This window comes from Algibacter marinivivus (genome assembly GCF_003143755.1).
Taxonomy (GTDB): Bacteria; Bacteroidota; Bacteroidia; order Flavobacteriales; family Flavobacteriaceae; genus Algibacter_B; species Algibacter_B marinivivus.
On sequence record NZ_QFRI01000002.1, the window covers coordinates 530,966 to 588,636 of the forward strand.

Consider the following 57,671-nt stretch of genomic DNA (forward strand, 5'->3'; position numbering starts at 1 on the left):
ACCCGAGATATTATCTATTTTTTAAGTGTTACGGTATTCTTTTTAATACTAACCAAACTAAATATTAACAAAGCAAAATAAATGATTGTAACGCCTTTATTTATTGTTTTTTTAGTAGTTGTATTTATAGTCGTTTGGCTATTTATAAACACCATTGATAAGCGCAAATGGCTCACATTTATAGTAAGTTTGGTATTAACACCAATCGTTTATTTTTATCTGTTTTACCCGATGCTGAACATATTTAGCAGCTACCATCATGAAAAATATTTTGATGCGGAAGCTTGGGAAGATAAACCGCAATTGCGTTACGAAATGGCAAATCAAATTTTAAATGATAGCCTATGGATTGGAAAAAATAAAAATGAAGTTGAAACCCAATTAGGGACACCCGAATGGTATGGATGGGATGAAAGTTTAAAAGCCAATTCTCAAGAAAAATGGAATTACAATTTAGGCTTTAAACCCGGTGCATTTAATAACATGCAAGAATGTATAGAGCTACAATTTATAAATAATACGGTGACATCAGTAAGACCTTATCAATTAGAAAAAACTTTTGAATAAATATTTAAAACATATCGTAATCCTCGTAGCGGCTCTAATAGCTATAAATTTTATTAGCAGTAAGATTTATAAACGTTTCGATTTAACTTCAGACAATCGTTATACATTAAGCAATTCTGCAATTGATATTATTAAAGATGTTGATTCGCCTATAGTAGTTGATATTTTTTTAGAAGGCGAAGATTTCCCTTCAGAGTTCAGACGCCTTCAAAATGAAACCAAACAATTACTAGAAGAGTTTGCAGCAGTAAATAACAATATTGTTTTCAATTTTATAAATCCGTTAGAAGATGACGCGACTCGCGATCGCAACATCCAACAACTTACACAACGCGGATTAACACCCATGCAACTCAGCGTTCAAGAAAACGGAAAATCGTCACAAGCCGTTATTTTCCCTTGGGCCTTGGCAAGTTATAATGGGCAAACGGTTACCATTCCGTTAGTAAAGAATAAAATTGGCGCCTCACAACAAGAATTGGTTAGTAATTCGGTGCAACATTTAGAATATGCCTTTGCAGATGGTTTTAGCAAACTCACCAATCCTAAACGCGCTAAAATCGCCATTTTAAAAGGTAATAAGCAGTTAGAAGACAAATATTTAGTAGACTTTGCAAAAACGCTTAAAGACTACTATTACATAGCGCCTTTTACCTTAGATAGTGTGGCTTCAAACCCGCAACAAACCTTAAAAGCCATTCAAGATTTCGATTTAATTATTTCTGCAAAACCTACCGAAGCGTTTACAGAAGCTGAGAAACTAGTCTTAGACCAATTTACCATGAACGGTGGAAAAAGCCTATGGCTTATTGATGCAGTGGCTATGGAAAAAGATAGTCTTTACAACGCCTCAGGAACAAACTATGCGGTAAGTAGAGACTTAAATTTAACCGATTTCTTTTTCAAGTATGGGGTTCGTATCAATCCGTATATGGTAAGCACACTGTACTCCGCTCCTATTACTTTGGCTATGGGAGAAGGCAGTCAGTCGCAATTTCAGCATTTAAAATGGCCCTATTCGCCATTAGCAGGTTCTAGTAGCAAACATCCAATAGTTAATAATTTAAATTTAGTACGCTTTGATTTTGCCAACCAAATTGACACGCTAAAAAACAGCATTAACAAAACCATTCTTTTAGAAACGGCGCCTCTAACCAAATTAGAAGGCACACCACGCGAGGTGAGTTTAGAGTTGGTTACCAAAGAACAAAACCCACAAACGTTTAATAAAGGTAATCAAACACTAGCGGTTCTTTTAGAAGGTGAGTTTACTTCGGTTTACCAAAATCGTGTAAAACCTTTCGATATATCAAACAGCGTTAATAAAAGTGTGCCAACAAAAATGATTGTGATTGCAGATGGCGATGTGATTAAAAACGACTTTGCTAGAAACAAACCCCAAGAACTTGGTTTTGACAAATGGACCGGAAAAACCTATGGCAACAAAGAATTTTTACTGAACGCCGTTAATTATTTGTTGGACGATAACGGACTTATAAACATTCGCTCTAAAGAAATAGCTGTAGCCTTCTTAAATCAGCAAAAAATAGCCTCAGAAAAAACCAAGTGGCAACTTATAAACATCTTATTACCACTCGTATTACTTGCTGGCTTTGGTTTTGTTTTCAACTACCTCAGAAAGAAAAGATACGCATCTTAAATGTTAATAAGTTTGTTTCCAAATAACCACCTTTTGGAATATATTTGTAAGAAGCGATTTTTGAAAACTAAACGCATATTTTACACATGAAATTTATAGTATCAAGTACTTATTTATTAAAACAATTACAGGTTTTAGGCGGTGTTATCAATAGTTCAAACACCTTACCCATTTTAGATAATTTTTTATTTGAATTAGATAACAGCAAGCTTACCGTTTCTGCAAGCGATTTAGAAACCACTATGGCTTCTACGCTAGATGTAGAGAGCGATAGCCAAGGTAGTGTTGCTATTCCTGCACGATTGTTATTAGATACTTTAAAAACCTTCCCAGAGCAACCCTTAACCTTTGTTGTAGAAGATAATAACACGGTTGAAATTAGCTCTAACCACGGTAAATATGCTCTAGCTTATGCCGATGGTGCAGAATTCCCAAAAGCGGTAGCGCTTGAAGATCCAAGTAAAACCGTAATTACTGGCGATGTTTTAGCAACAGCCATTAGCAAAACCATTTTTGCTGCCGGAAATGATGATTTACGCCCTGTAATGAGTGGAGTATTTTTTCAGTTTTCTACAGAGGGTTTAACCTTTGTAGCAACAGATGCGCATAAACTGGTAAAGTACACGCGTAGTGATGTTACAGCAAACCAGGTTGCAGAATTTATAATGCCTAAAAAACCTTTAAATCTTTTAAAAGGGATTTTAGCAGCAAGTGAAGATGATGTCACTATTGAGTACAACGACAGTAACGCCAAATTCACCTTCGAAAACTCGGTATTAATTTGCCGTTTAATTGATGGTAAATATCCAAATTACGAAGCCGTTATCCCAAAAGAGAATCCAAATAAATTAGTTATAGACCGTAACCAGTTTTTAAACTCTGTGCGTCGTGTTAGTATTTTCTCTAACAAAACCACACACCAAATACGTTTAAAAATTGCAGGAGCAGAATTAAACATTTCGGCAGAAGATATTGATTACAGCAATAAAGCCGAAGAGCGTTTAACCTGCGATTACCAAGGCGATGATATGCAAATTGGGTTCAACTCGCGTTTTTTAACCGAGATGTTAAATAACCTAAGCGCCGATAACGTACAGTTAGAAATGAGCATGCCCAATAGAGCAGGTATTTTAACACCCGTTGATGGTTTAGACGATGGCGAACAAGTCACCATGTTGGTCATGCCAGTAATGTTAAATAACTAAATTCCTGCGAAGGCAGGAATCTCATAATATAAGCAGTAATCTCAAATAGGTTGCTGCTTTTTTTGTCTCGCAAAGTCGCTAAGGCGCAACGTTTAAATAATTTGGGCGTTACCCCGAAAAGGGGTCGGGCTATCCACTATATCTTTCTGCGAAGCAGTCCCGAACTTGTTTCGGGATCTCATTATTAATTAACACGATCTTTGAATTAAAAATTTTAGTATTTAAGCTCCGCACAAAGGATGCCGTTACTATCCCTAACGCGGGCTAATCTGCTAAATACAGTCTCAAAACCATGTATTAGTTTATCTAACTTAGTAAGTTCTCAGAATTGATTTTAGGAATTCATCGTTATACTTGGCGCTGTCAGAAAAATTAACGAAATTCGTTTTATACTTGATAAAAGAAATATGAGTGACATAAAAGAAATAACCGAAGCCCTAATTAAGTTTAGAAACGAAAGAGATTGGGAACAATTTCACAATCCTAAAGACCTAGCTCTTGCACTAAATATTGAAGCTGGCGAACTTTTAGAAAATTACCTTTGGAAGTCACACGATAAAGCTAATATAGAGGAAGTAAAAGAAGAGTTGGCTGATGTACTTGCTTATGCTTTTCTACTAGCTGAAAAATATGGGTTTGATATAAAAGAAATTTTACTGGAAAAAATCAAAAAAAATGGAAAAAAATACCCTGTAGATAAAGCAAAAGGTACTGCTAAAAAGTATACTGAACTATGATTGTATACAATAAATTAAAAGAAGATTTTAGCAATGATATTTTGACAAATGATATAGGTAATATTATTTCAAATCATATATTAGAAACAACAGGGAATAAAGTAGCTCCAAATGAAGTAAGATCTTTTGAAAACTCTTTAAGTTACATGGAAAGGGTTGTAAATGACCCATTAATCCCTGAAGATTGTAGAATTTCAATTGAATACCATTTACCACAAACATCAAAACGTGTTGACTTTATTATTACAGGTAAAGATGGTGAACAAGAAAATGTAATAATTATTGAATTGAAGCAATGGCAACATGCAGATATAACCTCAAAAGATGGTATTGTAAAAACAAGATTTCAGTTTGGCGAATCAGAAACTAGTCACCCATCATATCAAGCTTGGTCTTATGCAGCTCTCTTAACTTCTTTTAATGCTACTGTAGATGAAGAGTCAATAAAATTATATCCTTGTGCCTATTTGCATAATTACATTCCTGATGAAAACATTACAAACGAATTTTATTCTTATTACATAAAAAAAGCACCTGTATTTCTAAAACCTGATGCTATAAAATTAAGAGAGTTTATCAAAAAACACATTAAACAAGGTGATGACTCTAATATTATGTTCCGTATAGATAATGGTAAAATAAAACCTACTAAATCTCTTGCGGACAGTCTTGACAGTATGATTAAGGGAAACAAAGAGTTTATAATGATAGATGACCAAAAGGTAGTCTATGAAACTGCTCTTCAGTTAGCTCTTAAATCTAATGAAAAAAATAAAAATGTCTTAATTGTAGAAGGTGGACCAGGTACTGGAAAATCAGTAGTAGCAATAAACCTTCTAGTAGAGTTGAATCGAAGAGGTAAAATGTCTCAGTATGTTACAAAAACTTCTGCGCCTCGTGATGTTTTTTTAGAAAAACTTAGAGGCACAAAAAAGATGATTGAATTAAAGAGTTTATTTTTAGGCTCAAGTTCATTCAGTCGTGTTCCTGAAAATACTATTAACACTTTAATAGTCGATGAGGCTCACAGGTTGATGAAGAAAAATCGCTATGATGCACAATCATATGACCAAATTCAAGAACTTTTAAAAGCATCTGTTAATTCTGTTTTTTTCATTGATGAAGACCAAAGAGTCTCTACTGCTGATTATGGTGAAATTCATTTAATAGAAAAGTTTGCTGAACAACTTGGTATAAAAATTCATAAGCTAAAATTAGAATCTCAATTTAGATGCAATGGCTCAGATGGATATTTAGCATGGATAGATCACATACTTCAGATAAAAGATACTGCAAACTATGATTTAAGCACAATAGACTATGAATTTGATTTTAAAGTTTTCGATAATGCTGATACACTTAGGAAAGAAATTTATAAAAAAAACGAAATAAATAACAAAGCTCGTTTAGTAGCGGGATATTGCTGGGATTGGGTAAGTGACAAATCACCAGACTTGTATGACTTCAATACTAAAGAGTTTGGTTTCGATATGAAATGGAATATGAAAGACTATGGAGGTAAGTGGATTATTGAACCTAATTCAGTTACAGAAATTGGTTGTATTCATACAGCACAGGGGTTAGAACTTGATTATGTAGGCGTTATCATAGGAGATGACTTAGTGATAAGAAACGGTGAAGTCTTAGTAAAACCTTCAGCACGTTCAAAAATGGATAGGACAATATTTGGATGGAAAAAAGGAATGAAAGAAAACCCAGAATATTGGAAACCTCTTTTAAAGGCAATAATAAAAAACACTTACAGAACACTTATGACAAGAGGAATGAAAGGCTGTTTTATTTATTGTACTGACCCTGAAACAAATCAGTATTTTAAAGATATGCAATAATTTATTAAAAGATTATTTTGAAGAATAAATAAGCAAACTCTTAATAATAAAATATATTACCTGCCATGAGTACATTTTTAACAGGAAAAGCATTAGAAAATAAATTAACAGACATAATATGGAATGCTAAAAAATACGTAGTTATAATATCACCTTTCATTAAATTAGATGATCATATAAAATCAGTTTTTGAAAAGGTTAAGAGCAAACATAAAATAAGTTTATTTATTGTATTTGGGAAAAATGAAGAGTATAAACACAAAAGTTTTAATGAACAAGATTTTAGTTTTATTAGAGAATTTAAGAATGTAGCTATTCTTTACAATAAAGATTTACACGCAAAGCATTACAGTAACGAGAGTGAAGGACTTATAACATCTTTAAACCTATATGGTTATTCAATGGTCAATAATATAGAATACGGAGTATTATTTTCTAAATCTATACTAAACCCAATAGATAAGTTATTTGAAGAGACTGAAGCTTTTACATACGAATTAGTGTTTAAACAAAGTGAGGTTGTATATCTAAAAAAACCTCAATATTCTAAAAAGTTATTTGGACTAACAAGACAATATGAACAATCTTCAGTGATATTTGACATTTCAGAAGATTTCTTTCTAGGAAATAATTATGAATCAAAAAACTTAGGAGATTTTGATTTAGAACTTGAAACATCTTTAGAAAAAAAATTTGACACTAAACCTCAAAGGCAGGATAAACAAGCAATATCGAATAAAAGTAAAAATTTACTAAAGAAACCTTTGGGCGGTAAAAAAGTAAACAATACTAATGGATATTGCATTCGTACTGGCATTGAAATACCATATAATCCAGAACAGCCAATGTGTTTCTCTGCTTGGAAAACTTGGAACCAGTATGGAGACAAATACTATCCAGAAACTTATTGCCACAAAACAGGGAGAGAGTCTTTTGGAAAGACCTCTATGGCCAACCCTATTTTAAACATAAATGATATAAGATAATTATAGATTTTGCAAAAAATAATTAAACAACTCGTATACTCCATAACACACCAAACAAACTAACAACAAAACAAAACCCAAAAGCATCCACTCTGCATAAAAGTTTGTATAATTGTCCCAATCTGACTTTTGACCTCTATTTTTCTTTTTAAATAGCCTCATATTCAGTTTATAAGATACGAATTTAACAGATTAAATCATTGATTTATTACGACTTACACATATAATTTATTACTAATATTACAATGCACAATTAAAGAGTTCTTTTTATTAGTCTGTATTTCTCATGGTAAGGCTTTGATTTTTTTATTTCATTTTCACTAAAAATAGTATCTTCAACTTTCAATGCGTACCCTATGACAAAAAGCAGCAAACCAACCTCTTGGATTCAAGTTTTAAAAGACCTTATAGACGCTTATTTTAAAAGCGCCAATAAAAAATCGAGAACATGGCACCAACATGTAGTACCTTACGAAGGTGGTTGGGCTGTACGACGTGAGGGCAACAAGCGTGTAACTTCTAAACACCGCAAACAGAGTACGGCTATAAATAAAGCAAAAACCATTGCTAAACGCCGTAATGCCGATGTGATTATCCATCGTGCAAGTGGTGGCATACGCGAGCGTATTAATTATGATTAAACTTTATAATGAAAACGTGCTTTCTGCGTTAAGGATTGCAGTGGCATCCTTTTTAAAAAGAGGGTAACTATAAATTTGTGTGGAACTAAGTTTTGGCAGATAGTTACGTCCTCCCGGACTCACTATGACGTTTTAAAAAGATATAACGGAAAGCCTGACCCCTTTTCGGGGTAACGCCCAAAATATTTTTAAAAAAATCCCGATTGATACTGAAACAAGTTCAGCACAAGAATCGGGATTTGTGATAATAATTATTGTCAGGTTGAGCGCAGTCGAAACCTCTTAGGCTTTCTACTTTCCAAGACATTTCGACTGCGCTCAATGTGACAAGTCGTTTTTATTTAAAGTTGAGTTTCACTAAAAAAAACGCCCACTAAAAAGTGAGCGCTTTGGTTTATCTCGTAAATCGATTAAGGAATTTGCCTTAAAAGATTCCCGTCTACACGGGAATTCACTAACTAATAAAATTAAGAGATAAAGGGTATGTTGGTGCTTCGCCTCGACTTGCTCGTATAGCATTTACTATAGGAAATACTACTGATATAACGCCTAAAATAACAAAACCTAAAAGCCCTAAACCGAATAATAATATTAACGGAATACAGATGAGGCAATACACGATTAAACTTAACTGGAAGTTTATAATGTTTTTTCCGTGGGTATCCATTTGATACACTTTTTCTTTTTGTGTAAGCCATAGCACTAGCGGTAATAATAAACTACCAAAACCAGTAACCAAAGTGATTAACTGACTTAAATGTGTGATGACTAATAATTGATTGTCCTTTCTCATGATGATTGATTTATTGATTGATACTTATATGACGCATATAAGTTTGAAATGTTACACCTTGAGCGGGGAAATATTAATTTTGGATGCCGTGATCTTTTAGGATTTTCTGGTAATCTGGATTGTCTTTTAAGTACTTGAAGAATGATTTACTTTCTCTGCGAAAAGTTCTGGTTTGCTTATTCCGTATAGTATCTAAATGAAATAAAACACTATCGGTTTCTTTTAAGGCTGAAAAAACGACGGCGAGTTGATGGCTTTTTTCTGTGTGGTACGCATTTTTTCTGATGGAATCTAGTATTCTGTATCCTGAAAGCGTGTCGCCTACTTTTACATAACAATAGCCCAAGAAGCGATTGAAAACATTTTTTGTTTTTACAATATCTTCTAAATGCGGGATGGCTTTATCAAACTTATCTTGATCTAAATACAAATTAAAATACGCACGATCTACAACCAATTGATTACTATTACCGTGTAATTCTTGAATTTTATTGAGTAGTGTTTCTGCTCTTTCATACTCGTAATTCATCATTAACGCTCTAAAATAACTGTTGGCTGTTGGAAAGGATAAAGGATCTAATCTATAAGCAATTTCTGCTTGCTCTAACTGTTTTTTAGTTTGATTGGTATACATAAAAAATGTAGAGTACTGATGTCTTGCTGTTAAATCGTTGGGAGAAAGTGCTATGGCTTTTTTAAAGGCAGCATCGGCAGCTTCTTGATTGCCTTGAAAATTATTAATAAGTCCTCTTACGGAGTAGATTCTTGATATTTTATCATTAATTGCTTCTGCTTTTTCCAAATAGCTTGCTGATAATTCTGAGGCTTCTTTAACGCTTCTATCAGAATAATAGGTTTCTAAATAAATAGAGTTGGCTATTTCTGCGTAGGCTTCTGCATAATCAGGGTCTAATGCAATAGCTTCTTTATAAAACACAATGCTTTTTGCTAAACTTTCTTTATTGCGCTTATCGGCTTCATTTCTACCTTCTAAAAACAACTTATAGGCTTCAATATTTTTTGTTGGCACAATGGCTAATCCTTGTTGCTCTTCAAAAGACAAATTAAGTTCTAGGGCATCAACAATTTCTTCCGAAACCTCGGTTTGTAAACTGAAAATATTAGTTAAGGTTTTATCATAGTTTTCGGCCCACAAATGCTCGTCTGTAGCAGCATCAATTAATTGTGCCGTAATCCGAATATCATCTCCATACTTACGAATGCTGCCTTCTAATATATACGAAACCCCCAATTCTTCTGCTATCTCTGGAATGGTTTTTTCGGTGTTTTTGTATTGCATTACCGAAGTTCTAGAAATAACGCGTAACTCTTTTAATTTTGATAATTGTGTTAGAATATCTTCTGTGACGCCATCTCTAAAAAATTCAGCATCATCATCTGCACTTAAATTATCAAAAGGTAAAACTGCTATAGAGAGGTCGTTAGAAATCTCAGTCTTTTTTGCGAAGTTTTGGTATGCTAATAACGCAGATAATAAAACTACAAATGCGATTATTGCTAAAACTAAAGCTTTCTTTTTAGAAATATTTTTTTCACTATTATTGGGTAACGCTTTTAATTTACCTTTAACTTCTTCTGGTTTAGGAACCACTAACCCATCATTTGAAATAGCAAATAATGGCATAGCATCTTCAACATTTTTTAACTCATAAGCGTCTAAAAAGGTTGTTTTTATATGTTTATGGCTTCTAATTTGATCGTGAACTTTATCTGAAATTAAAATGCTTCCAGAGACCGCACAAGATTCTATTCTTGAAGCCACATTTACGGCGTCTCCAATAATATCATCTTTAGAATGAATAATATCTCCCACATGAATCCCAATCCGAACAGGAACTTTAGGGTCTTCAAGAAATGCTTTTTGTAATTCTATGGCGCAATCTACCGCCTCTACGGTACTTTTAAAAGTGCTTAGTGTACCATCGCCAAAATATTGAATGATTTTACCATTGTATGCCTCGGTAGTCATTTCGAACGTATTTCTATGACGCTCGCGCATTTGTACAGCCTCCTTTTCATTGCTCTGCATTAAAGAGGTGTAGCCCTCAATATCAGTAAACATTATGGCTGCTAGTTGGCGGTTGGTTGACATTTTGATAATAGCATTAGGTGCCACTAAATTAATTAAATATCTTTAATAGATAAATTTAAAAATTATTCTACTCAAAATAATTAATATCTTTAGCTTTAAATAACCAACTTATTATTGACGTAGTGACCGAAAATAGTATTCAATTTTTATCTGAAATTCCTTTTTTTTCTGAAGTTTCCAGAGCGTCACTTCAACATTTATCTGAGAACATTACAGAAGAAACCTTTATTAAAAACGAAGTGATTTTTGAAAAGAATACCATTGGCAATTCTATGTATGCTGTTTTGGAAGGTTCAGTAAAAGTTCATGATAAAAAACATATTTATGACACTTTAACTGAAGGGGATTGTTTTGGTGAATATGCGCTAATTGATAACGAAACACGCTCCGCAACGGTTACTGCCATTGAAAAAACCAAAGTTTTAAAAATAGAACGCGACCATTTTCTTGACTTGCTTCAAGATGATAGCGGTTTTGCTCAAGGGATTTTATCGGTGATGATAAAACGGCATCGTGATCTTGATACCATTCAGGAACGATTAGCATCTTCAAAAATTGAAATTGAAAATGCTAATGGGAAATTAAGCGGTCTTATTAATGGTGCTATGGACGCTATTATTATGTTTGGTAGCGATTTTAAAATTATTCTTACCAATCCTTCTGCCAATAAGTTATTAGAAAATGATGATGTGTTACAACGTAACGTTTTATTCTTTTTTGATGACGAAAGTGCTGATATTATTGAAGGTATTGTAAAATCTAAGGATAACAATAAAGCCGTTAATACATACCTTCCAGATGTTGTTAAAGTGATAGGTTCTGGAGATACTGAAACTTTAAACGAAGGCACAATTAGCAAATATGGTTCTGATACTAACCCATTTTACACCCTTATTTTAAGAAATATTGAAGAGCGATTAATTGCTGAGGATAAAATAAGTTTACTCACAAAACAAACGCAATATTTAGAAGAAGAAATTCAAGAGCTTACCAGCAGTTATGGCATAATAGCTGAAAATAAAAAGATGAAAGAGGCTCTAAATCTTATTCATCAAGTTGCTAAAACGGATGCTACCGTTTTAATACATGGAGAAACTGGAACTGGAAAGGAGTTGGTTGCTCGTGCAATTCATAAAGAAAGCAATAGAAATGATAAACCTTTAATCAGGATTAACTGCGGCGCGATTCCTGCGAATCTTATTGAAAGTGAATTGTTTGGACATAAAAAAGGGGCTTTTACAGGTGCAACAGTAGATAGAAAAGGGCGTTTTTTATTAGCTGATAAAGGCACTATATTTTTAGATGAAATTGGAGAAATGCCTTTGGAGCTTCAGCCCAAGCTGCTTCGTGTAATTCAAGAAGGCGAGTTTGACCCTGTTGGAAGTTCTGAAACTATTAAAGTGGATGTTCGCATTATTGCCGCTTCTCACAGAAATCTTTTTGAATTTTCTAAAGAAGGTAAATTCAGAGAAGATTTGTATTATCGATTGAACGTGTTCCCTATTAATGTGCCCGCTTTAAGAGAACGCGGAAACGATATTTGTTTAATAGCAGAGGAAATGATTCAGCAGTTTTCTAAAAAATTAAATAAACAAATTGTGGCTTTATCAGATAACGACAAAGCTTTGTTAAGTAACTACGAATGGCCAGGGAATGTTAGAGAGCTTCAAAATTTAATTGAACGTGCCGTTATTGTATCGCAAAACGGAACAATTAATTGGCAAGCTATTATTCCTAATAATACTGATATTACTGAAATTCAAGAAGAAGTATCTCAAGAAAAAATACTAACCTCAAAAGAGTTAGTGGCTTTGGAAAAAGAAAATATCCTGAAAGCATTAAGGCAAACCAAATGGAAAATATCTGGTGCTAATGGTGCCGCTTCTTTATTAGACTTACCTCCTACTACATTGGCCTCTAGAATTAAGGCGCTGAAAATAGAACGTCCGATTTAAAACTTACGACATTTCATAAATATAATCACGATATTTCGTTAATATTCGAATTATCGTAACACTTAATTGCGTCTAAAAATCATGTAATTATTTGATTTTCAATTGATTAAAATGTTTGGCATGCCATTAGCATAATACCAACCAAACAATAATGTTTAACAATTTAAAAATTAGAAAAAATGATTACAACAGCAAATGTAAAAAACGGAGTAAACGTAGATCAATTAGTTGAAACTATCAACCACATTCAAGAGCAGCCAGAATTAGCAAAATTTGAATTCAGAGCTAAAAACAACTGGATTGATGGCGGACATTGTGTATCTAGTATCAAAAGTTTTTATGGTGCAGGACAAGAAGATTCTACTCGTGAAGAAACATTCACAATGGAATGTAGCCACCCACAAGTATTATTAGGAGCTGATGAAGCTGCTACACCACCAGAGGTATTATTACACGCATTAAGCTCATGCTTAACTGGAGCTATGGTTTATCATGCAGCAGCTAACGGCGTTGATATTGAAGGTGCAGAATCTAGCATCCAAGGTAATGCTGATTTACACGGATTCTTAGGATTAGATCCTGAAGTACGTATGGGATTTGACGGTATCAAATTCAGATTAAATGTAAAATCTGATGCCACTGCAGAACAATTAGAAAACTTTGCTAAGTTCTCTCCTGTATTTGACATGATTAGCAACCCTACTCCAATTTCAATTGAAATTGTAAAGCAGTAGTAAGCACCTTTAAAAAATGGCTACTCGAAAACTATTAGGAGTAGCCATTTTTTATTTCAAAACTTCATTTCACACACCACTACAAAATGAAAACTTCAACTCACAGCATCATAAACGCAAATCAAGCCGTTGCACAAATTGCTTATAAAACTAATGAGGTATTCCCCATTTACCCCATTACACCAGCCTCAGAAATGAGTGAACTAGTTGAGCAATGGCATGCAGAACAAAAGTCAAATGCTTTTGGAAGCTCGACTTCTGTTTTTCAAATGCAAAGTGAAGCTGGTGTTGCAGGCGCAATGCATGGTGCGTTACAAACAGGAAGTTTATCATCAACATTTACAGCATCACAAGGGTTATTATTGATGCTGCCAAATATGTACAAAATTGCTGGAGAACTTACTCCAAATGTTATTCATGTAGCTACAAGAAGTATAGCCACTCACGCCCTATCCATTTTTGGAGATCATAGCGATATTATGGCGGTTCGTCAATCAGGTTATGCCATGTTAGGAAGTGCATCGGTTCAAGAAGCTCACGATTTTGCTTTAATTTCTCAAGCGGCTTCATTGGAATCTTCAATTCCGTTTGTGCACTTTTTTGATGGCTTTAGAACCTCTCACGAAATCAATACAATTGAATTAATTCCAGACGACGTTATTCAGTCCTTAATAAATCAAAATAAAATAAAAGTTCATAGAAATAGAGCTTTAAACCCTAACAAACCTGTTTTAAGAGGAACTTCTCAAGGTGCAGATGTGTTTTTTCAAAGTAGAGAAGCCATAAATCCTTTTTATGATATGTGTCCAGATATTGTGCAAAGTACCATGGATAATTTTGCTTTACTAACAGGAAGACACTATAAGCTTTTTGATTATGCTGGACACCCTGAAGCTGAACACATTATTATTTCAATGGCATCTTCAACAGAAACTATTGAAACAACCATCAATCAACTTAACGAAAAAGGCAAAAAATACGGGCTTATAAAAGTTAGATTATTCAGACCTTTTAGCACAAAACATTTAGTTCAGGCATTACCAAAATCGGTTAAATCAATTGCCGTTTTAGATAGGACTAAAGAACCAGGTTCTAGCGGAGAACCTTTGTATTTAGATGTGCTTCAATCTATTTCTGAAGCTTTTCAAAATAACAAACTATCCACTTTTCCAAAAATAGTTGGTGGACGTTATGGCTTGTCTTCAAAAGAATTTACACCATCTATGGTTAATCCTATTTTCAATAATCTAAAAGAAGATCAACCTAAAAACAATTTCACTATTGGCATTAATGATGATGTAAAAAATTTAAGCTTAGATTTTTCAGAAGTTATCAAAATAAAAAATAACTTGTACGAAGCTATTTTCTATCAAGAAAAAACGGAACATGATAGTTTTTCAAATACTTTGAAACTTATTGCCAAAAAAGAAAACACCTTCGTTCAAGGCTACACACAATGTGATTATAAAAAATCAAACTCATATAATACGGCTCATTTAAGAATTGGAAGCACACCAATTAAAGCGCCATACTTAATAGAAGAAGCTGATTTTATTGGCTGTCAAAATGTAAACTTCACTTTAAACGACAACACATTACACAAATTAAAATTTAAGGGAACACTTTTAATTAACACTTCGCAAACGTCTAAAGCATTTTGGCAGTCGCTATCGGTTAAGAATCAAAAGTTAATCAATGAAAAACAAATCAACGTATTTGTTGTAAACATTGAAGAATTAAAAGCAAATCACGTTTTAAAAGACATAAAAATTTCTGAATTTCACGCTTGCTTTTTATCAATCAAAAAGGATTTATTTTATGATGAAAATAGCATCGATTTAAATGGGTTTATATATAAAGTAAACACTTCTGCTGAAAGCATAACAACAGAAGAACCTGTAACATTTGACAATACGTTTAACGAAAGCCTTTTAGGCAAATTATTAGCAAAAAAAGGGAATGATGTACCTGTTAGTCTATTACCTGTTGATGGTACATATCCAACAAACACATCGCAATTTAACCCAATTCAAAAGAGCACATATTTACCAAATTGGAATACAGATTTATGTACACAATGTGGTGCTTGTAGTATGGCTTGCCCTCAAGCTGCACTTAGAATTAAGGTGTATGATGACACTTATCTAAACGATGCTCCAAAAACTTTTAAACATATTACTTCTGAAGATTTTGATTTAATGAATTACACCATTCTAATTAATCCTGAACAATGTAATGGATGCAACAACTGTGTTGATGCTTGTTCTGTAAAAGCTTTAAACTTGGTTGACAAAAATGATAAAAAGGATGAAAATAAAAACTGGAACTACTTTGAAACTATTCCAGAATTTGACAGAACAAAAATTGATGTTTCAAAAGTAAGTCAGCAACAATTACAAGAACCTTTATTTAAATATTCAAGTGGTGTTGAAGGTTGTGGAGAAGCGCCTTATCTAAAATTAATGTCTCAATTATTCGGAGACAGGCTATTAATAGCTAATGCAACTGGAGCCAGTTCAATTTTTGGAGGCGCTTTACCCACAACACCTTGGGCTAAAAATGAAGACGGACAAGGTCCAGCATGGTCAAATTCATTATTTGAAGATAACGCAGAGTTTGGTTTAGGCTTCAGAATGTCTTTAAACCAACAAGAAAAACAAGCAACATATATATTAAAAAAGCTAAAACCTGAATTAAACCCAGATTTAGTTGAAGCTATTTTGAATACTGAACAAACTACAGAATTAGAAATAGCAAAACAGCGAAAAAATATTGAATTACTAAATAAAGAATTATTAAAATTGAATTCAAACGAAGCGAAACAACTTTTAAATATTTCGGATAATCTAGTTAAAAAAAGTGTTTGGATTGTTGGTGGCGATGGTTGGGCATATGATATTGGATATGGAGGATTAGACCACGTTATCGCTTCAGGAGAAAATGTAAATATCTTGGTTTTAGACAACGAAGTTTATGATAACACGGGTGCTCAAACCTCAAAAGCAACACCTTTTGGAGCTGAAGCGAAATTTGCTTTCAACGGTAAACAAAAACAGAAGAAAGACTTAGGATGTTTAGCCATGACTTACGATAATGTTTATGTCGCCTCAGTTGCCATTGGGGCAAACCAAGAACAAACTTTAAAAGCTTTTAATGAAGCGGAAAATTTTGATGGAACTTCAATAATTATAGCCTATACCCATAGTGAATCTCATGGAATTGACATGAAGCAACCTAGTAAATATCATAAGGCTGCAGTAGATTCAGGGCAATGGTTATTATACAGAAACGACCCGAGACGAGAAGAAAAAAGGTTAAATACATTGCAATTAGATTCAAATGCGGCTTCAATAAAAATTCAAGAGTATTTGAAATTAGAAAAACGTTTTTCAAAACTTATGAATTCTAATCCTAATGAGTTCAACTCATCTATGAAAGCCCTTCAAAAACAGGTTAATAATAGATTTGATAAATATCTAGCAATGAGTTTATCTGATTTTAAAATCAATAGAAACAAATTACTTCAAGACAATAAAATCAAACAACAATTAAAATATATAAAATGAAAATAATCAGCAAAACAAGGCAAATAAACCTCTTAACAATTTGTGTGATCATAAATATAATCATGCTTTTAACCATGATATTAACTTTATAATATCCAACTAGTAAAAAATGGCTACACAGTTACTGTATATAATACATTCTTCAAATATGATTTAGAGATAAATATTATTTTGAAATTTGCATAACCAAAAGTGGAATATCAATTTTATAAGCAAACCGCTCAACCGTTTGTGTTTTAAATAGGCGCTCTAAAAATGAATGTTTTTTATTCATTATTGCCAGTATATTAATGTTGTTATTCTCAATATAATTATACACTACATCATACATATAATCACTAGGAGCATCAATAAATTCATGCTTCGCACTTTTAAAATTAGTATTTAAAAAATCTACATTATCATGTGCATCATACACCAAATGATTTTGATCTGCTAAATGCAGAATTTGTACAGACGTTTTATTAAGTGCTAATATTTTACTTAATATTTCTATTTCATTTTGGTTAAACTTTTTCGAATTTGTTGTTGCGAAAGCTAGGTTTTTTATTTTTTCAAATTTACATCCATCAGGAATAGTTAAAACTGGAACATTACTACGTTGTATAACACGAACTGTATTACTACCAAATAATACTTTTTGCAATCCAGATGCACCCTTAGTTCCCATAATTGTTAAATCTATTTGCTCTTTTTCACAAACTTGATTAATAGAATCTATAAAATTATCATAGTCCACTATAGGCATAAAATGATGCTTCTTATTATAAAATTCTTCATTAATAGTTTCAATAATATTTAAGATTGATTTTTTAGCAGCTTCTATTAGTGTTTTATATATTGTTGTTGAAGCTCCAACAGTAACCATATCATCTGAAATAAAAGAAGACGCTTTCTGAACGTTCAAAATATAAAATTGACATTCTTGATTTCTTAAAAATTCTAAAGCATAACAAATTGCATTAATAGAATTTTTGGAAAAATCTGTGGGTAAAAGTATCTTTTTCATTGCTTTAAAGTCTAATTGTCTTGTAAACTTATACCAATCATAGTAAATATAATATGACAAAAATCAGTTAATACGTGAAACACTATATTAATAATAAATTAGTATAATAATTTTATGGATTGTATTTTCGGCACAATAAATGATTTGTAGTACGTTATAACCTAAACACTATTTTATGAGACGTATTTTTTTTAGTCTACTTTTTTTATCATCAGTAACAATTATAAATGCTCAAAACAATGCGGTTGGTTTTGGAGAAAAATTAACATACACTGCTTCTTACAATATGTCTGGTATATTAAATGATTTGGCAGAGGTAACTATGGAAACAAGTGCTGTTAAAACCTCAAAAGCCACATTACTTCGCTTAAAATGTAAAGCTACTACGTATAGTAAATGGGACAACTTCTTTAAAATTAGAGATTTGTATGAAAGTTATGTAAGTCCAAAAACCTTGAAACCTTATTTATATAATCGAGAAATTAATGAAGGAGGATACCAGAAGAGAGTTAAATATACTTTTAGCCACAAAACCAAAACCGTAAAAACATTACAGACTAAGAAAAAAAATAATTGGAAGCAAGAGAAAACAGTATCTATCGGCTCTGACACAAAAGATATTATTTCAACGTTATATACTATCAGAACGTTTGATTTAACTAATTTAAGTTCAGGAACTAGTAAAACATTTACTATTTTGTTTGATAGAGAGGAAGTAAAAGCAAAAGTGACATACTTAGGAAAAGAAACAATTTCTACAGCTTTAGGAAAAAAAGCATGTTATAAACTAGCTGTTGGTTCTGCTAATTCCAATACGGTAAACGCTACATTATGGCTTAGTGCAGACGAGAACAAAATCCCTTTGTACGGGAAATTCAAAATTCCTGTGGGGACTGGAGAGTTAAAAATAAAATCAGCAACTGGCTTAAAACATTAAACTTATTTTAAGATGAAAAAACTGTTCACCATTTTAGCTTTAATTGCTGCTATATTTGCAATTATTTTTTCTGTTTTACCAATATCTAATTTAGCAATCATACCAGCAATAGCTTCTCTTGTTTTTGGTTTGATTGCATTTTATCTGTCTAAAAAAACTGGGAGAGTTAAAAAAATTGTACAATTCTCTTTTTTGCTTACTATAATGGCATTAGCACTAACAACTTACAAATCTATTTTTAATAAAACTGAAGTTGCAAATACGGATGAAATTGAAGCAACTGAAAATAAATTAGAAGCACAATCTGTTGAAGAACTGGAAGGACTAGATATTGAAGTTGATGAATCCGAATTAGAAGACATTCCATTTGACGAGTAAGTAATTTCTTCTTTAAATTTGCTTATATTTGCTTTCTATTAGACTATGAAACTATACAGATTGATATTTTTCTCCAACCCTAACTAGAACAAATTAACTGTAAGTAACATGTGATTAAAAATTGCTTAATATACATGAAGACTTTTTACACCCTCTTTCTATTTACATTACTTGGCACGTGTGCAACAAAAAAGTACACAGCAAAAATACAAGACGTTAAAGATAGCATACATATTATAGACAGTTCTTTAGTTTTAAAATATGCAAATACTATACGTTCAGAAGAATTAAAAAAACATCTATATAAATTTTCGTCTAATGAGTTTTTGGGTAGAAGAGTTGGAGAACCAGGGCAAAAATTGGCTGCTGAATTTCTAAAAACTTACTACCAAAGTGAACAAATAAAATCTCCATTTGGTGATTCTAACTACTTTCAAACTATTCCTGCTAGCTTTTTTAATAACAAATACAGAAGTTCAGAAAACGTATTAGCTTTTATTGAAGGCTCTGAATACCCTGAAGATATTATTATTATTTCTGCACATTTAGACCATTTAGGGATATCAAAAGATGGATTGATAAACAATGGTGCAGATGATGATGGCTCTGGAACTGTAGCACTTATGGAAATGGCTCAAGCTTTTAAGTTGGCTAAAGACAATGGGGATGGTCCAAAAAGAAGCATTCTATTTCTTCACTTAACGGCAGAAGAAATAGGCAAAAAAGGTTCAGAATATTATATCCAAAATCCAGTTTTTCCTCTTAAAAACTCTATTACCAATCTTAATATAGACATGATTGGAAGAGTTGACGACCTTCATCAAAACAATAAAGATTATATATATTTAATAGGCTCTGATAGATTAAGTAAAGAATTACATTATCTCTCTGAAAAAATAAATAGCAGCTTTTTTAATATTAATTTAGATTATAGATATAATGTTGAAGGTGATATTAATGATTATTATGAACGATCTGATCATTATCATTTTGCCTCACAAAATATTCCTGTAATATTCTACTTTAACGGTGAACATGATGATTACCACGAAGTAACTGATACACCAGATAAAATAGATTATCCACTATTAGAAAAACGCACAAAACTTGTTTTTGCTACCGCGTGGCAAATTGCAAATCAAGCACATCGTTTGGCTATTGACGAAAATAATGAATTGTTAAAATAGACTCAATATTGTCAATTCTATAAGCACATTTTTGTAATATAGCATATCAAAAATATTAGACTCATGAAAAATTTAGCAATGTTGTTTTGCGCTACTCTTTTTTTAACTTCTTGTAGTTCATCTCAAAACAAAAACAAAAATGACAAAGAAATTAATATTAAAGGGTATTCAGCCACCATTACATCTGCTGAACTTAAAGATATGCTTTACACTTATGCTTCAGATGATTATGAGGGAAGAAGAACTGGTGAACCTGGACAAAAAAAGGCTATTGAGTTTATAAAAAACAATTACGAATCTAATAACATCCCATCTCCTATTGCTGAAGGAGATTATTTTCAAGAGATTCCTGCGAGTTATTTTGGAAGTGGTATAAACGATTCAGAGAATGTTGTAGCATACATTAAAGGAAGTGAAAAACCTGAAGAAGTTATTATTATTTCTGCCCATTTAGATCATATTGGCGTTAGTAAAAATGGAGATATAAATAACGGTGCAGATGATGATGGCTCAGGAACCGTTGCTATTTTAGAAATAGCAGAAGCCTTTAAAGCAGCAGAAAAAGATGGAAATGGCCCAAAACGTACAATCGTGTTCTTACATGTTACTGGAGAAGAAATTGGCCTATATGGATCGAGATACTATGCAGATGAAGACCCTATATTTCCTTTAAAAAATACAGTTGCCAATTTGAATATAGATATGATTGGTCGTATTGACCCTAAACACGAAGCCTCTGGGAAAAACTACTTATATCTTATTGGTGCAGATAAATTAAGTAAAGAGTTACATAATATTTCTGAGGAAGTAAATAAAAAATATTTCAATTTAGAATTTGACTATACGTATAATGATGATAATGATCCAAATCGTTTTTATTATCGTTCAGATCATTACAATTTTGCAAAAAACAATATTCCTGTAATATTCTATTTTAATGGAACTCATGCTGATTATCATAGACCATCAGATACTCCAGATAAAATAAATTATGATTTTTTAGAAACACGTGCTAAACTTATTTTTCATACTGCTTGGGAATTAGCAAACAGAGAGGAACGTATAAAACTTGATTAATAATTTAATCTTAATGATAACAAAAAAAGCCTTTCAATTTCTTGAAAGGCTTTTACTTTTGGGTGGAAGACCGGATTCGAACCGGCGACCCTTGGTACCACAAACCAATGCTCTAACCAACTGAGCTACAACCACCATGTAACTTGCATTTTGCAATGCGAGTGCAAATGTAAATTATTTAGTATTTACCGCAAAGTATTTTTTTCTTTTTTTAAAAAAACACCCTTTATTTTAAATCAAACAAACTATCAACAGCAACATAGCGTTCAACAGTAAAACCTTCAGCATGTTCAACACCGATTAAACGTCCTAAATCTCTAGACCTATAAATAATACTATCAGTGAAATTTTTGCTAGAAATAGGTGTTTCTGGCTCTTTACTATTAGCATCAAAAAACTGAGTTTTATAAGCCAATACAGCTTCCATCTTCTTATCTATATAACCTGAAATATCAACTGCCAAATCTGGTTCTAAACTTTTCCATTGTATATAATGATATACTTGTTTTGGGCGCCAAGGACTTTGAACTGTGTCTTCATCTTTCGTTTCAATTTTCATCAAACCACTTAAAAAACAAGAGTCACTAACTAATTTACTGCCTTTTCCATGATCAATATGCCTATCGTCAATAGCATTACAAAGCACTATTTCTGGTTGGTATTTACGTATCATTTTGATAATAGCCAGTTGATGTTCTTTATCGTTAATAAAAAAACCATCAGAAAACCCCAAATTAGTTCTTAAGCTTACTCCCAAAATTTTTCCAGCGTTAAACGCTTCTTCATCTCTAGTTTCTGCAGTACCACGAGTACCTAATTCGCCTCTTGTTAAATCTATTACACCAACTTTTTTACCTTGAGCAACTTCTTTTGCTATGGTTCCACCACAACCTAATTCTACATCATCTGGATGCGCACCAATAGCAAGAATATCTAATTTCATACTTGTTTGTTTAAATTTTAACTCATGTTTTTCACTTTATCAAATCATTTTTTTTAATAAAAATTTGTAAAAGCATAAAACTCACTATAACGAAAACGTATTCGTTAACGTTTTTTTCACTTTACCTGTTCTAAATATAACAATAATTAAAAAATCAGCATCTGGTTTAAAGCATGACATTCGTCATAATTCTAAAGCAATATGTACTGTAATTTTATACTATAATTATTAAACAGCATAATATAAAGTGCTAAAGCTAATAAAGAATTACAATATATGATCTATTTAATGCTCACCATTTTAATTATAACCATTGGTCTCTTTATATGGGGCAAGTTTACACCAGATATAGTGGCTTTGATTTCTATGTTGAGTTTATTTTTAACCGGTATTTTAGACTCTAAAGAAACATTAAGTGGTTTTAGTAACCCTACGGTTATTATGATTGCTGCACTCTTTATTATAGGAGAAGGTATAGCTCAAACAGGTTGGACAGCTTTAGCTGGTAAGAAATTTGTAGAGTGGGCAGGAAAAAGTGTTCCTAAATTACTAATAATCATAACCCTTGGTGGAGGCGTATTATCTGGATTTGTTAGCAATACAGGTACTGTAGCTACCTTAATGCCCCTAACCATTTCTTCAGCTTGGAGTATTGGCACATTACCATCAAAAATGTTAATGCCCGTGGCTTTTGGGTCTAATACTGGTGGTTTGTTAACTTTAACAGGCACACCTCCAAATATTATAGCTAGTAATGCTTTAGTTGAAGCTGGTTTTGAAGGGTTTTCTTTCTTTGAGTTTGCGTTAATAGGTTTACCATTACTAATTGTTGCTCTATTATACTTCAGGTATATAGGTTATAAATTATTACCAGAGAATAAAACCAATAATAAACCAGTAAATATTGATTCTACTCTACACAACTGGATTAAAGCTTATCAAGTTGATAGTGACTACTATCGCTTGCGTGTTAGATCAATATCTCCTTTACTTAACACAAAAATTGAAGCTTGGAAATTTGAAAATGATTTTAATGTTTCTATTATCCGAATAAAAAGAAGACATCCAAATCTATTAAAAAAGATACCACAATTTATAGAGTTTCCAAACCCTAGCACAGAATTTCTTTATCATGATATTATTACTGTAAAAGGAGATACAGAAGCAATTAACAAAATAATGATTACGTTCAGATTAGGACTTTTACCTCTAGAACATATCACTGATGAATTAAAACACAACCTTATTAACCAAGAGGTTGGTATGACTGAAGTTATCGTTAATCCTAACTCTATTTTAGTAGGCAGAAAATATAGATTAAACAATTACTTTAAACGATATGGCATTCAACTCTTAGCTGCATCTAGAAACAATAAACCACTATTAGAAAAAGAAATTACTGTAAAAGCAGGTGATGCATTCTTACTACGTGGTACTTGGGAACATATAGATGATTTAAAAAAACAACACGAGAATTTAGTAATTATTGGTAGTCCAGAAGGTATGGCTAAAAACGTTGATAGCCTTAGTTCAAAATCCTTTATTGCATTAGGAGCATTAATATTAATGATTGTATTTATGGTCTTTAAGATTGTTCCTGGGTCAATGGCTGCATTAATTTCAGCTGGCATAATTTTACTAACAGGTTGTGTACCTATTTCAAAAGCATACAAAGGTATTAGCTGGACAAGTGTTGTTATGATTGCTGCCATGATACCTATGGGAATAGCACTTCAAAAGACAGGAACAGCTCAATTAGTTGCTAATGGGCTAGTCGATTATTTAGGTGCTATACATCCAGTCTTATTATTGGGCGGTGTGTTTTTACTAACTACCACATTTAGTCAGGTTATTAATAATTCAGCTACAGCAGTATTAATGGCACCTATAGCTATACTTGCTGCCAACTCACTAAACCTATCTCCTGCACCATTTATGATTATTGTTGCTATTAGTGCATCAACAGCATTTTTAACGCCTATTGGTACTACTACAAACGCTATGGTTATGACCGCGGGAGGGTATAAATTTATGAACTACCTAAAAGTAGGCGCGCCACTCTTACTCATGTTTTTCATCATATCTCTAATACTCGTGCCAATAATATGGCCATTTTAAATAAATAATAATAGGAACCTTAAAATTCAATAAAAATGAAAGCAACAGCAACAAAAAATCCAAGTTTAGAACAATACGGATTACAAAATGTGACGGTTAACTGGAATTTATCACCAGAAGAATTACAAAAAATCACAGTTGATAAAGGTATGGGGAAAGAAACAGCAAATGGAACCCTAGCTATTAACACAGGTAAATTTACTGGACGTTCTCCTCAAGATCGTTTTCTAGTAAAAGATGATTACACTACAGACAAAGTGTGGTGGGGCAAAACTAATAAAGCCATATCTCCAGAAAATTTTAATAAACTAGAAAATGAAATTGTAAAATATCTTTCTGGAAAAGAAATTTACGCTAGAGACGGCTATGTTTGTGCAGATCCAGAATTTAGAACCAACATAAGGACTGTAACTGAATTACCTTGGTCTAATATGTTTGTTTATAATATGTTTTTAAGACCTAGTACCAAGGAACTAGAAAACTTTGAAGAAGATTGGCTAATACTTTGTGCTCCAGGTTATGAATGTCCAAACCCAAAAGCTTTTGGTATACGCCAAGGTAATTTTTCAATCCTGAACTTTACAAAAAAAATAGCTTTGGTTGGAGGGTCTGCTTATACAGGTGAAATGAAAAAAGGTATTTTTTCTGCATTAAATATGATTTTACCAATTGAACGCGATGTATTACCAATGCACTGTTCTGCAAATGTTGGTAAGTATGGAGATACTGCTATTTTCTTTGGCTTATCTGGAACAGGAAAAACAACTTTATCAGCAGATCCAGACCGTAAATTAATTGGTGATGATGAGCATGGTTGGACAGCAGATAATACCATTTTCAACTTTGAAGGTGGATGTTATGCAAAAGTCATTGACTTAACAGAAGAGAAAGAACCAGATATCTTTAGAGCTATTAAACCAGGTGCCATCCTTGAAAATATTGTTTTTAAAGAGAATGGAGAGCCAGATTATATGGATAGTAGCATTACACAAAACACACGTGTAAGCTACCCAATTCATCATATTGATAATATTCAAGAAACACTTTATGCAAACAATCCTAAGAATATCTTCTTCTTGACGTGTGATGCTTTTGGTGTTTTGCCTCCAGTATCTAAATTAACACCAGGTCAGGCTGCATATCACTTTATATCTGGTTACACTGCTAAGGTAGCAGGAACAGAAGCAGGAATTACAGAACCTGTACCATCATTTTCAGCTTGTTTTGGTGAGCCATTTATGCCATTACATCCAACGGTTTATGGCGAAATGCTAAGTAAAAAAATGACTGAAGCTGGTGTAAATGTATGGCTAATAAATACCGGATGGAGCGCAGGACCTTACGGAGTTGGCTCTCGTATAAAACTAAAATATACAAGAGCAATGATTACTGCAATCTTGAATGGAGATTTAGATGATGTAGATTATGATCAAAACTTTATTTTTGGTTTGTATATGCCTAAATATTGCCCAGGTGTACCAACAGAGATTTTAGACCCTATGAATACATGGTTACAAAAAGGAGCTTATGTAGGTAAAGCTATTCAGTTAGCACACTCATTCCACTTAAATTTTGAAAAATTTGCTCACCAAGCATCAACACAAATTATTGAAGGTGGACCATTAATTGATGAGCATCATCACTTACACGAACACTTTTAATAGGTTCTTATTTTTCCGTAAAAGGAGCTCTTTACGAGCTCCTTTTACATTCTTAAATATTTTTAAACTCATAATTGAAAAATAAAACCTAACAATATATATTTGAACCATGAAAAAACTAATATTACAATTAATCTTAATAATAATTTTTCAAACAAGTTATGCTCAATTAACTTCTGAAGAAAAATTAGGGGCTTGGTACGATATTGGAGGTATTCATAAAGTTTCTAAAAAAACAAGTGTTGAAACATATGCGCAATTCTGGTTATATGAAGTTAATAATAATTTTAATTTCTTTTTATTTAAGCTTGGATACAATTATAATTTCAACGCTAAACTAAAAGCAACCATTTACTTAGGATATTCGGATTTTGATGAAAATATTAATGTAAGTGTTCCTCATACCTATGAAAAAAGGATTACTGAACAAATTTCATTCAAACATAAATTAATAAAATTACCATTAACCCATAGAGTAAGAATAGAACATCGTTTTTTTAGAAAAAGTAATTCTAAATCAAAAGTAGCAAGACTTCGCTATCGCTTAGGAACTAAATTCAATTTAAAAAACAATTTATTTGCTAATATAAATAACGAGCTATTACTAACTCCTAAAAACAACAATACACCAGAAAACAGGTTTTATGCTGGATTAGGTTTTAATATTTCTAAATCAAATAATATTCAATTAGGATATATGAATAGAAATACGTCTAACAAAGAGAACTTACATAGAATACAAGTTGGAATTTACTTTAAGACTGATTTAAGAAAAAATAAAAGTTAATTTGAAAGTACTAATAAAAACTCCAAGCAACAACGCGGGACACTTTATTTCCTTGTCCCATATTAATAACTGTAACTCTTTTTGCTCCTAACTTTTTTAGTGAAGTTTGAATGCCTTTCACAAGTTCTTTTTTAGAAACTAACGTAGTAAACCAAATGCATTGCTTTTTAAATAATGAGCTTTCGTATAAATAATTATGAATAAATGCCTTCTCACCACCTTTATACCATAGCTCATTTTTAGAGCCTGAAAAATTTCTAATGACTTTATCTCCATCCCTATTTAAGCCTTTTAATTTTCTAGTTGTTGCTTCTAAAGCATCTGCTTCTGATTTAAAAAATGGAGGATTACACATTGAAATAGAAAATGTATCATCTTTATTTAAAACCCCTTTCAAAATTTGAGAAGCATCTTTTTGAATTCTCAAAGAAATCAAATCATTCAAACCATTCTTATCAATAATTTTTTGAGCATATTTTAATGAATCTTCATCAATATCAGTAGCTACAAAATTCCAATTATATTCAGCTTGTCCTAAAATAGGATAAATACAACTTGCTCCCGTACCAATATCTAAAACATGTATATCACCTGTAATCTTTGATGACTTTAGTAAATCAGCTACATGATGAATATAATCTACACGCCCAGGAATTGGCGGACATAAATTAGTATCTGGAAACTCCCAAAACTTAATATTATAGTCTTTAACCAATAAGGCTGTATTTAGTGCCTTAACAGCTTTGGGATTAGCAAAATCAATTGTTTTTGTTTGGTATTTGTTTTCAAAAACATAAGGCAATACATCTGGATACACTTGACATAAAATCTCTAAATCATATCCTGATTTATGCTTATTTTTCGGATGAAAACTTTTGTTTGTTTTGATAATGATTCAGTTTGTTAACTATTAAACTTCTACTTTTTTCCAATTTCCTTTTTTAAACCAAACTATTGCAATAATAGCAATTAAAACTTCTGCAAGAGTAATTGCCCAAAAAACACCCGATGGTCCAAAGTCTAATGTTACTGCCATGACGTAAGCAAATGGTAATTGTAACAACCAAAAGCAAACAAAGTTTATATATGTTGGCGTTTTAGTATCTCCCGCTCCATTAAATGCATTAATAACTACCATACCATATCCATAAAAAATATAACCTGCTGCAATAACACGCAAACATAAACTACCATATTTTACAACATCTGGAGTTGTATTAAACAATACAATAATTTGTGGTGCAAAAATTAAATAAACTACAGAAACGATTCCCATAAAAATAGCAGAATACTTACCTGTTTTCCATACTGATTGTTCTGCACGTTCTGGTTTTTGAGCTCCTAAATTTTGCCCTACTAATGTTGCGGCAGCATTACTCATTCCCCAGGCTGGCATTAAAGTAAACATCATCACTCTTATGGCTATCGTATAACCTGCTAATACTTCACTACCAAACTCACTCATAATACGCATTAAAAACACCCAAGATGAGGTTCCAATTAAAAATTGACCAATTCCTCCTAAAGATACTTTTATCAAATTAAGCATCACTCCTATTTGTAATACTAAATCTTTTACCGCAATTTTAATTTTACTAAAACCAAAAAACAAAATCCCAAGTTGAAATAAAACGGCAGTTCCTCGTCCAATGGTTGTAGCTATTGCTGCCCCTTCAACACCAAAAGCGGGTATAGGACCAAAACCAAAAATGAACATAGGGTCCAAAATAATATTTAACCCATTAGATAAAATGAGCGTCCACATAGCTACCGATGCATCTCCAGCACCTCTAAAAATAGCGTTTATTAGAAAGAGCAACATTATTGTTACATTTCCTCCTAAAAGTACTTGAGTGTAACCGTAACCCTCTTCTATTAAATCAGGTTCACCACCCATTAAACCCAAAATTTCTTTCGGGTATATTATCCCTATTACACTTATAATAGCGGCTACAAAAACACCGAGGAAAATAACTTGTACTGCAGCATTAGACGCCCCATTTATATCTTTCTCCCCAACACGTCTTGCAACAATAGCAGTTGCTGCCATACTTAAACCTATGGCTACTGCATAAACTAAAGTAATTACAGATTCTGTTAAACCAATAGTTGCAACTGCATTTACACTCACTTGAGACACATACATAATATCTACTAAAGCGAAAATAGATTCCATGAGCATTTCTAAAATCATGGGAATAGAGAGCATAAAGACAGCCCTACGAATACTGCCAGAAGTAAAATCTTGTTCTTTACCAGTTACAGCTATTTTAAAATATTGGATAAATTGTTTTAAAGAAATTTTATTTGATTGCATTTTTGAAATAATTAAATGTAGAACATTGCCAAATGCACATAACACTTAGCTTTTGTTTTGCTCGAGAGAACCTCGACGCTATACGGAAGTCAAATTAAACAATCATAAGTAACAAATATTGGAAAAATTATTGAAAACAACAAAATAGATTTCTAGTCTGTTCCTTTCAATTCACATATATTCGCAAAAAAAAATACAAATGTTGAAAGCTGTTATTTTTGATATGGATGGTGTAATTATTGATAGTGAACCTATGCACAATAAAGCCTATCATGATATGTTTGATGAAGTTGGTATTGAGGTTTCAACAGAATTATACGAATCCTTCACAGGGCAATCCACCATCAACATTTGCAAACGTTTATGCGATCATTTTAATTTAGAACAATCTCCAGAAACCCTTGTAGCTATAAAACGTAAACATTACAAACACTTCTTTTACAGTAATTCTGATTTAGGACTTATTGATGGCGTTTTAGATTTAATAAAAGATTATCACAGCAACGGACTAACTTTAGTATTAGCGTCTTCTGCGGCTATGACGAGTATCAATCAAATTTTTGACCGTTTTGATTTAAACCAATATTTTGTAGCTAAACTTAGTGGTGGCGACTTAAAACAATCTAAACCGCATCCAGAAATTTTCATTAAAGCTGCACAAGCTACTGGTTTCTCTAAAGATGAATGTATAGTTATTGAAGATTCAACAAACGGTGTTGAAGCTGCAAAAGCAGCAGGTATCTTCTGTGTTGGTTTTGATAGTTTTCACTCAAAAAATCAAGACTATTCAAAAGCTGATATGGTTATTAAAGATTTTAAAGAGATTGAATTTAATAAAGTTAATTCACTACTTAAATTTTAATTAATAATTTAATTAGATTTAGTTTTTTTAATACAATGTTTTCTTAGCATTTCTCTTGCTTCTTTATCTCCTAATTTTGCAGATTTAATAAAACTCTCGCAGGCGTCAATAGAATCATTCTTTCCAAGAAAAGCTTTTCCAAGTAAAAAATAGCAATCCTTTTTTGCATTATTTACTTCTAATGATTTATTAATATCAAAAATAGCTTTATCAAATTGATTTTCTTCTAAATAAGCTATTCCTCTTTCAAAGTAAATTTCGCAATCTAACATGCCATAATTAGCATCAAGACTAACTGCTATACCAGAAGGTTTTCCTCCAGAACCCACAAAACTTTTTAAAGCTCCTTCTGTTTGAAGAGCTTTAGAGTAATAATATATTGCTTTCTTATTATCAGCTAATAAACTATAATTATTACCTAAATTGAAGAGAGCAAATGTATTATCATAATCAAAAGCTAACAACTTCTTATAATCATCTATTCCTCCTACTAAATCTCCTAATTCAGTTTTGCAAAAGCCTCTATTTAAAAACGCTTGTTTGAATCTATCTTTTTTTTCAATCGCTATATTAAGATGAAAAATAGCCTCTTTATATTTTTTATCTTTTTCTAAATCTACTGCCAAATTATAATGCTCCTCTGCAGAGCTAAAATCACAACTAGATAATAACGTAAATGAAACGAATATGACAAAAAATTTATTCAAAATAAAAACTTAAACATCATCGCCTTTTCCACCTCCAAATAATTTCTTTCTAAAACCACTAAAAAGAGCTACAGCGCCAATAGCAATAAACTTCCAGAATTTTAAAATCAAAGCAAAAAAACCAGCTTTAGCCAAAATTTTTCCTGCTATTAAACCGCCTATTCCATAGGCTGCAACCTTATCAATATCAGGATTGAAATCAGAATACCTGTTCCCTGCTGTAAATTCTACACTATGCAGAATATCTTCTCTGTCTGCATTAAAAGTGCTTAACATATTAATATCACCAATGGCGTTTAAATTCAAATAACCTTTACGTCCTAAAACTCTAATATTATAGTTTAGCGTGTTAACATCATAACCTTCAAACTTTAACTCTTTTGCCCAGTGTAATTTTTTATTTTTTTGATCATAATACGGCGGAGACGCCCAACCTACTAATTCCATCGTTTCATAACCTTGCGCTTTTCGCTCTGGATTTGCTGCTTTGATATCTTCCTGCATTTCTTCAAGTAAATCATCATAATCCAAATCCTCAGCTTCATCATCTTCAATATAGCCTTCTTCAGCATATTCTATTTCTACTGCATACGTAAAGTTATCATGCATTGGTGTCATATCCTCAGGAAACAATAACCCAATAGGTTCACTTGGAGGGTTTCCCCATAAATCTGTCAATACACGTTTACTCTGTTCGCTATCTAAGAACTTAAAACCTTCTGGCACATTAAGTATTGCTAAACCATTATTAAGTATAACTTCCCCAGTTTGATAGGTAAAAGAATTATTAATACTATCTAAGGCCTTTTGATAACTTGCTACATCAAAGGCTAAAGAATCAACCTCTTCTTGAGCATTCAAGTGCATAGCAAAAAACAATAATAAAGCAACAGTAAGTTTGTTCATAATAAAGATATATTGGTTATAGTTTGTTATCTCAAAAATAACTTTTATTTTGAATTACCCGAATTTTCTTGCATTTTTTTCACAATATTCTTTAGACGTTCTTTCCGCAATTCAGCCTCAGACTTCTTTTTATTTTTCTTCTGAGCCATTAACTTAGAATGTTTAGCTTTATTCTTCGTATTCTTTTCTCTTCCTTTTTTTGCCATAATACCTAATAACTATTGTTTTGCTTTTAATAAGGCATTTTGCTCTTCCATAAGTTCTGTAAGATGCGATAATAATTCAATATCCTTAGGTGTCACTACAGTTTCATCCTTAGTATCCTGGGCTTTATTCCTAAGTCTATTCATAAACTTAACTACAATAAAAACAGTAAATCCAATGATTAAGAAATCCAATAATGCTTCTCCCAAAGCACCATAACCTATGGCAACTTCATCAGTTAAAATAGCTCCTGAAGCATCATTAACAGCATCTTTTAAAATGATTTTTTTATTCTGAAAATTTACACCATCTGTTAACAAAGATAATGGCGGTAGAAATACTTTTTTCACCAATACATCTATCACTTTATTAAAAGATGCACCAATGATGATACCTATAGCCATATCCATCATATTTCCTTTTACAGCAAACTCTTTAAATTCTTTAAATAATTTCATACCTAAACTCTTTTATATTTTCTAATGCAAAGATATTAGATTGTAATTGGGTTTATTAGTCCTTTCAATATAATAATATCATCTTTTCAACTAATAAGCAATATTATTACCTTTTAAGCTAATATTTAATATTATTAGTTTTTAAGCTAATAATTTTGTTTTCTTCAATAAATAATGATACATTTGATAATATCTTATACCAAAACATGACAAGTATAATAACAGGAGATATTATAAACTCTAAAAAAAGCACTCCAAAAAACTGGCTAGAAGCGCTTAAAAACACGCTTAATAGTTTCGGTAAAACACCGCATACTTGGGAAGTATATAGAGGAGATAGTTTTCAATTAGAAGTACATCCAGAACAAGCCTTACAAGCCTGCATGCTTATAAAAACCACCATAAAACAATTTGAACATTTAGATGTACGTTTAGCCATTGGTATAGGCGAAAAAACATATCAATCTAAAAATATAACCGAATCCAACGGAAGCGCTTTTGTAAACTCAGGTGAGTGTTTCGAGAATCTTAAAAAAACAACTTTAGCCATAAAATCGCCTTTCAATAGCTTTGATACTGCATTAAACATCATGCTAGAATTAGCACAATTAACTATAAATAATTGGTCAAGCACCTCAGCAATATTAGTAAAAACAACTTTAGAAAATCCAAACTTAAACCAAAACCAATTAGCCAAAATATTTAATAAAACTCAAGGAAACGTAAGCCAAGGGCTAAAAAGAGCTGGTTTCGATGAGATTTCAAAACTACTAGACTATTACAAAACCCAAACACAAAGCTTATGTTAACCCTAGCCATAAAACTTATATTAGCCCATGCCATTGGCGATTTCCTATTTCAACCTTACAAATGGGTTCAGCATAAAGAAAAGTACAAGCACAAATCTAAGTACCTCTATTGGCACATTTTAATTCATGCTATAGCACTAATTGTGTTACTGCAATTCAATTTTAAATATTGGATAGCCTTAATCATCATACCCGTTTCACATTACATAATTGACGTTATAAAACTCCACCTCAACGCCAAAATAAATTCGCGTCTACTTTTTGGTTTAGATCAGCTCGCACACCTCCTAGTCATAGCCTTGGTAGTTAAAATATATCAACCTTACGATATCAATTTAGAATTCCTTTTCAAGCCAAAAACCCTCTTATTTTTAACCTGCATATTAGGAATCACAAAAGCGTCAGCAATCATCATGCGTACTATTATATCCAAATGGGATTTATCCGAGTATAATAAAGAATCTACCCTTGAAGATGCCGGTGCATATATAGGTGTTCTCGAGCGCCTTTTCGTATTTATGTTCATCATCACAAACCATTGGGAAGGCGTCGGGTTCCTCATAACCGCAAAATCCGTATTCCGTTTCAGCGATTTATCCAAAGCCAAAGACCGCAAACTCACAGAATACATCCTCATCGGGACACTTATCAGTTTTGGATTAGCCATCGCTTTCGGGTTAGGTTACGAGTATGTATTAACACTTATCGAAAAATAAATTTGGGCGTTACCACAAGGGTCAGGCTTTTATTCATGCATTTCTATTTTAAATTTTTGAATTCATGAACATAAATGTTTCGTTACAAGTCCTCGCACCTCTCCCGATAGCTATCTGGATCATGCTGTGGTCTATCCACTACAATCCCTAACATATGCATTTACTAACTTATATTTTCAATTACAAGATTACTTAATTTCTCCATAAATATTAGTTTACAATGTATTATATGAAAAATAACCAATATTGGGTATTTCATAATCCTTACCAAACAATTTACTTTGTTAAGTAATCAAAAAATAAGATCATGAAGAAACATCTATTCAAGCTTTTTATAGCGCTTACAGTATTTTACTCTTGCTCTTCTGAAGATTCAGCATCTTCAGAAAAAGGTGAAATCTCATCAAATTTCACCATAATGACAAACATAAACGATCCTTTGCTAGCAATTTATGAAGAAGGCGACTTAAAAACTTATTATTATGGGAATCGAGATAATAATGGAATTCCATTAAAAATCAATTTAGTAGAAATTACAAGACCAAATGACACAACATTAATAGAAATTAATGATGTAGGAAGACCAGATAAAATTTTTGCTCAAAATGGGGTCAAAATTAGTTTGGATTGGCTTTCTGATGAGAGTGCATCTGTAGTAATGATTTCGCCCAATGGAGAGCAACAAATGAATTTTATTGTTGACCCAAATAATATTTCGTCTAAATCATCTACCAAAAAAACTTTAAAGAGTAATAGAAAGCATAGGAAAATTATTCAAAGTACTAATTCTGAAATAGTAACAAAAGTATCAAGTTCAATTAGTGCAAATAAAAACACTAATAACAGCAATGTTAAAATTAATATCTCTAGTTGTTTTGAACCAGCAAATGTTCAAAGAGTTGATCTGATAGTTAAAAGTGATGTAACAGGCTTTTTAAAAGGTAGATTTCCTGCAGTAAATGGTACAAACAATGGGGAATACTATTCAACCATACCAACATCAATAGCAGATGAAGTTCATGTTAAAGAAGACATATGTGTTCCATTAGCAAAAGCATTCAATTTAACATGTGATGTAGCAACTAAAACAGTTTTTCTTGATGCATTTTGTACATCGATGTCTGCTGCCATAGCTACATCAGGTATTGCAACTATAGCTGCTGCTCCCTTTTTTGCAGCTTGTGAAGGAGCTGTTACAGAATTAAGAATATTATGCATTTTTAACAAAGGTGCTGTAGGAGGCCCAACCTTAGCATCAACTTTATGCAATTCGCAAGAATTTAATAGAACATTTACAGAATCACTAAAAATTCATGCAGTTGCTTCAGGTAGTTACTTAAATGCTAACGGCGGCACCACATTTATTAGTGCTACTAAAACAGTTGAAGGAAAAGGGCCTTATCCCAACCTTCAAATTGATTTAGGCTCAGAAACATCCATGAGTTCATTAAAAGTATCACCATCTGTCCCAAATAATGAACAAGATTACACTGTATCTCTAGATTTATTTTGTGTTTACCAAAATACGAAAGTTGAATTTAAAGTTGTTGGCACTGATGAATATAGTGATTCCGCAGTATGGCTTTCAAGCACACCTTCATTACTACCAGTAAAGAATGAACGATTTTCATTCACAGTACCTGGAGCTGAGTCTGGAGTTAGAGATAATATTACTTTTAAAATCACCTTACCAAATGGAACTACAAAAATCAAGAAAGCTTCTTTAGTATTTGGCTAACCTGAGTGTTTCATCTTAATAAAACAAAGGCTTAAAGTTGTTACCATATTAGCACAACTCTTAAGCCTTATTGTTTCAAGATTGTCTTATGCAAAAAAGCTACTTTTTGTAATACTTAGCATACCCACGATATCCAAAAAAGCCTAAAACAGCTACTAAACCACAAGCAATACTAATAAACTTAACACTCACAATCTGATCGCCACTAGCATAACTATGCAAACCAGCTAAGTAGAAATTCACTCCAAAATAAGTCATTAAAATACTAGAAAATGCTACAATAGACATTAAGTTAAAAAACCATCGTCCACGTAATCCGGGAACCAATCGCATATGGATTACAAAAGCATAAATCATAATACTAATAAGCGCCCAAGTTTCTTTCGGGTCCCAACCCCAATAGCGCCCCCAACTCTCATTGGCCCACATACCACCTAAAAAGTTTCCAATGGTAAGCATCACTAAACCAACCGTTAAGGCCATTTCGGTTATAGTAGTTAGCTCTTTAATGTTTAAATCCATTTTAGCTTTATTCGCTTTGGTAGTAAAAATCATGAGTAATAACGACACAACCCCTAAAATCATACCCAAAGTAAACGGACCATAACTAGCCACAATCACAGCTACGTGAATCATTAACCAATAACTATTTAATACTGGTTGCAAATTTGCAATCGCAGGATCCATCCAATTCCAATGTGCAATCATTAAAATCATGGATGTCACAAAGGCTCCAGAAGCAATAGTCAAATCAGAAGTTTTTCTTTTTCCTAGAATAGACAAAACAATACCTGCGATATCATTTTTATGAATCTTATTGTCTTTCTTACTCATACCCACTATAAATCCAAATAACATTGTAGACCAAGCCACATAAATCATAGACTCATAAGCATCACTCCAAGGTGCGTGACCAGAAATATACCAACGTGTTATTAAACCAGCAGTGTGTAATATAAACAAGCCAAAAATGACAAATTTTAAAACTATTACAGACACATTAACAAACTTACGCTTGTCATTAAATATCTGAACAATCAACAATATAAACAACAAAGTACCAGCATACATGTACCAGCTAAATAGCTTCTTAAAAATGTCGTACTTATTGTAAAGCACTTCGGTTTTTACTTTATCATCACTTAGCATTACCTCGCCACCGTATTTATGTTGCGTTTTCTTAAATGCAGCAAGTAGCTTTTCAGCCTCTTTAAAATCACCAGTTTGCTTCGCTTGGTTTAAAGTATACAAGTAAGCTCTAAATCCGTTTTTTATAAAATTACTATACAGTGAGTCTTTTATTTTTGAAGTATCTTTTCTGTAATCAAAAGTTGAAATCCACTTGTTGTTTTCATCCTCAGGAATCGGAAATATTTTTAAAGACATCCCTTCAATAGTGTTATATAATAGATTAACACGTTGATCGGTTTCTTTAAATTCCTTTTGAAATCCGTTTGGTATTTGTGCTTTATAAGCTTCATCTAAAAATGGTGCTAATTTGTACTCACCTCTTTCTGAAAAGAAATCTGCAAGTGGCACGTATTTAACATCTTTTTCAACTCCAATAAGCTTTCTAATAGAATCGCCTTTTTTAGCTTTCAAATAAATAACAGGCACATTGTACCAAAGCATCGGACTTTCTTGAATAGAAAGAAACACTTGGTTGGCATCAAAATCTTCATACGTATCACTTTTACTTAACTTCCTTAGCATTTCAGAAGCAAAAGTGTTTACAGGCATCATTCGTCCGCTTAAATCCTGAATTACTAAATGCCCAAATTTATTAGCATGTGCTTTAGGTGCTATATTTGCTTTTAATATAGAGTCTATTTGCGCTTTTGTGGGTTTTGAAGCATGGTCATGACCATCACCTTCATGGTGCTCTTGTGTAAATCCACTAAGTCCTAAACCTAAAACAAGAATAGTAAGCAACTTTGCTTTTTTAGCTTTTGTTTTTTCTAAATAACGCTTTAAGTCTGCAAAGCGAGAATGTTTAGAAAACAGAATTGCCATAAGTCCAAAATACAGCATAAAATAGCCAATGTAGGTAATTAAGGTTCCCCAATAATCGTGGTTTACAGAAAGTATAGTTCCTTTTTCATCAGGATCAAAACCCGATTGAAAGAATCGATAACCATCATGATCTAAAATATTATTCATAAATATTTTATAATCATAATCTTCAGTTCTATCGTCTAAAACAGTCACTTCACTTGAGTAAGCCGAATATCCGCGTTCTGTTCCTGGATAACGTTCAGCCTCAAAATCGTTTAACTTTAAAGAAAATGGTAATTCTAAAACTTTAGAACCGTATTTTAGTGCCACATCTAAACCACCAACTTTAATTTGTTTAAAATTACTGTTTGTGCCTTTTCCGCCTAATAGTCCAACACGTTTGGTTTCGCCATTGGTAGTAACGTTTAAAACCACACCGTCTTCATCATTTTTTAATAACTGCGATTTCTGGACCACATCAAAAACACCTTTTACAACAGGCTTTGGAAACACCATTTGCATATTCCCGATAACGTATCTAGAACGCAAGTGTAAAGACTGTAAACTGTCTTTAACCAATTTCCCTTGAGCCCTAGTAGCCATAGTCATATACTCGCCTTCAAATGGGGATTTTATGGTTAACGAATCACCTTGATATGTAATATTAATAGCGCCATCTGTTGGTTTATTTAAAGCAAAAAGGATGTTGTGAATACTAGATACCTCCCCTACTTTTAAGAAATGATTATGCGGACCGCTACTCCCCGCTTCCACAATTTTAAGATAGGATTCTCCGTTTTCGTTTGGAATAATATCTTCTTCTGCGCCAACTATAAACTTTTCTAATTCAATAGTTACTGGTTGCGCACCATAGTCTGTATTGATTTTAAAATCGTTGTCTAAACGCCCTGAGAAATCAACTTCACTTTCTAGAAAACGTTGCTGTACTTGTCCGTCAATTTCATAATCCCCATCAATGTATGCTGTGATATATGTTTTTTGAGAAAGAAATGTATTTTCTGTAGCGCCTTCTCTAATAGCCATCATACCTTCAAAACTGGCATAGCGTGTAATAAAAGCTCCTAATAGAATAAAAATGAAAGCTAAATGCAAAATGAATGTTGCCCACTTTTCTTTTTTGTACAGTCTGAATCTGAAAATATTTCCAGTGAAATTAATTATAAAAAATACCATAATTGCCTCAAACCACCACGCGTTATAAATCAGGGTTCTGGTGTATGGTGTTGGCGATGTTTCTTGTCCTGAATCTAAAATAGTTCCGGTTGCCATAGCCACAGCAAAAAGGATAAATAAAACAGCAGTAAGTCTTGTTGAGAAGAAAATATTGGCGAGCTTTTTTTGCATAATCTTAAGCCTTTTAAAAGGTTGTGCAAATTTAAGGATTAATGTTTATTTGGAAGTGTTAAAGTGTGGTAAAAGTTTAGTACTATAAGCAAGAAGTTTGAAGATGTTTTTCAGCTTACATTTTTCTATTTTTTGTCACGTAAAAGAACTAACTCTCAAAGATCAATGTAAATCACTGAAAACTTTGACTGCGACTCAATACTATTTTGACCTTGCTTCGAAAATTTTGAGATACAGGAACGTTCCCATTTTTCTAGCGCGTCGTTTGGCATTTTCGGCATATTCGCCTTGAAAAAGTTCTTCGATGGTTTCAAACCAAAGGTTTAGCCAGAGTCCGAAATGTAATTCTGTAATGCTATTGTTGTTTTCTCTATCAACTTTTACGTGTACTTCTAGTGGATCGCCATGGTATTTATGTTCTAGTTTTCTGGTCATAAACAAACTTGTTTCCCAAAAGGTGGTAAGTTTTTCAAGATGTGCATCCCAATCTTTTATAACATCGTTAAAGAATGGTCCGAGTAAATCATCAGCTCTCACCTTTTTGTAGAATTCTGTGACTAGTAAATTTACGTCTGCTCGGGTTTGGAGGTCTTGTTTCATGGTATTACAAATTTAATTCTTTATTGACGATTTCTGGTATATACTTCTGCAAACATTTACTTTATTTAGGCCTTAAAATAACCTTAGCAAATAGCTACGCAAGGGATAGAAGTGGATAGCCCACAGCTTTTGCGCCCTAGCGCAGAAGCGAGGACTTGTAACGGATAGCCCGACCCTTTTGGGATGCGCCCAAAAATTAATAATTCAGGGGGTTTAATTCATATTTCATTAGTATTTTAGCAGTATGATTTCTGTTGTATTACTTGGCGCTGGTAATGTTGCCACACATTTATTTAAAGGTTTTGATAAAACGAGTGAAGTTTCTGTTATCCAATGGTATAATAGGAGCATACATGCTATAAAACCGTATGCGAATTCGGTTGATATTACCGACGATTTAAATGACCTAAAGGACGCCGATATTTATATTTTGGCGGTTAGTGATGATGTGATTTCGGAAGTGTCGAAAAACCTGCCTTTTGATGATAAATTAGTGGTGCATACTTCTGGAAGTGTAAGTGTGTACGATTTGGATATGAAACATAAACGTGGCGTTTTGTACCCGTTGCAAAGTTTTAGTAAATCAGCTGAAATGGATTTTGCTAACGTGCCAATTTGTATTGAAACAATTGATAAAAAGAGCTACCCTTTGTTGAAAAAAATTGCTGTGAGTTTGGGTAGCCCAACAAAACGCATTAACAGCGACCAAAGGCGTGTACTGCATTTGGCGGCGGTTTTTGTGAATAATTTCACAAATCAACTCTATAGAATTGGGCATGAAATTACAGAAAGTGAGGGTGCTGAATTTGATTTATTAAAACCCCTAATTTTGGAAACTGCTAAAAAAATTCAGGAGATGTCGCCTTTTAAAGCACAAACAGGTCCTGCGAAACGGAATGATAAAAAAACGATTAAAAAACACTTAAAACAATTGGAAAATGAGCAGCATAAAGCGATTTATGAACTGCTTACAGACTCTATAAAAGCAACCCATGGAAGAAAAAAGTTATAAGGAATATTTAGAGCATATTACCACATTTATTTTTGATGTTGATGGTGTTTTAACAGATGGATCGGTGACGGTGACTACTACTGGCGAGATGCTAAGAACCATGAACATTAAGGATGGATACGCTTTAAAAACAGCTGTTGATGCGGGTTTTAATGTATGTATTATTTCTGGTGGTAGTAATGAAGGGGTTCGGATTAGATTATCTGGTTTGGGCATTACTGATATTTATTTAGGCGCTCATAATAAAATTGAACAGCTTGATGATTACTTTTCTAAGAAGGGTGTAAAATCTAAAAATGTATTGTACATGGGCGATGACATTCCTGATTATCCGGTAATGAAAGGTATTGGCTTACCATGTTGCCCACAGGATGCGGTTCCTGAAATTAAAGGGATTTCAAAATACATTTCTCATAAAAAAGGTGGTAAAGGCGCCGTACGCGATGTGATTGAACAGGTTTTGAAAGTGCAAGGAAAATGGAATGGTAATTTTGGGGCTAAATATGATTGATTTTGTGTTCAGTGTTTAATCTCAGTAGCAGGAAAGACTTTAAAATATTCGTTAATCCGTGGCAACTTCTAACTTCTAACTTCTAACTTTCAGATAATTGCTTAACATTTTAAACCTCATCCGCTGGAAAAATTTAATAATGATTGCCCTTGTGCAATTACTTATTAAATATGTGTTTCTAGAACCTTTTGGGGTGCAAACTACTTTGGATGGTTTGGGTATTTCTCTTTTAATTTTAGCTACCGTTTGTATTGCCGCTGCGGGTAATATTATTAATGATATTTACGATATTGAAACTGATTTAGTAAACAAACCGAACAAGGTTATTATTGATAAATCTATTTCAGAAAAAACAGCTTATAACTTGTTTATCGGACTTAATTTAGTTGGTGTTGGTCTTGGGTTTTATGTATCACATATGGTTGGCAGAGCACCTTTTTTCTCCATATTTGTTGTTATTTCTATTTTACTTTATGTGTATGCTTCTTTTTTAAAACGCATGCTTTTAGTTGGTAATATTGTAATTTCTGTACTTGTAGCACTAAGTTTAATTATAGTGGCTGTGTTTGAATTAATCCCAGCAATGACACCCTCAAACCAGTCCACCCAAGTTGTGTTTTTTAAAGTTGTTTTTGATTATGCCTTGTTTGCTTTTTCGATAAATTTATTACGAGAAATAGCTAAAGATATTGAAGATATTGATGGCGACTACAAAACAGGCATGTACACACTACCCATTGCTATTGGAAGAGAACGTGCAAAAAACATACTAACGGTATTGAGTTTTATTCCTCTAGTTGGTATTATTTTTTACGTGGTTTCAGATTTATATAAACAACCCGTGGCTGTTGGCTATTTTTTACTATTTATTATTGGCCCACTTATTTATACAAGCATAAAAACCTTTAGTGCTTCAACAAAAAAAGACATGCATCATATTAGTAATATGTACAAATTAGTAATGCTTTTAGGGATGCTTTCCTTACTTTTATACAAGTACGTTATTCTGAGCTAGAATTATATCTCTCAGAGATTCGCTGAATAAAAAAAATGTCGCGCAAAGGCGCTAAAGCGCAAAGAAAACCACTGCGACTGCGACTGCGACTGCGACTGCGACTGCGACTGCGACTGCGACTGCGACTGCGACTGCGACTAAAAAAACAAAAATGCTAAACGAAAAACTAAAAGACTTCAACATTATCCTCGCTTCAGGGTCTCCTAGAAGACAAGAATTTTTTAAAAATCTAGAACTCGATTTTGAAATTCGATTAAAACCCGTAAAAGAAGAATATCCCCCAAGATTAACCCATTTTGAAATCAGTAATTATCTCGCTCAATTAAAAGCATTAGCGTTTAAAAAAGAGTTACAATCCAACGATATTTTAATTACCAGTGATACCATTGTTTGGCACAACAACAAAGCTTTAGGAAAACCAAGAGACGCCGATGAAGCCTTCAGCATTTTAAAATCCCTGAGCGGTGCAACACACGAAGTTATTACTTCAGTTTGTTTTACTACCCCATCTTTTGAAAAAACACTTCATAATATTACAAAAGTAACTTTCAAGGAGCTTTCTGATAAAGAAATAAACTATTATATCAAAACTTATAAACCTTTTGATAAAGCTGGAGCATATGGCATTCAAGAATGGATAGGACAAATAGGCGTTACTAAAATTGAAGGCTCTTACTTTAACGTCATGGGGTTACCCGTTCATCTTGTTTACAAAACGTTAAATACCATTGCAGAAACAACTTAGCGTTGTAAATTTATGGTATGGATACGCTATATAAATTAAAAAAAATCATAAAAGCCGAAGTACTATTTTGGCTATTCGCAGGAATCATATCGTTAATAACGTCTTGCAAAGAGCAAACAAAATCTAAGGATTTAGCAATAAGCACCAATACAACTCCTAAAGAAGAAAAAGCTATTGAGACTTTTAAAAAATCTCCAGAATTCAACACCTATTGGTACACTGGAGAAGCCGAAATTTCATCATATAAATTAGAACAAGCTCGGTATGGTGAAATACGAGAAGGAACAGCAGTTCTAGTTTATGTCACAGAAGATTTTCTTCCAAAAGTGCAAGTAAAAGCTGATTATCAAAACCCTAAAAATATTCCAGTTTTAAAACTTAATGCAACTAAAAATTTCAACACAGGCATTTACCCTTACTCTATTATGCAAAGTACCTTCTATCCTGTATCAAATAATAAACATGCCTTAAAAGTATCAAGTTCTATGCAAGAATGGTGCGGACACGTATATGCGCAACTTAATAACAGAGATCAATTTCAAGTAATGTCTCATTCCTATTTTGAAGGCGAAGCAGACCAAAATTTCAAACTCGATAAAGCCATATTAGAAAACGAATTATGGACCAAACTCCGCATCAACCCAAAATCATTACCAACAGGGGATCTGAAAATTATTCCGTCTTTTGAGTATTCAAGATTACGTCATATTAATATTAAACCTTATCAAGCTTCAGCCATATTAAAATCAAATTCATATACCATTTCATATCCAGAACTTAACAGAACACTATCAATAACATTCAACCCTAATTTTCCTTATGATATCTTAAGCTGGAAAGAAACCTTTAAAAGTGGTTTTGGCCCTCAAGCAAAAATATTAACCACAAAAGCAACAAAACTGAAAACCATCAAATCTGCTTATTGGCAAAAGAATAGTAATAAAGATGAAGCACTAAGAGAAACCCTTCTATTAAATTAAAATTATGTTTTTTTGAGTGTATCTTTGTTTCATACTTAAACTCAACCAATATGTTTTTTGAAACTTACCAAAGCGAACTTATTGCAACAGGTATAATTTTAATTTCTCTTTTAATTATTCGGTTCATTATACATTTTACCATTTCAAAAATTGCAAAAAAAAATGGTATAAATGAAGCTAGAATACGATTAATGAAACGTTATGTAACGGTAATATTACTATTAGTTGCAACACTTATTGAAGCCTTTATTTTTGGAGCCAAATTTGAAGATTTAGCAGTTGTTTTTTCATCTGTTTTTGCTATTATAGGTATTGCTCTATTTGCTATTTGGTCCATTTTAAGCAACATAACTTCTGGTATCATTATGTTTTTCAACTTCCCTTACAAGGTAGGTGATAAAATAGAAATTCACGATAAAGATTTTCCAATCACAGCTATTATAGAAGACATCAGAGCCTTCCAACTGCATTTAAGACTAGAAAACGGCGATTTAGTAACCTACCCTAATAATCTTATGCTTCAAAAAGCAGTAACACTTGTTGAAAAAGATGCTATTGATAGTGATGATGGCACTGATGCTGTTTAAATATTCCATATATTTAAAGTATAATTTTTAGAAATGCCAAAAAAAAGAGTTTATCGGTCTAAAAAGAAATTAGGACAAATACCCGGAAGTGTAGTCTACACAGGAGAACGCTCCAAAGAAAAACTACACCTTGAAGCCTTCGATTATACAAAGGAAAACTGTACCGAATTAGACTTAAAATCTGTTACAGAAAGTTTTGATTTCAAACACACAAACTCCACCACTTGGATAAATGTTAACGGCTTAAACTACGTTGACGAGATAGAACAATTAGGTAATCATTACGAATTACACCCACTAGTTCTAGAAGATATTGTAAACATCGCACAACGCCCAAAAATTGATGAGTATGACAATTATCTATTCGTGGTTTTAAAAATGCTGTATTACGATAAAAATCAAAACATCGTTTCAGAACAAGTTAGTTTTATTTTAGGCAAAAACTATGTGCTATCCTTTCAAGAAGCTGAAGGTGATGTTTTTGATGCCGTAAGAGACCGCATCCGGCAAGCCAAAGGGCGCGTACGCCATATGCAAGCCGATTATTTATTGTACACCCTAATCGATGCCATAGTCGACCATTATTTTAGTGTCATAGAAATTTTAGGCGATAAAATAGAAGACTTTGAAACCGCTATTTTTTCGGGTGAAGTAGATGATGATATCAGTCAAAAAATCCAAAACCTAAAACGCGAAATTCTAAGAGTGCGTCGTGCTATTTTCCCATTACGCGAAGTTATTAATCGTATCGAAAAAAACGAAAGCCCGCTTATTCAAAAAAAGACAATCACCTATTACAGAGATATTTACGACCACCTAATTCAAGTCTCAGAAAACATCGATATCTACCGCGAAATGATATGGAGTTTAATGGATATGTACATGACCACCATCAGCAATAAAATGAACGAAGTCATGAAAGTCCTCACCATAATGGCATCCATTTTCATCCCGCTCACCTTCATCGCAGGTATCTACGGCATGAATTTCGAGTACATACCAGAACTCCAATACAAATACTCCTACTTCATCCTCTGGGGCGCCATGATTGTCATGTTTTTAGGCATGCTCTATTATTTCAGGAAGAAAAAGTGGCTCTAAATTATTAGTATTTGGGAGCCTGCCTGCCGGTAGGCAGGTTACCATAAGGTATTTCTTAGAAAAGGACATTACAAATATTTTAGTTAAATTTTACTAAAAGAAGCTCATAATTAATTAAGCTACTAGTATTTATCTGAAATAAAAAAGAGTCTGTTTAAATTATTAAACAGACTCTTTTTATAAGTTTCTAATAACGTAGTTATACTAAGCTATAATTAATTATTTCTAAATTTTGTATTGACATTACGCCATAGAATAGCAGCTTCTCCTCCTTTACATCTGTATGCACCCATGCGCAATTTAGCCTGTAATGCTTGATCTGCTCTTGGAACTGGGAAACTTTTAAATACGCCGTTTATAGTCGAATTTACATAATGTCTTAAACTACCATCACTATTTGTACTAAAACCTGTTCTAACTTTAACATCAAAATCTCTATTTTTCTTAACTCTAGTAATGTATACTAGTCTTCTATCATTACCAGATCCACCTCTTTTTTTTATTTCCTCGCGATAAATATTAAAATAATCTTGACCATTAACCTTAGTTGCCTTTGCTATAAATAGAGCAATTGCTGGATCAGGTGATCCATTACCACTTGTATCTCTACCTTTTGCTTGTATAAAGTAGGTTCCATCTCTATTACTCATACTCCCAAGAGATCTAGTCTCATTAGGAAATTCACCAGCCTTAGCAATTCTTACTGTTCCACTTATTTCAATATAATTTCCACTTTTCACCTTAGTAACTACCTTACTAGCTCTTTCAATTCTTGTTTGGTTACCATCAGAACTTGTATTGGCTCTTAATCTATAAAATCCCCAAGTATTGGGCGTACCATATGTTGTTTGGGCATAATTATAAACACAAGATCTATCATCAATAATAGTATTAACATTTTTATTAACATCAAAACCTCCTCCATAAGTATACATTGTAGTACTACAAGTACTAGCTAAGTTACTATTTTCAAGGGTAGTATTTAAATCCGGAGTTACATTTAAATCATCTTCTAACATGTCTTGTTCATCATTAGAACAAGATGTTACAAATACAGATAATGCAAGCATTACTAGCATTTTTGTTTTCATTAAGTTTAATGGTTTTTTCATATTAATATTTAGATTATGGGGTTAAAAAATAAATTATTCTCAAAAATAATTCTAATATTCTATTAATTTATCATGAGGCTATTCCAAATCTATCCTGCACTATCCTGTAATATCTGTTTTCTTTTAAAAATATCATGAAATTTATCATAATATTGTATTTCATCTATAAAACACTAATTACAAAATAGATATATTTAAATATTTATTATCTCTTCAAATAATATAAATACAAGATAAACTCATAAAAAAATCACTTTTATATAACCAAAAAAGTATGGTAGAACTCTATATATATTTTTCAAAGCGTTAAAGAAACATTAAAAGCTGTATGCCTACTGGTTTACTTTTCTATATTTGATTTTACTTAACTACAATCCATGCAAAAAACAATACTTTACATCTTAATAGGTATTTTATTCATTACAAATAGTAACGCACAAAAACCAAAAACACCTTCATCTTCAGAGATTTACGAATCCATCCAAAAACTAAACTTTTTAGGTTCGGTATTGTATGTGGCAGCACATCCCGATGATGAAAACACGCGTTTAATCTCATACATGTCCAACCACGCAAAAGCAAGAACAGCGTATTTATCGTTAACCCGTGGCGATGGCGGGCAAAACCTAATTGGTCCAGAAATCAGAGAACTTCTAGGTGTCATTAGAACACAAGAACTTCTAGCTGCAAGACGTGTAGATGGTGGCGAACAACTATTCACTAGAGCAAACGATTTTGGCTATTCCAAACACCCAGATGAAACTTTAGAAATCTGGAACAAAGACCAAGTATTAAGCGATGTGGTTTTAGCCATCAGACAATTTAAACCCGACATCATCATCAACAGATTTGACCACCGAAGAGCAGGACAAACACACGGGCACCACACCACATCTGCCATGTTAAGCATGGAGGCTTTTGAATTAGCAAACGATGAGTCAGCATATTCTAACCAACTAAAACAAACTAGCTTGTGGCAACCAAAACGTTTATTTTATAACACCAGTTGGTGGCGTTACGGCAGTAGAGAAGCCTTTGATAAAATTGATAAAAGCAACATGATTTCGGTTGATATTGGCACCTACTACCCATTAAAAGGCATGAGTAATAACGAACTGGCTTCCATAGCGAGTAGCCAGCATTTGTGCCAAGGCTTCGGACGTGTTTCTACGCGTGGTACCCAACAAGAATATATTGAGTTTTTAAAAGGTGATCCGCTTGATGGCAACGAAACTGTTTTTGCGGGTATTGATACCTCTTGGAAACGTGTAAAAGGTGGAGAAGCTATTGGAAATATTCTAAATGCTATTGAAAAGAATTTTAATTTTCAAAATCCAAAAACCCATATTTCACAATTAGTTAAAGCCTATAAACTTCTACAAAAAATTGATGATGCCCATTGGAAAGCTCAGAAATCAAAAGAACTTAAAGCAATTATCGAAATGTGTGCTGGTTTATATTTAGAAGCTTCAGCTGAAACCAATTGGGCAACCCAAGGTGAAATCATCAAGCTTAATATTGAAGTACTAAACCGTAGCGAATATCCGATTGTTTTACAAAGCTTAACCAATGCTAGTGGTTTAAATATTCAAAAAAGTATGCCATTAGAAAACAACACAAAATTTGATTTTAAAGAAGTGGTGAAAATTGAATCTAATGCGCAACCCACAACACCTTATTGGTTAAATGAAAAAGGATCTTTGGGCATGTATAAAGTTAAAGACGCCAATCTTATTGGTAAGCCAGAAACTCCAAGAACCTACAATATAGATTTTAATGTTCTTATAGATAACACACCAATAACCTTTACAAAACCTATTATTCAAAGGTTTTCAAAACCTGATAAAGGCGAATTGTATCGTCCGTTTGAAATTATCCCAGAAGCTTCTGCTAAAATCACTGAGAAAGTCATTATTCTAAATAACGACCAACAACGCGATATCACTGTAGTTGTAAAAGCTGGAAGAAATAACCTTGAAGGCGATGTGGAAGTATGTCACCCTGACGATTGGAGTGTTTTTCCTAAAAAGCAAAAAGTTTCTATTGCCCACAAAGGCGAAGAACAAACACTCGTTTTTACCGTTATCCCACCTAAAAACCAAAGCGAAGGTTTTATAAGCCCTATTGTACACATTGCAGATAAAGACTATACTAAAGAACTTATCGAGATTGATTATGAGCACATTCCTTTTCAAACAGTTTTATTACCAAGTGAAAGTAAAATTGTGCGTTTAGACATTCAAAAACGAGGTGAGAATATTGCTTATATCCAAGGTGCTGGCGATGTGGTTCCTGAAAGTTTAGAGCAAATTGGTTACAACGTTAGAATATTAACACCAGAGGATATTAACGCAGAAACGTTAAGCAGATTTGATGCTGTAGTTGTTGGTATTCGTGCATACAATACCGTTGAAAACCTAAGTTTTAAGCAACAACAATTATTTGATTTTATTGGCAATGGTGGCAATATGATTGTACAATACAACACGAGTTACAGATTAAAAGCGGACAATATTGCGCCTTACGATTTAAAACTCTCTCGCGATAGAGTTACAGATGAAACTGCAGAAGTTCGTTTTTTAAATCCAGCTCACGAAGTACTGAACTTCCCAAATAAAATTACCCAAAAGGATTTTGAAGGATGGACACAAGAACGTGGTTTATATTTTCCTAACAAATGGGGAAGTGAGTTCACTCCTATTCTATCCATGAACGATAAAGGCGAACCTGCAAGAGACGGTAGTTTATTGATTGCAAAACATGGTAAAGGCCATTACATCTATACCGGATTAAGCTTTTTTAGAGAGTTTCCTGCGGGTGTTTCTGGAGCTTATAGATTATTTGCAAACATGTTGTCTTTAGGAAAAGACAATATTAAGGAGAACCAAAAATTAAACGATTAATTATGAGTGAAGAGAAACCACCAAAGCAACCTTGGCTTAAACTATACTCTATTGTTTTAATTGCTAATGCAGTCTATATTATTCTTTTTTATCTGATAACAAAATCCTTTTAAAATGACACAGACTTTAGATTGGATTGATTGGGCTGTTTTAATTTCTACGCTACTTGCTATTGTTGGTTATGGCACATGGAAAACAAAAAACAGTAGTAATAGTGTTCAAGATTATGTTCGGGGCGGAAACACATCAAAATGGTGGACCATTGGCTTGTCAGTAATGGCTACTCAAGCTAGTGCTATTACATTTTTATCAACTACAGGTCAAGCTTTTTCAGATGGCATGGGCTTTGTCCAATTCTATTTTGGTTTACCTATAGCCATGGTTATTATTTGTTTAGTATTTATACCCTTATACCATCGTCTTAAAGTATATACAGCTTATGAGTTTTTAGAGAATCGATTCGATTTAAAAACCAGAAGTTTAGCTGCTATTTTATTTTTAATTCAACGTGGACTTGCTGCAGGAATAACCATTTTTGCTCCTGCTATTATTTTGTCTATAGTTCTAGGTTGGCCTATTATATATCTAAATGTAACAATAGGCATTTTAGTTATAATTTACACTGTTTCTGGCGGTACAAAAGCGGTAACTGTAACCCAGAAGCAACAAATGTTAGTCATTTTTGCAGGTATGTTTGCAGCGCTATTTATCATATTGGATTTAATTCCTGAAGATGTTTCGTTTAAAGAAGCTATTGATATAGCTGGTGCAAGTGGCAGAATGGAAGTTCTAGATTTTTCTTTTGATTTAGAAAACAGATATACTGTTTGGACTGGTTTAATTGGAGGAACTTTTTTGGCGCTAGCTTATTTTGGAACAGATCAAAGTCAAGTGCAACGCTACCTATCAGGTAAATCCATGAAGGAAATGCAAATGGGTTTAATTTTTAATGGCTTATTAAAAGTACCTATGCAATTCTTTATTTTATTAGTTGGTGTTATGGTTTTTGTTTTTTACCAATTTAATCAAGCACCTTTAAACTTTATAGATGCATCAACTAAAACCGTTTTAAATTCTGAATACGCCGAAAACTACCAAAAACTACAGCAAAAACAAACCGAGCTATTTAACTCAAAAAAAGAACTGAGTATTCAGTATTCTAGAAATAATGACCCAATAACAAAAAACAAACTGTTTCGGCTAGATAGTATAGAAAAAACATATCGTTTAAAATCAAAGTATTTAATTAAAAGAGCTATTGATCCGGTTTATGATAACAATTTCAAAAAACTTAGTGGCGAATTGTTAAAATTAAATTTAAACTCAACCGCTTATCAAACAAAAAAGGAAGAATTAAACGATTTGTATAAAGCTTCAGCAAAAGACACCGCTACCAACGATAGAGATTATATGTTTATATCGTTTATTCTTAAATACCTTCCAAAAGGTTTAATTGGTTTGCTTTTAGCCGTAATTCTATCTGCAGCTATGTCTTCAACAGCATCAGAAATTAATGCTTTGGCAACCATTACATCTATTGATTTATATGGCAGAAATGTTAAAGGTGAAAAAGATGAAAAACACATGGTTAAGATGACTAAAATTTTCACTTTAGTCTGGGGTATAATCGCTATTATAATTGCATGTTTTGCAAATCTTGCTGAAAACTTAATTCAACTTGTAAATATTATTGGTTCCATTTTTTACGGCAATGTACTAGGTATTTTCTTGTTAGCATTTTTCGTTAAATATGTTAAAGCAAACGCTGTTTTTGTTGGTGCTTTAATTACGCAATGTATTGTCATAATTGGATGGTGGTTTGATTGGATGCCCTATTTATGGCTTAATCTTTTTGGTTGTGTTCTAGTTATGGTTATTGCTTTTTTAATTCAAATTGTAAGTTCTAATGACGAAAAATCAACCGCTTAAAACTATAAATTGGGGCATTATTGGCTTGGGAAATATTGCTCATAAATTTGCTGAAGATTTATTCAACGTTAAAGGTGCTAAACTGCACGCTGTAGCTTCTAGAAATCAAGAAAAAGCAAATGCCTTTGCATCAAAATATAACGCCACTAAAGCTTATAATAGCTACGAAATCTTAGCACAAGATAAAAATATTGACGCGGTATATATTGCAACACCGCATGCGCTTCATAAAGCAAATACCTTACTGTGTTTAGAACATGGTATTGCGGTTTTGTGCGAAAAACCATTTGCTATGAATAGCGATGAAGTTTCTGAAATGATTACTAAAGCCAAAGCTAAAAATGTGCTTTTAATGGAAGCCTTGTGGACTTATTTTTTGCCACACTACAAATACGTTTTAAACTTACTGGAAGAAAAAAAGTTTGGTAATATTTTAAAACTGGAAGCCGATTTTGGATTTTACAGAGCTTTTGATAATTCTTCTAGATTATTCAACAAATCTTTAGGTGGTGGTAGTTTACTAGATATTGGCATCTACCCTATTTTTGCTGCACTTTCTACGCTTGGAATTCCTAAAAACATTGATGCTAAAGCAACATATTTTGATAATGGTGCAGACTCCTCTTGTGATATGGTTTTTGAATATGATAATAATGTGAACGCTTATTTAAAAAGTACATTAGTTGAAGATACCGCTACTGAAGTTATATTTTATTGCGAACGTGGTACTATTAAAATAAATAGTATGTTTCATATGCCAACAACCGTAACAATTATTCCTAAAAATGGCTCACCAAAAACCATAGATTTTGGATACAATACTATAGGATACAATTACGAAGCTATCCATTTTAATGAATTACTTAGACAGCAAAAAACTGAAAGCAATGTGATGACTTTTGAGTTTAGTAAACAACTTATTGAAGCTTTGGATGCTGTTAGAAAGCTGATTAACCTAAGCTATTAATTTATAAAAACAACCTTGGCAAACAAGCGCGTTAGGGATAGCAGTGGAAAGCCCACAGCCCGATCCCGACCCCAATAGCTATCGGGGTTAAGGGAGAGGTGCGAGGACTTGTAACGGATAGCCCGACCCCTTGCGGGTAACGCCCAAATAAAGAGCGCAACCATAACTGATTGCGCTCTTTTTATATTTCTAAAAAAGTCTAAATTACATAGCACCCCATTCTTTTAATACTTCTTCATTTTTTCTGATATAAGCATCATATTTAGCTTCTTTTGCCAAGGCTAAAGACGATTTTGCAGCAGCAATAGCGGCTTTTTTGTCGCCAGACTTAGCATGGATTAAAGCTTGTTGGTGGATCCACCAGAACTTTGGTTTATCTTTAGACATATCTACAGCTTTATCAATCCAAGTAACTGCCTTAGCAATGTCTCCTCCAGACTCCAAATTATATACCGCAGCAGCGTAATAATCATCTCCAGATGGTCCGTTCATCACCTTAGCAATGTTTGCAGTTACCTTAGCATTTGTTGGTACTGTAAAAGGAACAGCAGCATAAGATTTCTCCCAGATTAGCTCTAAAACTGCGCTATCGTTTTTAATATTATTAATATCAATAGCAAATGTCTCAACGTTAAACGGAACTTCTTCAACCTTAACATTAGCAGTTGCTACTACTTTACTGTCATCCCATTTTTTTGGAGAAGGCGTCCCCCAATTATTGGTATCATTATAAAACATAACATCCCAAGATGTAGCTGAGTTTAATCTTGTAAAAATAGCGTAAGATCCTGCTTTCACATCCTGTCCAGCAATTTTAACGTCGTCGCTAAACGTAATAATTGTGTTTTTGTTTGCACCAGTTCTCCAAATGGTTCCAAAAGGCTCTAATCCTCCAAATATTTTACGCCCTTTTACTCCAGGTCTAGAGTATTCAATAGTAATATCTGTAAGGCCTACTTTCTGCTCTAATTTTGCAGATGGACTAGGTTGTGGTGTTTCTATTTGTGCATTTACCGAGTAAATAGTGGTGCACATTAAAAATAATACAAGTAATTTTTTCATTTCAATTGTTATTAATAGTTAAGATTTTATCAGCCTAAAATTAACTATAATAAAATCGGTTAATGTTAACAAAAGCTTAAAATAAGACGTTGTATCTTTACAGCATAAAATTTGGGCGTTACCTATCTCCTGAATTTAGTTCAGGAAATAGGTCGGGCTTTCCGCTATATCTTTTTTGCTTTTATGGCAAAAAAGGATGTCGCTTCAATCCCTAACGCAAAACACGAACTATAATGAAACAATATATCTCCGAAACAATAGGCACATTCGCCATGGTATTCTGTGGTTGTGGCGCCATGACTATTAACGAAATAACAAGTGGAAGTATCTCTCACGCTGGTGTTGCAGCAACATGGGGACTTATAGTTATGGCCATGATTTACGCTTTTGGTGAAATCTCAGGCGCACATTTTAACCCAGCTGTAACTATAGGTTTTGCATTTGCTAAAAAATTTGCTTGGAACAAAGTACCAAAATACATTTTAGCCCAAGCTGTAGGTGCTATTTTTGCTGCATTCTTATTATGGTTCCTATTTCCAGGAAGTCAATTTCTAGGCGAAACCACACCAGCAGAAGGTTTCCCACCATACAAAGCAGCCATTTTAGAATTTATACTCACCTTTTTTTTAATGGTCGTTATTATTAATGTATCAACAGGCAGTAAAGAAATTGGCACTATGGCCGCTATTGCAGTTGGTGGTGTTATTTTATTGGAAGCCATGTTTGCTGGCCCAATGACTAAAGCATCCATGAACCCTATTCGTTCTATCGCTCCTGCCCTTTTTACTGGTAATTTCCAGTATTTATGGTTATATATTTCTGCACCAATTTTAGGCGCTATTACTGCCGTTTCTAGCTGTAAATTGGTTAAGGATGAGCAGTGTTGTTAAGCTTCAATAATAAAATCTTATAGTAGTATTTATTATTTTGTTTAACTTATTTAAATATTTGTTAAACATTTTGTATCTTTACCATAAATATAATCATTATGGCAAAGAAAAAAACAGTTTCAAAAAACGATATTATAACCTGGTATATGGATTATGTCCTAGAACATAATCAAAATCCTAAGACCATATTTGCTTTTGCCAAAATGAATAATTTTGAAGAAGCAAAGTTCTACGAACATTTTGCGTCCTTTGAAGCTGTAGAGAAAGGCATTTTTGAAGCCTTCTTTACAAATTCTGTAAATGCTTTATACAAAAGTGAAGACTACAAAATATTCGATGCAAGAAATAAACTACTAAGCTTTTACTACACATTTTTTGAAAACCTAACAGCAAACAGAAGTTACGTAAAGCACGTATTAGATAAGTATAAAAACGACTTAAAAGGCCTGAAAATGCTATCTGATTTAAAAACACATTTTACTATCTATGTAAGCGAGTTAGAGATTCAGATGTTAGACGTAAAACAAGAACAACTTGAAAAAATTCAAGATAAAGCATTAAAAGAATCAGCATGGTTGCAATTACTATTAACCATGAAGTTTTGGCTAGATGACACCTCTGCTTCTTTCGAAAAGACAGATGTTTTCATTGAGAAATCAGTAAACACCACTTTTGATGTGTTAGATATTGCGCCCCTAAAAAGTGTTTTGGATTTAGGAAAATTTCTATTCAAAGAAAAATTTCAAATGAACTAGAGTCCTATGAAAACTATAGATAAAATACCAACTTCAAAAATACAACGTGCAACCAAATTGGTTTCTACGGGTGCAAAAGTTGGTGTAAATTATTTAAAATATTACGGCGATAAAATTGTAAATACTGAAGACGAGGCCAAAGCACGTCTCAATAAAAACAACGCTTCAGATATTTATGATGGTCTAAAACAATTAAAAGGGAGCGCCTTAAAAGTGGCACAAATGTTAAGTATGGAAAAAAGCATATTGCCACAGGCTTATGTTGAAAAATTCTCTTTAGCACAATTTTCAGTACCGCCATTGTCTGCGCCACTAGTAATAAAAACATTCAAAAAATATTTTGGAAAACATCCAAATGACATATTCGATACTTTTAACGCAACTTCTGTAAACGCTGCTAGCATCGGTCAAGTGCATATAGCAACTAAGAATGGGAAAAAACTTGCTGTGAAAATCCAATATCCGGGAGTTGCGGAGAGTATTGCTTCAGATTTAGCTATGGTTAAGCCTATAGCAATGAGTATGTTTAACATTAAAGGAAAAGACTCTGATAAATACTTTAAAGAAGTAGAAAATAAACTGGTTGAGGAAACAAACTATGTGTTGGAAATGAAGCAAAGCAAAGAAATTGCTTTAGCTTGTTCTCATATTTCCAATCTAGAGTTTCCAAAATATTATGAGGAGTTTTCATCTGAACGTATCATCACTATGGATTATATGGATGGTGAACATCTTTCTGAATTTACAGCATACAATACAAATCAAGATATTGCAAACAAATTAGGGCAAGCCCTCTGGGACTTCTATATGTACCAAATTCATAATTTGAAAAAAGTACATGCAGACCCACACCCAGGAAATTTTTTAGTAAATGAAAAAGGAAAATTAATAGCGTTAGATTTCGGGTGTATGAAAACCATTCCTATGGCATTTTATACACCCTATTTCGAATTAGCCAAACCAGAAAATATCAATAATCAGGACTATTTTGTTAAAAAACTCTATGAGTTAGAAATATTACGTGAAGATGACTCTGAAGAAGAATTAGCCTTTTTTACTGCCATGTTTCATGAGATGTTGAGCCTATTTACACAACCATTTCATCAAGATACTTTCGATTTTTCTGATGCTGAATTCTTTGGAAAAATTGCAGAGTTAGGAGAGCGCTATTCAAAAAGCACAGATTTAAAGAAGATGAATGGTAACCGTGGTTCCAAACATTTTATTTATATCAATAGAACCTTCTTTGGGTTATATAATTTAATGTTCGATTTAAAAGCAGAAAACATCAAAATCAACAATTATTTAAAATTGTCATAAGATGAAACACTTTAGTGAGGCAGATATTAAGAATTTAGACCATATCTATAAAATCAATTTGATTAATAGTTGTTCAGGCTACAAGTCTGCAAATTTAATTGGTACTGTTTCAGAAGATGGCATCGAGAATGTTGCGGTGTTTAGTTCTGTAACTCACATTGGTTCAAGTCCTGCTATGTTGGGTTTCTTTTTAAGACCAACTACAGTTATTAGAAACACCTATGATAATATAAAAGCTTCCGGGTTTTATACCATAAATCATATTCACAAAAACATCATAAGTGATGCACATCACACCTCTGCAAAATATAAAAGTGAGATTTCAGAATTTGATGTTACCAATCTAAACCCAGAATACAAACCAAAATTTCAAGCACCTTTTGTGAAAAACGCCCCCGTTCAATTGGGAATGCAATACGTTGAAGAATACGATATTAAAACAAATAATACCATTTTAGTGGTTGGTAAAATAGTGGGGTTGTATGTAAACGATAACCTTATTGAAGATGATGGCTTTATCAACTTGTCAAAAGCTGAAGTCGCAGCTATTAATGGATTAGATGGTTATGCGGTAGCAGAAACTAAAACACGCTTTGGTTACCAAAGACCAAAAGCGTTAATACAACAGTCATGAATATACTCGTAACAGGTGCAACTGGCTATATAGGCAAACGTTTAATTCCTTTTCTATTGAATGAAGGACATACTGTTATTTGTGTTGTTCGAGATAGATTAAGAGCAGAAAAGAGTTATTTTGAAGATGAAAATGTATATGTTATTGAAGCTGATTTTTTAAAACCTGAAACGCTTCAAAATATTCCAAAGAAAATTGATGTTGCATATTACCTGATTCATTCTATGTCTAACTCTTCGAAGGATTTTGAAAGTTTAGAAGAGCGTTGTGCTATAAATTTCAAAAACTATATAGAAACTACCGATGTAAAACAAGTTATTTACTTAAGCGGTATCACTAATGAAGATAAGCTCTCTAAGCATTTACAATCCCGGAAAAATGTTGAAGACAAACTTGCATCAGATAACTATGCGCTTACCATTTTTAAAGCTGGTATTATTGTAGGCTCTGGCAGTTCTTCTTTTGAAATTATAAGAGATTTAGTAGAAAAATTACCATTTATGATTGCTCCAAAATGGCTGAATACAAAAACGCAACCATTGGCAGTTAGAGACGTTCTAGGGTTCT

The 57,671-nt window shown here is 32.9% G+C and carries 51 protein-coding genes and 1 tRNA gene (2 of these 52 running past the window's edge); 37 read left to right on the forward strand and 15 right to left on the reverse strand.

Features of this window, described 5'->3' with window-relative positions; all coding sequences use genetic code 11:
* The 8 genes from gldF to DIS18_RS10770 all read left to right on the forward strand — a co-directional run.
* Positions 1 to 81: the 3' portion of a gliding motility-associated ABC transporter permease subunit GldF gene (gene gldF, locus DIS18_RS10735; protein ID WP_109353056.1), read on the forward strand. The gene continues 636 nt to the left of window position 1, outside the view; 81 of the gene's 717 nt are visible here — the last part of the coding sequence; its start codon lies beyond the left edge, outside the window; the stop codon is at positions 79 to 81.
* Positions 82 to 567 (forward strand): hypothetical protein, encoded by a 486-nt coding sequence (locus DIS18_RS10740; protein ID WP_109353057.1) that lies wholly within the window; start codon positions 82 to 84, stop codon positions 565 to 567.
* Positions 560 to 2,227 (forward strand): gliding motility-associated ABC transporter substrate-binding protein GldG, encoded by a 1,668-nt coding sequence (gene gldG / locus DIS18_RS10745; RefSeq protein WP_109353058.1) that lies wholly within the window; start codon positions 560 to 562, stop codon positions 2,225 to 2,227. The genes DIS18_RS10740 and gldG overlap by 8 nt, the downstream gene beginning before the upstream one ends.
* Positions 2,228 to 2,313: 86 nt before the next feature.
* Complete coding sequence (gene dnaN, locus DIS18_RS10750; RefSeq protein WP_109353059.1) at positions 2,314 to 3,432, forward strand: DNA polymerase III subunit beta; 1,119 nt, start codon at positions 2,314 to 2,316, stop codon at positions 3,430 to 3,432.
* Positions 3,433 to 3,839: 407 nt separating this feature from the next.
* Entirely contained in the window at positions 3,840 to 4,169 is a 330-nt protein-coding gene (locus DIS18_RS10755) for a nucleotide pyrophosphohydrolase (RefSeq protein ID WP_109353060.1), read from the forward strand.
* The gene (locus tag DIS18_RS10760; RefSeq protein ID WP_109353061.1) at positions 4,166 to 6,019 is read left to right on the forward strand and encodes a DUF2075 domain-containing protein; all 1,854 of its coding nucleotides are present in this window, start codon (positions 4,166 to 4,168) and stop codon (positions 6,017 to 6,019) included. The genes DIS18_RS10755 and DIS18_RS10760 overlap by 4 nt, the downstream gene beginning before the upstream one ends.
* A 65-nt stretch (positions 6,020 to 6,084) precedes the next feature.
* Entirely contained in the window at positions 6,085 to 7,005 is a 921-nt protein-coding gene (locus DIS18_RS10765; RefSeq protein WP_109353062.1) for a phospholipase D-like domain-containing protein, read from the forward strand.
* A gap of 356 nt (positions 7,006 to 7,361) precedes the next feature.
* Positions 7,362 to 7,646 (forward strand): DUF2188 domain-containing protein, encoded by a 285-nt coding sequence (locus DIS18_RS10770; protein ID WP_109353063.1) that lies wholly within the window; start codon positions 7,362 to 7,364, stop codon positions 7,644 to 7,646.
* Positions 7,647 to 8,100: 454 nt separating this feature from the next.
* Here DIS18_RS10770 and DIS18_RS10775 read toward each other — a convergent pair whose 3' ends face one another.
* A complete protein-coding gene (locus tag DIS18_RS10775; protein WP_109353064.1) occupies positions 8,101 to 8,439 on the reverse strand; it encodes a DUF4870 domain-containing protein in 339 nt (112 codons plus the stop codon).
* Between the two features lie 73 nt (positions 8,440 to 8,512).
* Positions 8,513 to 10,552, reverse strand: a complete 2,040-nt coding sequence (locus tag DIS18_RS10780) for an adenylate/guanylate cyclase domain-containing protein (protein ID WP_146191822.1) — start codon at positions 10,550 to 10,552, stop codon at positions 8,513 to 8,515.
* 122 nt (positions 10,553 to 10,674) lie between these two features.
* Between DIS18_RS10780 and DIS18_RS10785 the strand changes: the two genes are divergently transcribed.
* From DIS18_RS10785 to DIS18_RS10795, 3 genes are all read left to right on the forward strand, one after another.
* On the forward strand, positions 10,675 to 12,507 hold the full coding sequence (locus tag DIS18_RS10785; protein WP_109353066.1) for a sigma 54-interacting transcriptional regulator: 1,833 nt from the start codon (positions 10,675 to 10,677) through the stop codon (positions 12,505 to 12,507).
* A gap of 179 nt (positions 12,508 to 12,686) precedes the next feature.
* On the forward strand, positions 12,687 to 13,241 hold the full coding sequence (locus tag DIS18_RS10790) for an OsmC family protein (protein ID WP_109353067.1): 555 nt from the start codon (positions 12,687 to 12,689) through the stop codon (positions 13,239 to 13,241).
* A gap of 86 nt (positions 13,242 to 13,327) precedes the next feature.
* Entirely contained in the window at positions 13,328 to 16,807 is a 3,480-nt protein-coding gene (locus DIS18_RS10795; RefSeq protein ID WP_109353068.1) for a 4Fe-4S binding protein, read from the forward strand.
* Positions 16,808 to 16,973: 166 nt separating this feature from the next.
* Here the strand turns inward: DIS18_RS10795 and DIS18_RS10800 are convergent, their stop codons facing one another.
* A complete protein-coding gene (locus DIS18_RS10800) occupies positions 16,974 to 17,816 on the reverse strand; it encodes a universal stress protein (protein ID WP_109353069.1) in 843 nt (280 codons plus the stop codon).
* 175 nt (positions 17,817 to 17,991) lie between these two features.
* Between DIS18_RS10800 and DIS18_RS10805 the strand changes: the two genes are divergently transcribed.
* The 4 genes from DIS18_RS10805 to DIS18_RS10820 all read left to right on the forward strand — a co-directional run bounded on the left by DIS18_RS10805 (position 17,992) and on the right by DIS18_RS10820 (position 21,395).
* The gene (locus DIS18_RS10805) at positions 17,992 to 18,753 is read left to right on the forward strand and encodes a DUF3108 domain-containing protein (RefSeq protein ID WP_109353070.1); all 762 of its coding nucleotides are present in this window, start codon (positions 17,992 to 17,994) and stop codon (positions 18,751 to 18,753) included.
* 12 nt (positions 18,754 to 18,765) lie between these two features.
* The gene (locus tag DIS18_RS10810; protein WP_109353071.1) at positions 18,766 to 19,131 is read left to right on the forward strand and encodes an FUSC family protein; all 366 of its coding nucleotides are present in this window, start codon (positions 18,766 to 18,768) and stop codon (positions 19,129 to 19,131) included.
* A 134-nt stretch (positions 19,132 to 19,265) separates the two neighbouring features.
* Positions 19,266 to 20,318 (forward strand): M28 family peptidase, encoded by a 1,053-nt coding sequence (locus tag DIS18_RS10815; RefSeq protein ID WP_109353072.1) that lies wholly within the window; start codon positions 19,266 to 19,268, stop codon positions 20,316 to 20,318.
* A 63-nt stretch (positions 20,319 to 20,381) separates the two neighbouring features.
* Complete coding sequence (locus tag DIS18_RS10820) at positions 20,382 to 21,395, forward strand: M28 family metallopeptidase (RefSeq protein WP_109353073.1); 1,014 nt, start codon at positions 20,382 to 20,384, stop codon at positions 21,393 to 21,395.
* Between the two features lie 60 nt (positions 21,396 to 21,455).
* Here DIS18_RS10820 and DIS18_RS10825 read toward each other — a convergent pair.
* Both DIS18_RS10825 and bshB1 read right to left on the reverse strand, forming a co-directional pair.
* Positions 21,456 to 21,531, reverse strand: a tRNA-His gene (locus tag DIS18_RS10825).
* A 90-nt stretch (positions 21,532 to 21,621) separates the two neighbouring features.
* On the reverse strand, positions 21,622 to 22,338 hold the full coding sequence (gene bshB1, locus DIS18_RS10830; RefSeq protein ID WP_109353074.1) for a bacillithiol biosynthesis deacetylase BshB1: 717 nt from the start codon (positions 22,336 to 22,338) through the stop codon (positions 21,622 to 21,624).
* Between the two features lie 288 nt (positions 22,339 to 22,626).
* On the opposite strand from bshB1, the gene DIS18_RS10835 reads away from it, so the two are divergent.
* The 3 genes from DIS18_RS10835 (at position 22,627) to DIS18_RS10845 (ending at position 26,904) form a co-directional block, all read left to right on the forward strand.
* A complete protein-coding gene (locus tag DIS18_RS10835) occupies positions 22,627 to 24,456 on the forward strand; it encodes an SLC13 family permease (protein ID WP_109353075.1) in 1,830 nt (609 codons plus the stop codon).
* A gap of 35 nt (positions 24,457 to 24,491) precedes the next feature.
* Entirely contained in the window at positions 24,492 to 26,117 is a 1,626-nt protein-coding gene (pckA, locus tag DIS18_RS10840) for a phosphoenolpyruvate carboxykinase (ATP) (RefSeq protein WP_109353076.1), read from the forward strand.
* Between the two features lie 109 nt (positions 26,118 to 26,226).
* Positions 26,227 to 26,904 carry a DUF2490 domain-containing protein gene (locus DIS18_RS10845; protein ID WP_109353077.1) on the forward strand — a complete coding sequence of 226 codons (678 nt, stop codon included), beginning with the start codon at positions 26,227 to 26,229 and terminating at the stop codon, positions 26,902 to 26,904.
* A gap of 10 nt (positions 26,905 to 26,914) precedes the next feature.
* On the opposite strand, the gene rlmF is transcribed toward DIS18_RS10845, so the two are convergent.
* Positions 26,915 to 27,799 (reverse strand): 23S rRNA (adenine(1618)-N(6))-methyltransferase RlmF, encoded by an 885-nt coding sequence (rlmF, locus tag DIS18_RS10850; RefSeq protein WP_181364041.1) that lies wholly within the window; start codon positions 27,797 to 27,799, stop codon positions 26,915 to 26,917.
* A gap of 15 nt (positions 27,800 to 27,814) precedes the next feature.
* Positions 27,815 to 29,221 (reverse strand): MATE family efflux transporter, encoded by a 1,407-nt coding sequence (locus tag DIS18_RS10855; protein WP_109353079.1) that lies wholly within the window; start codon positions 29,219 to 29,221, stop codon positions 27,815 to 27,817.
* Between the two features lie 199 nt (positions 29,222 to 29,420).
* Between DIS18_RS10855 and DIS18_RS10860 the strand changes: the two genes are divergently transcribed.
* On the forward strand, positions 29,421 to 30,083 hold the full coding sequence (locus DIS18_RS10860) for an HAD family hydrolase (RefSeq protein WP_109353080.1): 663 nt from the start codon (positions 29,421 to 29,423) through the stop codon (positions 30,081 to 30,083).
* A gap of 8 nt (positions 30,084 to 30,091) precedes the next feature.
* Here the strand turns inward: DIS18_RS10860 and DIS18_RS10865 are convergent, their stop codons facing one another.
* Genes DIS18_RS10865 through mscL form a run of 4 tightly spaced genes read right to left on the reverse strand, consistent with a single transcriptional unit; the run spans position 30,092 to position 32,358 of the window.
* A complete protein-coding gene (locus tag DIS18_RS10865) occupies positions 30,092 to 30,790 on the reverse strand; it encodes a tetratricopeptide repeat protein (RefSeq protein WP_109353081.1) in 699 nt (232 codons plus the stop codon).
* Between the two features lie 9 nt (positions 30,791 to 30,799).
* Positions 30,800 to 31,696, reverse strand: coding sequence for a DUF2167 domain-containing protein (locus DIS18_RS10870; protein WP_109353082.1), 897 nt, complete (start codon positions 31,694 to 31,696; stop codon positions 30,800 to 30,802).
* A gap of 44 nt (positions 31,697 to 31,740) precedes the next feature.
* The gene (locus DIS18_RS14965; protein WP_181364035.1) at positions 31,741 to 31,902 is read right to left on the reverse strand and encodes a hypothetical protein; all 162 of its coding nucleotides are present in this window, start codon (positions 31,900 to 31,902) and stop codon (positions 31,741 to 31,743) included.
* Positions 31,903 to 31,914: 12 nt separating this feature from the next.
* Positions 31,915 to 32,358, reverse strand: coding sequence for a large conductance mechanosensitive channel protein MscL (gene mscL, locus DIS18_RS10875; RefSeq protein WP_109353083.1), 444 nt, complete (start codon positions 32,356 to 32,358; stop codon positions 31,915 to 31,917).
* Between the two features lie 206 nt (positions 32,359 to 32,564).
* Between mscL and DIS18_RS10880 the strand changes: the two genes are divergently transcribed.
* From DIS18_RS10880 to DIS18_RS10890, 3 genes are all read left to right on the forward strand, one after another.
* On the forward strand, positions 32,565 to 33,167 hold the full coding sequence (locus DIS18_RS10880; protein ID WP_109353084.1) for a transcriptional regulator: 603 nt from the start codon (positions 32,565 to 32,567) through the stop codon (positions 33,165 to 33,167).
* Positions 33,161 to 33,883: a DUF3307 domain-containing protein gene (locus tag DIS18_RS10885; RefSeq protein ID WP_109353085.1), complete on the forward strand. Its 723-nt coding sequence runs from the start codon at positions 33,161 to 33,163 to the stop codon at positions 33,881 to 33,883. The genes DIS18_RS10880 and DIS18_RS10885 overlap by 7 nt, the downstream gene beginning before the upstream one ends.
* Positions 33,884 to 34,190: 307 nt before the next feature.
* Positions 34,191 to 35,621, forward strand: a complete 1,431-nt coding sequence (locus DIS18_RS10890) for a hypothetical protein (protein WP_109353086.1) — start codon at positions 34,191 to 34,193, stop codon at positions 35,619 to 35,621.
* A gap of 99 nt (positions 35,622 to 35,720) precedes the next feature.
* Here the strand turns inward: DIS18_RS10890 and DIS18_RS10895 are convergent, their stop codons facing one another.
* Positions 35,721 to 38,981 carry a cytochrome c biogenesis protein CcsA gene (locus DIS18_RS10895; protein WP_109353087.1) on the reverse strand — a complete coding sequence of 1,087 codons (3,261 nt, stop codon included), beginning with the start codon at positions 38,979 to 38,981 and terminating at the stop codon, positions 35,721 to 35,723.
* 201 nt (positions 38,982 to 39,182) lie between these two features.
* Complete coding sequence (locus DIS18_RS10900) at positions 39,183 to 39,581, reverse strand: group III truncated hemoglobin (protein WP_109353088.1); 399 nt, start codon at positions 39,579 to 39,581, stop codon at positions 39,183 to 39,185.
* 244 nt (positions 39,582 to 39,825) lie between these two features.
* Here DIS18_RS10900 and DIS18_RS10905 point away from each other — a divergent pair, with 244 nt between their 5' ends.
* The 7 genes from DIS18_RS10905 to corA all read left to right on the forward strand — a co-directional run bounded on the left by DIS18_RS10905 (position 39,826) and on the right by corA (position 45,532).
* Entirely contained in the window at positions 39,826 to 40,593 is a 768-nt protein-coding gene (locus tag DIS18_RS10905; RefSeq protein WP_109353089.1) for a Rossmann-like and DUF2520 domain-containing protein, read from the forward strand.
* A complete protein-coding gene (locus DIS18_RS10910; protein ID WP_109353090.1) occupies positions 40,574 to 41,104 on the forward strand; it encodes a KdsC family phosphatase in 531 nt (176 codons plus the stop codon). The genes DIS18_RS10905 and DIS18_RS10910 overlap by 20 nt, the downstream gene beginning before the upstream one ends.
* Before the next feature lie 97 nt (positions 41,105 to 41,201).
* Positions 41,202 to 42,119 (forward strand): geranylgeranylglycerol-phosphate geranylgeranyltransferase, encoded by a 918-nt coding sequence (locus tag DIS18_RS10915; protein WP_281261086.1) that lies wholly within the window; start codon positions 41,202 to 41,204, stop codon positions 42,117 to 42,119.
* Between the two features lie 151 nt (positions 42,120 to 42,270).
* Positions 42,271 to 42,864, forward strand: coding sequence for a Maf-like protein (locus DIS18_RS10920; RefSeq protein WP_109353092.1), 594 nt, complete (start codon positions 42,271 to 42,273; stop codon positions 42,862 to 42,864).
* A 17-nt stretch (positions 42,865 to 42,881) separates the two neighbouring features.
* Positions 42,882 to 43,844: a septum formation inhibitor Maf gene (locus tag DIS18_RS10925; RefSeq protein WP_109353093.1), complete on the forward strand. Its 963-nt coding sequence runs from the start codon at positions 42,882 to 42,884 to the stop codon at positions 43,842 to 43,844.
* Between the two features lie 50 nt (positions 43,845 to 43,894).
* Positions 43,895 to 44,431: a mechanosensitive ion channel domain-containing protein gene (locus DIS18_RS10930; RefSeq protein ID WP_109353094.1), complete on the forward strand. Its 537-nt coding sequence runs from the start codon at positions 43,895 to 43,897 to the stop codon at positions 44,429 to 44,431.
* A 33-nt stretch (positions 44,432 to 44,464) separates the two neighbouring features.
* Positions 44,465 to 45,532 carry a magnesium/cobalt transporter CorA gene (gene corA / locus DIS18_RS10935; RefSeq protein WP_109353095.1) on the forward strand — a complete coding sequence of 356 codons (1,068 nt, stop codon included), beginning with the start codon at positions 44,465 to 44,467 and terminating at the stop codon, positions 45,530 to 45,532.
* A 215-nt stretch (positions 45,533 to 45,747) separates the two neighbouring features.
* Here corA and DIS18_RS10940 read toward each other — a convergent pair whose 3' ends face one another.
* Positions 45,748 to 46,644, reverse strand: coding sequence for a hypothetical protein (locus tag DIS18_RS10940; RefSeq protein WP_109353096.1), 897 nt, complete (start codon positions 46,642 to 46,644; stop codon positions 45,748 to 45,750).
* 377 nt (positions 46,645 to 47,021) lie between these two features.
* Between DIS18_RS10940 and DIS18_RS10945 the strand changes: the two genes are divergently transcribed.
* From DIS18_RS10945 to DIS18_RS10955, 3 genes are all read left to right on the forward strand, one after another.
* Positions 47,022 to 49,547, forward strand: coding sequence for a PIG-L family deacetylase (locus DIS18_RS10945; RefSeq protein ID WP_109353097.1), 2,526 nt, complete (start codon positions 47,022 to 47,024; stop codon positions 49,545 to 49,547).
* Positions 49,548 to 49,661: 114 nt separating this feature from the next.
* Complete coding sequence (locus tag DIS18_RS10950; protein ID WP_109353098.1) at positions 49,662 to 51,476, forward strand: sodium:solute symporter family transporter; 1,815 nt, start codon at positions 49,662 to 49,664, stop codon at positions 51,474 to 51,476.
* Positions 51,454 to 52,443, forward strand: coding sequence for a Gfo/Idh/MocA family protein (locus tag DIS18_RS10955; protein ID WP_109353099.1), 990 nt, complete (start codon positions 51,454 to 51,456; stop codon positions 52,441 to 52,443). The genes DIS18_RS10950 and DIS18_RS10955 overlap by 23 nt, the downstream gene beginning before the upstream one ends.
* A gap of 204 nt (positions 52,444 to 52,647) precedes the next feature.
* Here the strand turns inward: DIS18_RS10955 and DIS18_RS10960 are convergent, their stop codons facing one another.
* A complete protein-coding gene (locus DIS18_RS10960) occupies positions 52,648 to 53,505 on the reverse strand; it encodes a DUF2911 domain-containing protein (protein WP_109353100.1) in 858 nt (285 codons plus the stop codon).
* Between the two features lie 233 nt (positions 53,506 to 53,738).
* Between DIS18_RS10960 and DIS18_RS10965 the strand changes: the two genes are divergently transcribed.
* From DIS18_RS10965 to DIS18_RS10985, 5 genes are all read left to right on the forward strand, one after another.
* Entirely contained in the window at positions 53,739 to 54,395 is a 657-nt protein-coding gene (locus DIS18_RS10965; RefSeq protein WP_109353101.1) for an MIP/aquaporin family protein, read from the forward strand.
* A 98-nt stretch (positions 54,396 to 54,493) separates the two neighbouring features.
* On the forward strand, positions 54,494 to 55,150 hold the full coding sequence (locus DIS18_RS10970) for a TetR family transcriptional regulator C-terminal domain-containing protein (RefSeq protein WP_109353102.1): 657 nt from the start codon (positions 54,494 to 54,496) through the stop codon (positions 55,148 to 55,150).
* Positions 55,151 to 55,156: 6 nt separating this feature from the next.
* Positions 55,157 to 56,470, forward strand: a complete 1,314-nt coding sequence (locus DIS18_RS10975) for an ABC1 kinase family protein (protein ID WP_109353103.1) — start codon at positions 55,157 to 55,159, stop codon at positions 56,468 to 56,470.
* A 1-nt stretch (position 56,471) separates the two neighbouring features.
* Positions 56,472 to 57,104 (forward strand): flavin reductase family protein, encoded by a 633-nt coding sequence (locus tag DIS18_RS10980; RefSeq protein WP_109353104.1) that lies wholly within the window; start codon positions 56,472 to 56,474, stop codon positions 57,102 to 57,104.
* Positions 57,101 to 57,671, forward strand: the 5' end (the start) of a protein-coding gene (locus DIS18_RS10985) for an SDR family oxidoreductase (protein WP_109353105.1). Its footprint extends 899 nt past the window's final position; 571 of the gene's 1,470 nt are visible here — the first part of the coding sequence; the start codon lies at positions 57,101 to 57,103; its stop codon lies beyond the right edge, outside the window. Before DIS18_RS10980 ends, DIS18_RS10985 begins: the two co-directional genes overlap by 4 nt.

Excerpts from the sequence above, each read along its gene's own strand:
- DIS18_RS10860 (WP_109353080.1), top strand. The coding sequence starts at position 29,421 with ATGTTGAAAGCTGTTATTTTTGATATGGATGGTGTAATTATTGATAGT.
- DIS18_RS10900 (WP_109353088.1), bottom strand. The coding sequence starts at position 39,581 with ATGAAACAAGACCTCCAAACCCGAGCAGACGTAAATTTACTAGTCACA.
- DIS18_RS10755 (WP_109353060.1), top strand. The coding sequence starts at position 3,840 with ATGAGTGACATAAAAGAAATAACCGAAGCCCTAATTAAGTTTAGAAAC.
- DIS18_RS10765 (WP_109353062.1), top strand. The coding sequence starts at position 6,085 with ATGAGTACATTTTTAACAGGAAAAGCATTAGAAAATAAATTAACAGAC.
- DIS18_RS10775 (WP_109353064.1), bottom strand. The coding sequence starts at position 8,439 with ATGAGAAAGGACAATCAATTATTAGTCATCACACATTTAAGTCAGTTA.
- DIS18_RS10910 (WP_109353090.1), top strand. The coding sequence starts at position 40,574 with ATGGAAGAAAAAAGTTATAAGGAATATTTAGAGCATATTACCACATTT.
- pckA (WP_109353076.1), top strand. The coding sequence starts at position 24,492 with ATGAAAGCAACAGCAACAAAAAATCCAAGTTTAGAACAATACGGATTA.
- DIS18_RS10890 (WP_109353086.1), top strand. The coding sequence starts at position 34,191 with ATGAAGAAACATCTATTCAAGCTTTTTATAGCGCTTACAGTATTTTAC.
- DIS18_RS10770 (WP_109353063.1), top strand. The coding sequence starts at position 7,362 with ATGACAAAAAGCAGCAAACCAACCTCTTGGATTCAAGTTTTAAAAGAC.
- DIS18_RS10930 (WP_109353094.1), top strand. The coding sequence starts at position 43,895 with ATGTTTTTTGAAACTTACCAAAGCGAACTTATTGCAACAGGTATAATT.
- DIS18_RS10975 (WP_109353103.1), top strand. The coding sequence starts at position 55,157 with ATGAAAACTATAGATAAAATACCAACTTCAAAAATACAACGTGCAACC.
- DIS18_RS10810 (WP_109353071.1), top strand. The coding sequence starts at position 18,766 with ATGAAAAAACTGTTCACCATTTTAGCTTTAATTGCTGCTATATTTGCA.
- DIS18_RS10905 (WP_109353089.1), top strand. The coding sequence starts at position 39,826 with ATGATTTCTGTTGTATTACTTGGCGCTGGTAATGTTGCCACACATTTA.
- DIS18_RS10885 (WP_109353085.1), top strand. The coding sequence starts at position 33,161 with ATGTTAACCCTAGCCATAAAACTTATATTAGCCCATGCCATTGGCGAT.
- DIS18_RS10815 (WP_109353072.1), top strand. The coding sequence starts at position 19,266 with ATGAAGACTTTTTACACCCTCTTTCTATTTACATTACTTGGCACGTGT.
- bshB1 (WP_109353074.1), bottom strand. The coding sequence starts at position 22,338 with ATGAAATTAGATATTCTTGCTATTGGTGCGCATCCAGATGATGTAGAA.
- DIS18_RS10760 (WP_109353061.1), top strand. The coding sequence starts at position 4,166 with ATGATTGTATACAATAAATTAAAAGAAGATTTTAGCAATGATATTTTG.
- DIS18_RS10820 (WP_109353073.1), top strand. The coding sequence starts at position 20,382 with ATGAAAAATTTAGCAATGTTGTTTTGCGCTACTCTTTTTTTAACTTCT.
- DIS18_RS10845 (WP_109353077.1), top strand. The coding sequence starts at position 26,227 with ATGAAAAAACTAATATTACAATTAATCTTAATAATAATTTTTCAAACA.
- corA (WP_109353095.1), top strand. The coding sequence starts at position 44,465 with ATGCCAAAAAAAAGAGTTTATCGGTCTAAAAAGAAATTAGGACAAATA.
- DIS18_RS10835 (WP_109353075.1), top strand. The coding sequence starts at position 22,627 with ATGCTCACCATTTTAATTATAACCATTGGTCTCTTTATATGGGGCAAG.
- mscL (WP_109353083.1), bottom strand. The coding sequence starts at position 32,358 with ATGAAATTATTTAAAGAATTTAAAGAGTTTGCTGTAAAAGGAAATATG.
- DIS18_RS10950 (WP_109353098.1), top strand. The coding sequence starts at position 49,662 with ATGACACAGACTTTAGATTGGATTGATTGGGCTGTTTTAATTTCTACG.
- DIS18_RS10895 (WP_109353087.1), bottom strand. The coding sequence starts at position 38,981 with ATGCAAAAAAAGCTCGCCAATATTTTCTTCTCAACAAGACTTACTGCT.
- DIS18_RS10805 (WP_109353070.1), top strand. The coding sequence starts at position 17,992 with ATGAGACGTATTTTTTTTAGTCTACTTTTTTTATCATCAGTAACAATT.
- DIS18_RS10880 (WP_109353084.1), top strand. The coding sequence starts at position 32,565 with ATGACAAGTATAATAACAGGAGATATTATAAACTCTAAAAAAAGCACT.
- DIS18_RS10980 (WP_109353104.1), top strand. The coding sequence starts at position 56,472 with ATGAAACACTTTAGTGAGGCAGATATTAAGAATTTAGACCATATCTAT.
- DIS18_RS10920 (WP_109353092.1), top strand. The coding sequence starts at position 42,271 with ATGCTAAACGAAAAACTAAAAGACTTCAACATTATCCTCGCTTCAGGG.
- DIS18_RS10795 (WP_109353068.1), top strand. The coding sequence starts at position 13,328 with ATGAAAACTTCAACTCACAGCATCATAAACGCAAATCAAGCCGTTGCA.
- DIS18_RS10925 (WP_109353093.1), top strand. The coding sequence starts at position 42,882 with ATGGATACGCTATATAAATTAAAAAAAATCATAAAAGCCGAAGTACTA.
- DIS18_RS10780 (WP_146191822.1), bottom strand. The coding sequence starts at position 10,552 with ATGTCAACCAACCGCCAACTAGCAGCCATAATGTTTACTGATATTGAG.
- DIS18_RS10970 (WP_109353102.1), top strand. The coding sequence starts at position 54,494 with ATGGCAAAGAAAAAAACAGTTTCAAAAAACGATATTATAACCTGGTAT.
- DIS18_RS10740 (WP_109353057.1), top strand. The coding sequence starts at position 82 with ATGATTGTAACGCCTTTATTTATTGTTTTTTTAGTAGTTGTATTTATA.
- DIS18_RS10965 (WP_109353101.1), top strand. The coding sequence starts at position 53,739 with ATGAAACAATATATCTCCGAAACAATAGGCACATTCGCCATGGTATTC.
- DIS18_RS10790 (WP_109353067.1), top strand. The coding sequence starts at position 12,687 with ATGATTACAACAGCAAATGTAAAAAACGGAGTAAACGTAGATCAATTA.
- DIS18_RS10960 (WP_109353100.1), bottom strand. The coding sequence starts at position 53,505 with ATGAAAAAATTACTTGTATTATTTTTAATGTGCACCACTATTTACTCG.
- dnaN (WP_109353059.1), top strand. The coding sequence starts at position 2,314 with ATGAAATTTATAGTATCAAGTACTTATTTATTAAAACAATTACAGGTT.
- DIS18_RS14965 (WP_181364035.1), bottom strand. The coding sequence starts at position 31,902 with ATGGCAAAAAAAGGAAGAGAAAAGAATACGAAGAATAAAGCTAAACAT.
- DIS18_RS10945 (WP_109353097.1), top strand. The coding sequence starts at position 47,022 with ATGCAAAAAACAATACTTTACATCTTAATAGGTATTTTATTCATTACA.
- DIS18_RS10855 (WP_109353079.1), bottom strand. The coding sequence starts at position 29,221 with ATGCAATCAAATAAAATTTCTTTAAAACAATTTATCCAATATTTTAAA.
- DIS18_RS10870 (WP_109353082.1), bottom strand. The coding sequence starts at position 31,696 with ATGAACAAACTTACTGTTGCTTTATTATTGTTTTTTGCTATGCACTTG.
- DIS18_RS10955 (WP_109353099.1), top strand. The coding sequence starts at position 51,454 with ATGACGAAAAATCAACCGCTTAAAACTATAAATTGGGGCATTATTGGC.
- DIS18_RS10800 (WP_109353069.1), bottom strand. The coding sequence starts at position 17,816 with ATGAAAAAGATACTTTTACCCACAGATTTTTCCAAAAATTCTATTAAT.
- DIS18_RS10940 (WP_109353096.1), bottom strand. The coding sequence starts at position 46,644 with ATGAAAAAACCATTAAACTTAATGAAAACAAAAATGCTAGTAATGCTT.